This is a genomic window from Metamycoplasma hyosynoviae (assembly GCF_004365165.1).
Taxonomy (GTDB): domain Bacteria; phylum Bacillota_I; class Bacilli_A; order Mycoplasmatales; family Metamycoplasmataceae; genus Metamycoplasma; species Metamycoplasma hyosynoviae.
Map to the genome: position 1 here is coordinate 57,672 of NZ_SOCH01000002.1, position 57,671 is coordinate 115,342.

Consider the following 57,671-nt stretch of genomic DNA (forward strand, 5'->3'; position numbering starts at 1 on the left):
CATTGTAATTACAATTCTTTGTTTCATCCCACCAGATAATGTGTGAGGGTAGTAGTTAAAGATTTTTTCTGCTTCACGCAAACCAAAACGTTTTAGAAGTGAAATTAAATGGTCTTTTTTTTCTGTAAATGTTTTGTCTTTTCAATCTAGGTTATTATTTAATGCGTCTAGCAATTGATTTCCAATTGTACGAGTTGGATTTAGACTTGTTAATGGATCTTGTGGAATATATCCAATTTTTGAACCACGGATGTATTGTCAATATTTTTCTTTTTGAACCTTAGTTAATTCTCAATCATTGATTTGAATCTTATCAGCTGATATGATTGCATTATCATTGATATTAATTAAAGTTTTTGAAGTAATTGATTTACCAGATCCTGATTCACCTACAAGTCCAACAATTTCACCTCTTTTTACATCAAGATCAACGCCCCGAACAATGTGAATTGTTTTTCTATATCCCACTGGAAATGAAACGTGCAAGTTTCTAACTTCAAGCACTCTTTCATTTTCAAGTGGTGCAACTTTTCAAGTGCTAGTGATAAATTCTTTATCATTACGACGTGCAAATGGAATTTTAGTTTTAACTTGTTCAGTATTAGATTTAAATTTGAATTTTAATTTTTTAGGATTTTTATTATTTTGTGCAGAATTTTCTGCTGCTGAATTATTTTCTTCAACTTTACTTGAAACTTCTAAAGAAGAACTTTCTTTTGAAGTTTCTAAAGTTTTTTCACTGATCTCAATATCTTCTTTAACTTCTTCTTCAATGGTAATAGGCACACTATTTTGCAAATCTTCTAAACTAATTTCGGTAGTATTAGAACGTGTTGATTTGGTTTTTACTTGCACTTTTTTACGAGTATTTTTCTTAGTTGCCATTATTTTCCTTTTTGATATTGGTTAGTATAAGATTATGAAAATTATAAATTATTAAAAGTTAGTAATATGAAATTAATTGTATATGCATTAGTTTTTTATAGCGGTTAAGGCTAAAATAATGCAAATAATATTAATAAATATTAGAATGTAGAATGACAAATTTGTTGTTTTTTTATTGTGAATTTTATTATGAAGTTCAGCTTGTTCATATTTTTCACGTTCGTTTGCAATAATAAAATCTTTTTCAAGTTGGCTTGCATTTGGTTTGTATTGTGAAGCAGCTTGTTTTTTAATCACACGTTCTTTATGAATGTTTTTAAAAAACCTCATTGTGCCACTTCCAAAGCCGAAACGGAAAATTATTATAAAAACACAAATTCCAGCAATAATGCTTGAAGCGATGCTTAAAGCATTTTGGATGGTCATTTTAGCAACATATAAAAAGATGATGGATAAAATAATTTGCAATAAAATAGCAGTAAAAAAGAAAATTGTTGTAAAAATATTTCAACTATTTTTTCAATAATTTCTGAAAGATTTTTCGTCTTCTATTTTATTAATGTCATTCATAAATTTAATAATTACTTTCTTTTTGCTTTAGCAATTACTTTAGGATCTAAAGCGTCATGTACTCCCATTGCAATGAAGTGAAGTGATAGAGATAGTGTTAATAAGATAATTGAAGGAAGAGCAAGTGTTCAAGGGTTATATTGCGTATAAGGAATTGATTCAATTAAAAGTTGACCTAAGTTAACATCATTTTTTTCTTTGAAAAATCCAAGGAATGCAAGTGATGCAACACTCATTATAATTGATGGAATTCTTCTAACAAAGTTAGTTGCAATTTTTCCTAATACAGCAGGAAGTGCATGAACAAATATTTGTCTTCTAGTTGTAGCTCCAATTGATTTAGCAGCAGTAATATATTCTTCATCTTTAATAGTTATTATAAACATTCTTGTCGAAGACACAGGTCCTGCTCATCCCGTAATTACAAGAGCAGCAATTAAAGCGAAATGTGTAGCTCCAAAAATAGTTGTAAATAGTAACAATCAAATAAGTTCAGGAAGTGATAAGAATATATCAATAATTCTCATTATGATAGTATCTATTTTTTTACCGGCATGAAATCCTAAATAAGCACCGATAGATACACCAATAATAGTTTGAAGCACAGCAGCAGCAAGTGCTATTTTAATAGCTCTTCAAGTAGCATATCAAGTAGTTGTTCAAATATCTTGACCTAAATGGTTAGTACCAAGAAGTGGTTTTAGATCATCAATTTTTGAAAGAGCTAAATTAACTACATGTTCTGGAATTATGGTTTGTTTAATATTTCATAAATCTGAACGAAGGGCTAATGCTTTATAAAAAGCATATGCATCATAAGTTACAACAAAATCACTAGGAGGATCAAATTCTAATGGGTTTGATTGAGCTATACCATTAATTTTGACTGTTTTTAAAAAGAAGTCAAAATACTTAATGTTTTCAGATTTAAATTCTTTGATATCAGTTCACAGTGTATAAAATGAACTTGATGAATCGGTTGCTTGGTTTTTAATTAAAGGGGCATAAGATGGAGGAAGCAACTTAATTCCATCTAAGCCTGAAATTTCTTGAGTAGGAGAGTATTTAGCAATCAATCTTGAAGGGATCAAAATTGAACATAAAAGTAGAGCAATAAAGATTGTGAACGCAATTACAACAACAGGGTTTGAGAAGAATCTTTTAAAAATTTCAACAATTAATCTTTTAGGTTTTCCTGCAATTGACATTAAATTTTGTTTTTTGCTTTCAGGCACGAAATTTAATTTATTTTGCAATTCACCATTGATTTTATATTTTAAGTTGAACTCTTTTGCTGTGAGTTTTTCCATTATACTTCACCGCCTATTGAAACTTGATCTTCGGGTAATTGTTGTTTATAGTCTTTATTTAAAAGATTTTGTTTGTATTGTTCAAGAAGTGATTGTCTCAAATCTTTAATAACTTTTTTTCTTTGCAAATAAGTTTTAAAGATGATAGAAAAGTTTTTCTTGCTTTTTGTTCCGTATGTTATACGAGGATCTAAAATAACGTACATTACATCAACTACAAGTTCAGAGAAAAGCGAAAGGAGTGAGAAGAACTGAGTAGAAAACATTACTATAAAGATTTCACCCTCTGGAAAGGCAAACGCAATTGTTTGGCTAGTTCCAGGTATATCTCAGTATTTTTCAATAATTATACTTCCTGAAAGTAAGAATAAAAATGAAGGGAATACGATTGCAAACAAAGGAATAGAAATGTTTCTTAGTACGTATTTAAAGAATATTTGTTTTTGTGAAAGACCTTTGGTCTTTGCAATTAAAACATAATTTGAAGTTAGTACTGTAATAACTTGGTTTCTTGCATATGTTGTATATACAGCAAGAGAACCTAATGTTACAACAATAATTGGCGGTAAGTAAGCAGCGAATACCCTACCAAAACTTTGCCCTGAACCAAATGGAGGTATGGTAGACAAAATTTTCAATTTAACAGATATCGAAATTGCAATAGGAGCAATTATAAATGATGGAAGTGCTATAAAGAACAACACAAAAACATTTATTGTTGAATCTGCTCATTTACCCCTTTTATAACCAGCTACAACTCCTAATGTGGTTCCGAATACTGCACTCATTATAAATGCGGGTGCCGAAACCAGTACTGAATATCTTAATGGATTGAAAAATAGTTTTCAAATATCAGTATATTCAAATTTATTTGGGTTTGAGTTATTGTTGATTAAAAAGTTGAAGTCACCTTTTGTTAATATATTTCCAATGTATCTGAAATATCTTATTAAATGCGGAATTAATGGTCCGGGATTATCTTCGGTTCCTCACCTAAAACCATATTGTACTTCAAGCCGAGCTTGAATTTGTGCAAGTGTTTGGTGTGAGGATTGTTGTGAACTTTGAAATTCTTGAGATGCTAGTTTTTTAATTGGGTCAGGCCCAAAAGCAGAAACTAGCAAGAAACAAAGTATCGATATAACGAAGAAAGCAAGAATAGCAAATGCTATTCTTTGCATTACATATTTAAGCATTATTTTTTAATAAAAATGTCGCTTTGATATTCAACTTCGCCAGAAACAATTGGGTAATTATATGCTTTATTTATTAAGTAAGGTGTGAATGGGTTTTTGTTTGTGTGGTTTCCACCGATTTGGTGATCCACATTTTGGAATGTTATAATTTCTTGTAGAAGTTTAACTACATCTTCATTTTTTAATGTTTTAATATGATCAAATCAGAATTTAGCACTTCATAGATAGATATCAGTAGCATCTTGGAAAGGTACTGGTTTGTTTTTTTCATTTCTTTCTAGAACATATAAATCGCCATCTTTTTTGAATTTATAGTTGTATCCACCAATAATGAAAGTATATGCATATCTATTGCTTATTAGATGTAAATCATTAAATGGAATTGAAGATTTAAAAGTGTGAGTTATTTGATAAGTATTTAGAGCTTCAGCAAGTTTTGTTAATTCAGGGAATGATTTTTTAAAGTTTTCTCCTGCTTTATGTTTTATTCAACTTAAACTAAAGATCAAGTGTTGGTTTCATGACATACCATCAAAACCCGATGCAGAACCATCATAATCATAACTTCAGCCACTGAATTCTTGACCTGAAATACCATTATCTCTAACATCATTGAATGTTTTGTCTTCTTGTGAAGAGTATTCAAATTTTATGTTTAATCTTGGGTGTAATTCCTTGAATAAATTCATTAATTTTTCTTCTGTACTTTTTAGTTCTGAAGTTATATTCAAGTATTGGTAGTAGTAAGTATATTCAAATGGTTTATCTTTATACTCAGGATTTTTATTATCAAATTCTTGAATCGTCTTAGCAATTTCTTCTTTTAATTTAGCAAATTGTGCAGATTTTAATTTTTCTTTAATTTCTTTTTGACCTTTTGCATATTCAATGTTTTCAGTGTTGGTAATTAAGAATTTATCTCCATCGAATTTAATTCTATTTCCATCTTTGTCTATAGCATATAATGAGTTCAAGTCTTCATAGAATTCAGCTAAGGTTTTTTTGGTAGCACTTTCTTGGTCACTTCCACCGATTTGACCATCTCATGCTAGCTTACCAAGTCATGGTTTTCGTAATTGGTTTGATTGTTGGTCTTCAAATGTTGCTCAGTTAACAGCTGCATCTAAAATAGTTCTGAATGACAAACCAAGTCCACCGATGAAACTATCGATTTTTTGTTTACCAGTCTTAATTTCTTCTTTAGTTGCACCATATACTAATTTAGCATAAGCATCATTGAATAAGTAATTTTCTTGTCCACCACGAACTAATGGAACAGATGCAAATTTATAAGTAGGTGTATATCTATTTAAAGGTTTTGAGTATTTAGGACCTAATTTCTTATTTATAATTTCTGCTTTTTCATTTGATTCTAGTGAGTTATAAACAACTGTAGAAACTTCATTTAATTTGAAGTTATTGAATTGATTTCTAGCAAATTGCTTTTTATCAGATGAAGCACTTTGGTTATATTTTCAGATAACTTCTTTAATTTTTTGTGATGAGTTAACTCATTCTTTATCTCAGTAGTAAGCATTTTCTCTAAAAATTCTTCTTGTACCTGATGGAAATGCTTCATAGAAAGGTCCAGCATATAATGTGCTGTAGTCGCCTAAACCGTATCAATAGCTACCAATTTTTCCATATAAGGTGTCTTTAATAGAAAGCAGTTTATCTCTAACAAGTTTTTCATCGGCATAACTTAATTTTTTATTTAAGTGGTTATATAAAGTTAAGCTTCCTAAGTTTTTATTGGTTTCATCAATAAATTGTGAAGGAGCTGCTAGAAAGTCGTAGTTTCCTATAATACATTTTTTCAAGAATGAATCGAAACTTCCTACTTTACCGCCTTGGGTTAATTCGAATGTAACACCTTGTTTGGTTGAATTAGGTAGAGCTTGTAAGAACTGATCTTCTTTATAGAACTTGCTTGAATCAATATCAAATAGTCCATATAAATATTCATTTGAATATGCTTGGTTGGCTGTAAATATAGAAGTATCTTTATTAGCCAACTTTTCATTCATTATTTTATCAATTTCTTCGTTTGTTCCATTTTCAAACCTTGTATCTCTACTAATGTTTGCAGTTCTTAATCATGAGTAGTAGAAGTCTTTTGGAACAACTTGATGACTTGTTTTTCTACCTTTGTAGTCTACTCAATGAATGCCTTCTTTAATAGCAAATTGTAGTTTTTTAGTTTTTTTCAAGTCTTCTAAAAATTGTTTGCTATTAATAGAAGTTGCATTTGCTGATTCTTTGAAAACTGTTATTTTATCTCATCCACCTGTTGGTTTTTGAGGTGTAACTTCAGCTTGGTCGTTATCATATGTTTTAACAGTGCCATCTTCAAGTGTTAAAACAATAGCTGAAGCAAGTTCTAAACGATATTTTGCAAAAGTTGGAGTAATAATTTCTTTACCATCTTTTACATCAGGTTCATTTAATCCTTGAACTCTAAGTAGTAATCCACCAGTGTTGTGTAACATTGTGGTGTCTTGGAATCCTCCATAGCTTCTAGAAGCATCGCTTCTAAAAGGAACAGGAGTTAGCAGTGAGTCTCATGCCCTAACAAATTGTTGTCTTTCGATAATGTCTTTACCGCAAGATGCAGAAACAAGTGGGATGGTTGTTAATGCTGCTAAGGGGAGTGCATTAAGAAATAGTAATTTCTGTTTCTTAGTCATTTTAATTTTTTTCCTTTTGTTAAGTTTGTTAATTTAATTTCATTAATTATTAAAGTGTCAAGTGTTTTTACAATATTTTATTATGTGTTTTTAAATTTAAATTAAGTAATTAAATAGTTGGTTTTTGTTTTTTTTATTATTGATTTATAAGTTAGTTAGTTTAAAGTTAATTTTATAAATTTGATGAAATTGGCTTTTGCATATTTTTGATTTATTTGTCTAAAATGATATTTTTATGATGATTGACTAAAAAGTCAAATTAATCAAAACTATGTTCCCCTAAAAGCCAGAGGTTTCTTCGTATGGTTATAAATATAAATTATTATAAAATTATTGAAAAAGTACAGGTTCATTATTAATTCCTTTATTAAAAATATAGTTATTCATCATTTTGTTCATTTTAGATGCGTTCTTAATATTCTTAATAATGAAATTAATAATTGATGAAGCAAAAATAACTGCAGATTTAGCAGCCTTGATTGTTCAAGTATGTTTTAAAACTAATTTTGTAGTCATTTTTCTCCGTTTTGTTCGTGAAATATTTTAATTTAAAAAGGATATTATTTTTCTTATATTTTTGATAAAAAAATAAAAAAACACTTTTTTATAGCTCATTTGGTTATATTTTTGTGTTTTTTTAATGAAAAATGGTGATATTAGCCTTATTTGGCTTGTTTTTCTTCTAAAAGCTTTTGATAAAATCCTAGTTTTTCTTGATATTCTTTAAGATTTTTTTGCTTTTCAATAACAAATTCTTTCGAAGCTTTTTCAATGAATTTAGGATTATCTAACATTTTCTTATTGAAAGCAATTTCATCTTCAGCATGTTTTATAGCTTTTTGAATATCAGCGATTTCTTGTGCCTTGGCATTTTCATCTTGTTTAACATAAATTGTAGCATCAATTAATTTGATTGCAAAGTCAGTATTTGCTTTCATATCAAAATTTGTCATCTTACGAATTATTTCTTTAGAAAGTTGTGAGATAGTAAATTCATCTGATATATCAAAGTACAAGATTTCTGATTTTGAAATCGCTCTGCTTTCACGATATTTACGAAGTTCAGTGATTAATTCAATTAATGTATCAATTTCTTTATGACTTGGTGAAGTGTATTCCGCAAAGTTAATTGATTTATATAAATAAAGTTCTTCTTTATATACATTTTCAAAAATATAATCAGTTATAAATGGCATAAATGGATTCATCATAATTAAAATTTCTTTAAATATGAAATGCAAGAAAATGTCATTATTTTTGAATTTACAGAATTCTAGATATCAAGAAGAAAAGTCGTTTACAACAAATTCATAAATATATTTATAAACAACTGCAAATTCATATTTTTCCATATTTTTATTAACAAGGTCTTTTGTTAATAAAAATCTATTTAATATTCAAATATCGAAATTATCAATTACTTCTTTGAATTTAATTTCATCGCTTATTTTAACTGGCTTAGTTAAAATCAAACGAGCAATGTTTCAAAGTTTATTTAAAAATAGTTGCGAGCTTTTGATTTTATCAAGACCAAAGTTTATATCTTGTCCTGGACTTGAATTAAATATTAAAGCCATTCTTAATGCATCAGAACCATAAGTGTCAATTATTTCAATAGGATCAATTCCGTTTCCTAATGACTTAGACATTTTTCTACCTTGTTCGTCACGAACAAGTCCATGAATTAATACATTTCTAAAAGGAGCTTCGCCTGTGAAATAAAGTGATTGGAAATACATTCTAGCAACTCAAAAGAAAATAATGTCATAAGCTGTTACTAAAACATCTGTTGGAAAGTAGCGTTCTAATTCTTCTGTATTTTTAGGTCAACCTAAAAACATAAATGGAGCAAGCGCACTACTAAATCAAGTATCTAAAACATCTGGATCTTGAACTCAGCCTTCACCAGGTGAAGTTTCTTGAACTTTTATTGCACCTTCATTATATCAAGCTGGAATACGGTGCCCTCATCATAATTGGCGACTAATGGTTCAGTCATAAACATTTTCCATTCATTTTACAAGAACATCTTCAAAACGACCTGGAATAAAGTTAACTTTATTAGCTGATTGTAAGTGCTTTAATAAATCCTGTGAAAGTTTTTGCATTTTAACAAATCACTGATGCTGCATCAAAATTTCAATAGGTTCATCACTTCGTTCGCTATATCCTACATTTGAAACTATGTCTTCAACTTTTTCGATAAAACTAGCATCTTTTAAATGTTTGAAAATTTTTTTACGTGATTCTTGACGTTCTAATCCTTCAAATTCACCAGCAACTTTATTTAATTTCCCATTTTTGTCAATACATTCAATTATTTCAAGTCCATTTTCTTGGATGATTGCAATATCATCAATTGAGTGTGCTGATACTTTCATAATCCCTGTACCAAAAGCTGGATCAATTAACTTAGAAGCTACAACAGTAAGTTCTTTTTTAGTTAATGGGTGAATTATTTTTTTGGTTTTTAGTTCGTTAAATCTGCTGTCTTCTGGATTAAGTGCAATAGCAACATCTGAAAATAAAGTTTCAAGTCTAGTTGTAGCTATTAATAAATGATCCTCAGAATCTTTTATTGGATATTTAATGTAATACATTTTTTGAGGAGTTTCTTTATTAATAACTTCAATATTAGAAAGTACTGTTTGAAGTTTAGGATCTCAATAAATTGGTTTTTTAGCACGATAAATTAAATTATTGTTGTACATATCAATAAAAGCTTTTATAACAGCTTCATTTGATTTTTCATCTAATGTAAAACGCTCAGAAGTATAATCTAGTGCAAGTCCCAACTTATCTCATTGGCTTGTGATGTTAGCTGAATATTCATCTTTTCATTTTCACATTTCTTGTAAAAATTTTTCGCGACCCAATGTATATTTATTTAATTTCTTTTTAGCAAGTTCTTTTTCAACCTTAGCTTGAGTTGCTATACCGGCGTGGTCTTTTCCGGCTAGATATAATACATCATAGCCTTCAAGTTTTTTATATCTAATAATAGTGTCTTGAATATAAGTATCAAGTGCATGACCTATATGGAGTTTACCCGTAATATTAGGAGGCGGAACTATAATGGTGAATGGTCTTTTTACTGGATTATGAAATGAAAAGTATTTATTTTCTTTTCATTTTTGTTGGCGTTTATTTTCAGTTATTAAGTGATTATAATTCTTATCCATATTCATGTTTCCTTGTTCAAATATTAATGAGAAATCAAATATTTCATCTTCTTTAGTACTGCTATCAAAACTAACAGTGGTTGTTTTTAATTTAATGCTTTCAGTGTAATTGTTAAATAATAAATTTTTTATTTTAGGGTTTTTAATGTTTTTAGGAACTACTCATTTTCCTAGTTCATTTCATTGACATCACAAAATGTGATTTTGTTCAATTTCATATTTATTTAAATTTTCAAAGTTATCTTTATAAGTTTTATATTCTTTTAGCAAATAAGCATTTGTACCACTATCTGGAAAAATTAAGTATTTTACCATTGGGTTCAATGGGTTTTGAAAAACAACATTGGTTCTACCTTCTTCAACAACTTTGAAGTTGTTGATAAAAATAACTTTGTTGGTTAATTTACGGATATTATCAATATTATTGATTAAATAAATTCCAATGATATTGTGTTCAAATATATATTTATTAATTTCAGTTAGAAATTTATTTTGCTGCTTTTCATCAAATTTATTAATGTGGTGATCTACTAAAATCAAACTTGGTTTTGAGATGAACACTTTTTCACGTTCTATATCAAAACGGTGCTGAATATCTAAAAGTGAGTAGGGCAGTTCATTATGTATCAAAGGAAGAGAAACTTTTTTTAAGATAGTATAAATTAAAGATCTTAAAATAAATTTTTTGCATAGATTGTAGCTCAATTTAGAATCACGGAACAGAGGTGAATAAGTTGAATACATATTCCGTTCTTTTTTGAAAATATCTTGATATTTCAAAAGCATCTTAGTTTTTAAACTAAGTTCGGCCACAAAATTTATTCCAAATTTATCTTCACTTTCTTCAAGTGATTTTAAACTTACATATTTTCTAATGGTTTTTAGAATCTTATTAATTAATGCATTGTTTTCATCAATTAGATCATTATTAATAATTTGGAATTTTTCAACAATGTTGTAATATTCAATTCTTTTTTCATTTACTTCTTGTGAAATATTGTCGAAGTTTCAAAAATATTCATGTCTAAACTTTTGAAACTCACTTTGAATTTCATTGAATATTTCACGGTTCATAATCATACTATTAGCTAGTAAATTAGTTTCATCTGTGTTTCGATGTTCTTTGTTTTTTAAATTAGCAATAGTTTCATAAAATCTATTTCGACTATCAAGTGATTTATTTCTATAAAATTCTGTTTTTAAAACAAATTTTTCATTAACAATTTGCCTAATATTTGAAAATAGTTTTCTTCTAGAACGAACTTTAAAACTTATAAAACTTACTTCTTCTGAAACTTGAAGGCAAATGTCATGATATTCATTAATAAGTGAATCTACTACTGTACTACCACATCATACAAGTTTAAAATAATTAAAAGTAATGAAGTTAATTAAACGTTTATTAATTAAATAAAGTTGGTAGTGGTAAATTACCGATCTAAGGTCATCATTATCTATTAATTTGATTTTATGAAAATCATTTTCATACCTTAGGTCAGAAGCAAGTTTATTTAATAAAAATCTAGTTTCTTTTAAAACAATTGCATTGTTAGCTTTTAATTCTTTGATGTTTTGAATTATAGTTTTTTGGTTCTCTCTTTTTTCATCGTATTTATTTAAAAGTCTTTGCTTTGCAATAGCAACATTTTTTTTAAGTTTAATATAACGGCTATAATCTAAAAACGATTCACCATGGGTGAATTTATTGATTGAATTGTATGAAAGTTCCATCAACATATATTCATATTTTTTTGAAACCTCAGAAAAATTAATGTAATCATCAATAATGATTTTGAAAATATTAGATATATTTTTTTCACTAATATTTTCAAGTTGATTTGTGATACTTAAAAGTTTGATGTTTAAGATTTTTAAAAAATCATATAACTCTTTTTCATATTCACTGTAATATTCAATGAAATGCTTCTTTAAAATAATTGAATAACTTTCATAAGTGTCTTTTCAATCTTTTATAAAGTTTTTAACCGAAATATCTATAAGTCTATTTTTCTCAAAATAGCCTTTTAACATTTTATAAACTGTGACATCAGGATTAACTTCTAAAATATTTTCTTCAAAACAATGAGCAAAGTTTTTGATAAATTCTTCTTTGCGACTATTAAAGTCTAAATTTTTGTTATCAAATTCTATCTGAGTAGTACCCAAGAAATTTGTTTTAGGTTTTTTTTGATAATTTAAAAAAAGTGAAAAGATTTCATTGTAGGTTTTTTCAGAACTATTGTAAATAGCAAGAATATCGTTTTTATCAAGGTTGATATTTAAGTTAAATAATGAAATATCAAAATTTTCTTTTTTCTTTTCGAATATTTTGATATTTTTAAGAACAAGATTTTTAATGAAACTTTTAGCCATTATAATCTTGCTCCTTCTTTTGAACTAATTAAAGGATATACAACTTTATAAGTTGCCAAAATTATTGATAAGTTTCAGAATATTTTAATAGGGCCAGTAGAAGCATGTTGCGTTAGATTAATTCAAAAATCAACTTTTAAAGTAATAGTATCTGCTATTGCAAGTAGCATTGTGTTAGCAAATTCTAAAATAGCTGAAAGTGAAATAATCGCCATTATTTCAATAAAAGTACGATATTTGCCTTTCAAAAAAACACGGTAGAAAATTGCAAAAAGAAACATAACAATAAAACCAAGAGATGTTAAGAAAATATAAAACAATTTGTTTTTAATAAAACGGTTGTTTTCAAAATTTTCTGCAGGTATACGTGAAAAAATAACAAATATCAAAATGCCTTGAATTGCTAACGATATTAAAGTGGATACAAAAGCAAAGTTAATCATCGCAGTTGGTTTTTTGCGATTTTCAAGCATTATTATTTTTACTTCGTAAAAAGCAATTTCTTCTGAAAAATATTGAATGTCAATTGAATTACCTTTTAAAAGCGCTTCATCATATTTTTTTTGGAAAAAAGATATTATTTCTTTGTATTTATAAATTCTATACTTACTTGAAAAAAACATTTCATTCAAGTTAAAGAAATAATATCCACAAAGGCCAGGAATAAATCCAGCTATTGCAATTGCAATAGTATAAAGATAATGGTAATAACTAGGAACCAATAAAAAAGAAATTAAATCAGCAAGCACACCAGTAATTATTCCAACTACAGGACCAAAAATAAAACCAGTTATTTTAACAGGAAGTCCAATGAAACTGAACTTGTATGAAGGAAGTGCATTTATTGGCAAAATACGAACTGATATAATGAAAAATACAACAGAAATTGAAATTAATACACTAACAAAAGCAATTCTTTTAGAATCTCATTTTTTGTAGCTAAATCCAAATTGTGTTCTTACTCATCTTAAATAGTGAAAAAGCCCACCAGGGATTTTATTTTCATAATTCTTTCTTTTTTCATTCATATGTATTTAATATTTTATATTAACTAATAAAATATTATGTAAAATGCAATTTATTTATTGCTAGTAAGTTGAAACTAGAAATTATTAGCTTGCTTTTAAACCTTGTTTTTATATTAAAACAAAGCACCATTCATCACCATAAAACAATTAAAAATAACGCCGATACCTGCGTTATTTTTAAGCTAAAATTTTATTAGAATCTTAGCGACAAGCAGCTCAATCCACCATCTAGTTTTTTAAATTCAGAAGTATCGCAAGTAACTACTTTGTAAATTCCTAGATCTTGAATTGCTTTTAATACTGTTGGATATCCTTCAGGAACAATAACTGTTTCATTCATTCAGATGCAGTTTGCTGCATATCCTTCTGATGCAGGTACTACAATTTTATTAAAATCATTAAAAATTGGGTAGTTTATAAATTCACCTGAAATTAGTAAATTGTTATGTTCTAGATAATTAACTCCAGTTTTTAAGTGTAACATTTCAGTCATAGGAACAGGGTAACATTTTTTGCCATGTTTTGCAAGAATGTTGAAGAATTGTCTAATTCCTTCATCGTTTGTTCTTTCAGACATACCAATGAAGTAAGTGTCTCCCACCATCATAACATCGCCACCGTCTACAGTACCAGGAGCTTCAATTTTGTATATATGTTTTTCATCAAAGAATTTTTGTAGATAAGGAAGTGCAATATGTTTTTCGCCATTACGTGTTTTTGCACCTGGGTTTGTTAAGATAGCAAATTCACCCGGAACAATAACAGCAGTATCTTCAACAAAACAAGAGTCTGGGAATTTTTCATCTTTTGGTGCAATTGTAACTTTCACACCAGTAGCTTCTAATTTGCTAATATAGTCTTTGTGTTGCAAGCAAGCTTTTGCATAATCAGGTTTTCCTAATTCTGGCACAGAAGTAATTCCATTTACCATACTAGCAGCAGGTATTCTAACAATAACATTATTAAATTTTTTCATATTATTTCCTATTTTATAATTTATGTATATAAATTATACTATGTAGCTTTTACCTTAATTTTCCGAAAAAGAAAATAATGAAAAACTTGCAAATTTATCATGATAAAAATTTAATTTTTAGTGAATACTATTGAATTTAAAAATTGAAATTATGGGATTTTTTAGAAATTGCAAAAACTTATAATATTTAAAGTCTTTTTTATTCATAAAAGTAAGGTAAAAAAAATAATGCTTATATAAAGCCAAATTTTCTTATAAAATTTATATATTGCATTTATTTTCACAAATAAATGACAAATAAAATATTATGAGGAAATATAACTAAATTTATGACTAAACAGAGTAAGATAATTTTATTATCTTCATTAATCACCCCCCCCACTTGCATTCCTTTATTAGTAATTTCATGTACTAATCAAGACCCTACAAGTGAAATTGAAAAAGTTAAAGTTTCTGCAACTTCATTAGATAAATTAGCTAGCGAAGTAACTGATTCAGATATAAAAATTACTGGTTATCGTACATCAGTGTTCACTGCCACTCAAACGCACCAAGTTAGTGCCACTGATCCAACCACACTAGAAGTTCTAGTAGAATTAAAAAACATTAAAAAGGGCACTAAGGCACAAAAAGTCTTTCCTATTAAGGGCTTTAAGGCCGATTCCACCGAAGAAATAAAAAATCTTTTAGCTACAGAGCTTGAAAAAATTAGTGGCGTTACAGTAGATAATCACACTGATAAAATAGCTAACACTATTGTTGCAAGCGACATAAAAATTACTGAAACTTCAACTATTGACAAAAACACTTTTGAATTTTCAATAAATCCAAAAGTTGATAGTAAAGATAAAACCAAGCTTAATGTTACAATCAGACTAAAACATAAGCAAAGTGGAGTTTTATCAAAAGCAAAAAGCTTTTCAATTGAGGGTTTTAAAGCACTTACAGCCGAACAAGAAGAACTAATTAAAAAGCTTAATACTGCGTCAAGAAAAGTTACTGTTGATGTTGATAACAAAGCAAATATGTTTGCAAAAGAAGTTACAGAAGCAGATTTAAAATTCACAATCCCTACAATTTCAGGCATCATTGATGATCCCAATAAATATGAGATAATAGAAAAATCTTGATCCGTAAGTAAAACAGATTCAAAAAATCTAGAAGTATATTTCCACTTAAAAAACAAAGAAAATAATTTAGTTTCAGATAAACGTAAATTTGAAATTAAAGGTTTTAAAGAAGCTGAAGCTTCTACTCCCGAAGAAAAAGCATTGCAAGATGCATTAAATGCTGTTAGTTTATCATATGAAGGCGGCAAAGAAGTATTAGATAAAACTGATGCTGGTGATTTAGCAATTACTAAAGTTAAACTAGAAAATCAAAAAGAAGGTTTCGAATATAGCCATAAATTCAAAAATGATAATCCAAGCAAGGTTAATTATAATGATGGATTTAGAACTGTAGTAATTACTATCAAAAAAGGTTCAAAATCACTTTCAAAAGAAATTAATCTTGAATGCTTTAAATCAGATTATGATGTAATCATAAAACAAAGAGAAAAAATCAAAAATATTGATTTATATCAAACCATTGAAACCAAAAATCTTGTTGAATCATTATTAACGGGTCAAAAAACTGAAATTGATATATTCTATGATTTTAAAGAAAAGAAATTTTATGATAAAAAACATGATGATCCCGATAAAAAGCAAATATTAGATTTATCAAAAATAAGTTTTGAATTTGGAACTACTTTTGGAAGAAGCAAATTAATCAAAGTTATCGATAATAAATATAAAGCAGCTATAACATTAGCTAAAAGTTATAAAGTGGATAATAAATGAAAATACATTTATGATACAAAACAAACTGAAACTAACGAACTAAGTTTTGAAATTATTGATCAAAATGCGATAGATAAAGTTGCAGAAGATGCTAAAACTAAATTTGATTATCCTAATAAAAAAGATATATTTGTAAATACAGCTGAACAAAGCAATATTATTTTGCCTAATGTGAAACTTCAAAATATTGCAGTTAAATTCATTATCAATAAATTTGAAAAAGACTCTGAACATTCAAAATTGGTTTTAACATATCAAGCAGAAATTGAATATAAAGGTACAAAATTCACTTCTAAATCAACCAAAACTGAAATAACCGGATTTAAAGCAGATGAATTAGGTAAAGAATTTAATGGTTTGACAGTAGATTATGATAATAAAGATCAAGTCGAAGCTGATAAAGCAGAAGATTCAAAATTCAAACTATTAAAAGGAAGTGAAACATATAATGCACCTTCTGGAATTACTAAAAAAATAGAAGTTTTAGAAAAAGATAAATATAATGGAAAAGTTAAAGTAAAAGTTATTTTAACTAAAGATGGTAATAATGCTTCAAAAGAATTTACAGTTGAAGGATTTAAAAAAGTAAACTTTGATTTTAATAGTATTACTGCTGATAGTTTAACAATTGAATACGAAGGTATCACAAAAACTGAAGTTTTACCTACATCTATTACAAAGTTAAATGTTAACATTACCGTAAAACCCGAATATAAAGATGCTATCGAGGTTCAAGATTTCGAATTAACTGATGCTAATAATACTGCTGGAAGTTTAAAAATAAAAATCACTATAAAAAATCTAGTTGATAATTTGCATCCTACTAGAATAATTGAAAAAGATGAAAGTGGTTTCAAAACATCAACAGGTTCTACAAAAGAATATAAACTAAAAGAATTATATGATTTATCTGTTTCAAAAAACTTATTCAAAGTTGATACATCAAAGGAAGATAATATTATCGAATCATTTAATAAAGTAACAAATAATGGAACAAAAATTGCTTATCTAGCAATTAAGGATAATGTAATTCTTGAAAAAAATAAGGGTAATAAAATAGATGGACTTTCAATTTCTGATGCCTTAATAAAGGGTAAAGTAAATACCCACGGAACAAATGAACAAAACATTTGCAAGCATGAAGATAAAGGTAATGCTAAAGGCGTTTCACTTATTAGAGAAAACAATAAATGAATAATTAAGTGAAGATTATTAATAAAAGATAATAAACTTGATGACGAAATATTTGAACAAATAATATTTGAAAAATAAACTTTTGCCAATGCAAAAAGATGAATTAAATTGAAGTTCATCTTTTTTTCTGCAATTTTACTAATTGAAGATAATTAATCAATATCGCCACATATTTTTGGAAAAGATGCAATAAAAAGACACAAAACTTTTTTTGTTTGTGTCTTAATAAAATATAAATTCTAATTTTTAATAGTCTTCTGGTCTACTTAAAACTCTATTGCCGTCTTTTGTAACTAGAACAGTGTCTTCAATACGAGTTCCACCTAGATTTTCAACATAAATTCCAGGTTCAACTGTAATTATCATACCTTCTTCTAAAACAGTTGGAACAGTTGCATTTACATAAGGGAGTTCATGAACATCAATACCAACACCATGTCCTGTTGAGTGAACAAAGAATTTACCATAACCAGCATTTTCGATGTAATCACGGCAAATTTTATCAATTTCTTGTGTAGTTACCCCCGGTTTGACCGCTTCACGTCCAAGACGTTGAGCTTCTGTAACAATGTCAAATATTTTTACAAGTTCAACATTTTTTGGTTTTCCAAAAAAGAAAGTACGTGTAATATCACTAGCTCATCCCATAAATTGTGCACCGAAGTCAATTTTAACAATGTCTCCTTCAACTAACTTTCTATCAGTTGGGTGGTGATGAGGTTCGGCAGCATTCGAACCAAAAGCCACAATTGAATCAAATGATTCTTTTTCAGCACCAAAAATACGCATTAAATAACCTAATTTGTTTGAAACTTCAATTTCACTAATTCCCACTTTTAGAAGTTTTTTAACTTCTTCGTATGCTTGAAGAGAAATGTTGCAAGCTTCTTGGATTTTAGCTACTTCTTCATCATCTTTTTTGATTCTAAATTGTTGACCTTGAACCAAAACAAATTCTGATTTTGGTGAAAGTTTTTTTAATCTTTCAAATACACCAACATTTAAATAGTCTTGTTCTATCGCTATTTTTTTGTATTTTTTCTTTTCTAAGAATTTTGCAAGTGCATCTTTTTCTAATAAGTTAACTTCAACGTTTTTGGCATTTTTAGTAGCATATTCAATATAACGTCCATCAACAAATAAAAATGCTTTTTCTTTTTCAACAATCAAATATCCATCTGATGTTTGTACGTTTGAAAATCACAATCTAGTTTGTGGGGCTTCTGAAATATAAGCATCTACTTTAGTTTCAGAAAAATATTTATTTAATTCATTTCTTAACATATTATCTCCTGTGTGTTTGAAATATTTTTAATTTTGAAATTTGATAAATTTGGGTAAATAAAAAAATAACGCAAGATTATTTTTTTTCTTTATGAGCAGTGTGAGCGTTGCATTTTGAGCAGTATTTCTTCACTTCCATTTTATCGGGATGAAGTTTTTTATTTTTTTTGGTTATATAGTTTTCCATTTTACATGTTTCACATCTTAATGTAAGACCTTCTCTTGGCATTGTTCCTCCGATAAGTTATTTTGTTAAATAAGAATAATCTTTATATGTAGAGCTTCAAAGATTACTAAATTATATACTATTATTCAAAAATTTCCGTTTTTGAAAAGTCGATTTGCTTTTCGTTTGCATCAGCATCAGCTTCATCTTGACTATCAGTTTTTGAAGCTTTTTTAGGTTTAGAAGTAGGTTTTTTAACTAGATTTTTATCGATTTTAATTCCTGGAATTTCAACTTCTTTTGTTTTTTCAACAATGAAATCTGATAAATATTCATTTTCATCAGTGTTATTGTAATGATCGTATCTAATACCTTTTAGGTATTTTTTAAGGTACATAAATCCACTAACTCAAGCAAGTACAAGTGAAATTATTAGTGGGATATTAATGTAAAACACATACATTAGATTAACATTATTTGATTTTCTGTTGAAATATGAGACTCATGGCATAGCAATTGCAATCAATATTATTGAAAATGACATTAAGAAAGTTTTTGCTTTACCTAGAAAATTTGCTTGCACTTTAATGTTTTTCTTTATAGCATACATTCTAGCACCATCAACAATAACATCTCTGATGATAAATAGGATTATTACAACTAAAAATGAATAGTTCAGCATAATTAAGAACACTAGCATTAATGAAGTTGCAACTTTATCAGCAATAGGATCAAAGATTTTTCCAAACACTGATATTGTTTTAGTCTTGCGCGCATAATATCCATCAATTCAATCAGTGAACATTGCAAGAATGAATAGTGAGACATTAATTCAATATAAAATTGATAGCACTTCTTTTTTGCCATAACCATTAACTTCTAGCTTGTTATATCAGAAGAAGCTAGGTTCAGCAGCATAGTAAATCAAAACAAACATTGCAATCATAATTGCAAGAAACGGCAACATAAACGCAAGTCTTAAAATTGTAAGTCAATTAGCTACACCAAACTTTTCATTACGTAGTAATGTTTTTGATTTTAAGTGTGAGCTACTATTTTTCATAATATTGTTCCTTTATTGATTTTTGCACAAGTTCTAAATAAGTTTTTGTATGTTCAGTGGTTGGAATTTGTTCATACTGGGTTTTAAAAAAACTTAAAGAATTAGGGATTTTAGTTTCTCAAATGTTGCAATTAACTGTAGCTAAAAGTTCACAATGTTCAAGAAATTCTTTGTATTCTTCTTTTTCCACAAAGTTTTGTGCAAAGTCATCTCTTTTTAAAAGCTTAGTTACAAGTTTGTTAGCTCCATCTTTGATTTCAGTCATTTTGACTTTACCAATAGAAGGCACAAAATTTTGTAGTTCTTTTAAAGTAAAATTTATGATTTCATTGAAAGTAATAATGTAATCATAAAAAAGCATACGAGATTTTTGTTCTTTTTCTTTTTGGATTTTAAGTTCTTTTTTCTTTAAGATCTTACCTTTAAGAATTTTTCAAATAAAATATGCAATTAAAAATGCCAATAAAAGAGCAAGGATTATGTAGATAACAATTTGCGATGTGGGTGCTTTTTGTTGTGGCTGCATTTTATATGTCCTTACCTTAATATTTGTACTATATATAATTTAATTTTAAATTATATACTAATACTAATTAGCCTTACTAAATTCTTTTATGAAAAGAATGCTTTCATAAGGTTCTAACATATTTACATTGCCTTCATAGATTTTATCGCCATTATTACTTGCAAGAATTTGGTATCCATGACATTTTTTAAATCGTTTAGGCTTATCTGCTAAATTCAAAGCAAAATACAAAGTAATTTTTTTGTATTTTCTTTTGATTAACACAACTCTTTTATGGTTAGATTTTTTAACTAGCACTCTTGATTTATCAAAGTTATTACTTAGTTTTTCATTATTAATAATTTCGGTTAATTGAATGAAATAATTTAATGGACTATTTTTGATAATTTTTTGAAGTTCTACATTATTTTTTGCTACATTATCAGCATAAGAAAAATAGTAGTTATTAGAATCACCAAATCCTGAATTTTTACCATCACTTCATGACATTAAAGCATAAGAGCTTTCAGGAGATTGATATTTTTTTGCTTGTTCATAAGTGGCGTAAGGGATTTTCTTGCTTTGATAAAACCTTTTTTCTTCATTATTTTTCTTTTCGTTTTTATGAAGGTTTATGTGATAGGTTTTAGTCATTCCAAGTTCGTCACCATAATACATCCCAATAGAAGATTTACCTGCAAATAGTAATGAAATTAAGGCTTTTGTTGATTCTTCCAAAAAGGCTTTTTCGCATCCTCACATCGATTGAATTCTGCCATAATTATCAGATCCAAGGCAAATTATATATTTAGGGGAATAATATAAGAATTTAATTTCATTAGTAATTTCTTTGAAATTAAAAATGGTTTTATTAGCATAAGGCATTTGCTTATCTATACCTATGGTTGTAAATGAATTAATGTACAAATAATCTACTACTTTAGCTTTTGATTTAATCATTTTTTTAAAAAGTGTTTTGTTAAACACACTAGGATTTAATATCACTTTAGCATCAGGATTTAGACGTTTAATCATTTTATAAATATCTTCAAGTTTAGAAAGTGATTTTTGTTTTTTAGTGTTTGGGATTAAAAACTCGAAGTTTTTAAGGACAAACGATTTAACTCCACATTCATTGTAGAAATTTATAACTTTGTCGAAATATAAAATAAAGTTGGCTAGATCGGTTATTCTTTCATTAGGCTGAATGTCATTATTCAAAACATATTTGCTATATAGTGTATTTCATTCAATTTCTTTGGTAGTATCAAAATCGTCTGAATAAAGTCTCATCATATTTTTTCAATTGATATAGCTTTGCTTGATTTCAGTTAAATCAATTATTGGTGTAATTTGAACTTTATTTGTATTAAATAGTTTTGTAAGTTCAATAAATTCATCAAGTGAACCAAAACGTTGGTTAGCACTTTCAAGGGAATTTACATTTTCATATTGTTTTAAAATGTCATTAATAAATAAATAATTAATGTTTAAATACTTGAAATAATCAAGTTTAGATGAAAGCCCTTTGAAATCACCAATTCCGTTATTATCATTATCTTTGAAAGTTTCAATTTTTATTTCGTAAGTAATTATTCTTTCTTTCATATTTCCAACCACTATTTTATTAATTCTAAGATAAAAGTTTTTATTCCAACCATTTCATCTATGCGACCACTTTTTATTTTTATGTCAAGTTCAGCGAGTTTATATATTCATTCTTTAACTTTTAAATAAGATACTTTGTTTATAAATTGATTGCACAATGAAAGTCTATATTTATGGATTTTTGTAATTTCTGCAATTTTATCTAAGCTATCATATTGTGTTTTATAAATGAAAAGTTTTTGAATATCATACAGTATATTTCCAATTTGAGCAATGATTTGACTGATTGTTAGTCCTGAGTTAAGTTGTTCATAAAAAGCTTTGATTATTCTTTTGTAATTATTCATTGATAAGAAAGCATCTTGAAAAGCAAAATCAACATCATTCAAACTTAAATCAGCTGAATCTAGCATACTCAATTTAATGTTTTTATCAATCAAAAGCAATTTATCAATTTCATTTTCAATTACTTTTAAATCATTAGGAAGATAAGTTAACATTTGAATTTTGGCAAGACGTTCAATTGTTCCACCTTTTTCTTTAATAATTTGGTCAATGTAATCACCCAATAAATAATTGCTAACTTTGTTTTCTTCGAAAACTTTAGCATTAGCTTCTAAATATTTATAAACAGTTGAAGGTTCGAATTCCTTGTCGTATTTTTTTAGAAGTTGTGAAAATATAATATGTGTGTCAGGTGATTTTTCTTCAATCATTTCAATAATATCTTCAAATAATTCTTTTTTGGACTTATTGAATTTTTCATTATATTTTTCATATTTAACTTTATTTTTTCCAGTTTTTGTTTCAGATGCTTTTTCTTTACTATAAAGATGTGATTTAGCATTTAAAAAGTCAATGTTTTTAAAAATAATTAATTTTGTTGAAGCAAAAATATCAACATTCACTAAAACATCAACAATTTCTTCAACATACATAGAATAAGAAAAGTATAAAACTTCCATATTTGGGTGCTTTGAAATAAGGTCAGATTTTATCTTATTTACCCTTTTATCTATTAAATATTCTTCATTGCCTTTTACTAAATACATATCTTATTAATTATAGTTAAATTTTTAGTTTTACAAAGTTAATTGGTAAAAATGATTTACAAATTTTAACAATTAGTAAATGATAATTGGATATAAAAATAAATCCATTTTTGATATAATTTTTTGAAAATAAGCTAAGGAGAAATTATGTCAGGACATTCAAAATGAGCAACAACAAAAGCACATAAATTCGCACAAGATGCTAAAAGAAGCAAGATGTTTCAAAAGTTTTCAAAAGAAATAATGGTTGCAGCAACCATTGGCGGTCCAGACCCTGATTCCAATCCTTCTTTAAAACTAGCAATTACAAAAGCAAAATCACGTAGTATGCCAAAAGCTAATATTGATAAGATATTAGCTAAATTTACTGGAAACGCCAAACAAGAAGGAACTAATTTCCAAGAAGTGCTGTATTCAGGAACTGCATTTGGTGGGGTTACGTTTTTAATTGATTGTTTAACTGATAACTTTAATCGTCTTTCTTCTAATATTAAACATTATTTTAATCACGCTAATGGAACATTGGGTAAGCAAGGTTCTGTACCTTATGTATTTGATAAAAAAGGTATTATCGAATTTAATAAATCTATCGCCCCTGAAGATGAAGTTATGATGCTAGCGCTAGATGCTGGTGCAAGTGATTTCCAAGTTGAAGAAACCACTTATGTAATAACTACTGAACCAAGCGACTTTTCAGCCGTTAAACAAGCTTTAGATGATGCTTTAAAAATTGAAAACTATATTACTGCAGAAGTTACTTATATACCTAATTCAACTGTCGAAATTTCAGTTGAAGATAAACAAAACCAAATTGAAAAATTCATTGACTTATTAGAAGACGACGAAGATGTTCAAGAAGTCTACCACAATGCTGAATTCTAAAAATTACTAATTAATTTAATAAGATAATAATGAAAAATACAATAGAAAACTACTGTATATTTTTTAATTATTTAATTACTTTTTTCAGAAATCAACTATATACTTTTCAGAACCACCATTAAGTTTAAATTCGATAAAGATTTTTATAATCCCCCCCCCGGTTCCATCGGTCTCAACTTGTATTTGACCATAATTTCCAGAATCATCAGCTGCACGAATATGCTTTTTAAATTTTCCTCATTTTTCGTTAAATAATATTGATTTACCTATTATTACTGGATTTTTATCTTTTCTAGATTTTTTTAATGTTCAACCATTTCCATTATTATTTTCTTCAAATCTTCTATGCCTAGTATTTGCTCCATTAGTTTCAAATCAATTTTTGATTGCATTAACATCATTTTGATAATTTGGTTCATTTGTGTCAACAGTAAACAATAATCCTTGTGCGGCCGCTTCTTCAATAGTTGTAGGATCGCTTGCTTTAAATCCCGATAATTCAAAACTTTTTTCTAGTATATTGGTTGTATCTGTAGCATCTTTAACTTTGACAGTTAATTTAGCTTTACCATTAGCCAACGGTTTAAGTGCAACAGTTTCGAATTCTATATTATTTGTCGATAAGAAAATTTTGTATTGTGAATTGTCTTTTGAATTGGTTATTACTTTTTGTGTTAGATCAGTATATTGTGCTATATATTCAGCAACCGTTTGTTGATCACTTATACCATCTAGTTTTAAATCTTCTTCAAAAGCTTTAGGCAATTTATTCTCTTCAAATCCTAAAATTTCGTTGCTAAAAACTTTATTATGTGTAGCTTTTACAATTTTTATTTCTAAGACACCGATTTTACTATCGCTATCTTTCTCTTTTAATGATACTTCTTGAATCTTAGCTCCTTGGCCTTCAAGTCAAAGTGAAAATTCTGTTGAATCAATTTTAAATTCGATTTTTTCTTTTAATTTAGTTCCAAATTCACTTAAATATTTTTTAACTGTTTTGCCTGACTTTTCTTTTAAATCAATTTTAGGTGTAGCTGATTGAAGTTTTGTAAATATTTCATCCAGGGTCAAATCAGCAAGAAACCCAACAATTTCTATTGATAATGACTTAGTTTGACCCGCTCTTTTTAGTGTAATTTCTAAAATACCGACATTGTTTGAGCCAACTTTTTGAGTTAATGTTGAACTTTCAACTTGAGTATTGTGTGAAGTTAATCATTCTACAAAGGTCTTAGATTCAATTGTATTATTGATTTGGTTATGAATAACGCCATTAAATTCTTCTGCAAATTGGCTAACTGTTTTAGTTTCTTTTCCAAATAAATCAATCGGAGGATTTAACCCTTTAATTTGCGTGATTATTTGTTCGAGAGTAGTATCAGCTTTAAATCCTGAAATTTCACTAGTTATACTTTTTGTCTCAGAACCCTTCTTTATTTCGATTTCTAAAATTCCGACTGTTCCGCCGTCTTCTTTGGCTTCAAGTGTAACTAGATTAATCCATGCATTATTTTTTGCTAATCATTTTTCAAATTCAATAGTTTCTACTTTAAATTGAATTTGTTCTTTTAAATCCGCGTTATGTTCAGCAACATATTGCGCTATTGTTTTATCGTTTTTGTCTTTTAAATCAAACGATGTAGTTTCTGCATTAATTTTAGCAATGATTTCGTCTAACGTTAAATCTTGTTCAAATCCTTGAATTTCTTGTGATAATGTTTTTGTTTCTAAATATTTTTTTAGTTTTATTTCTAAAATACCTATTTTCGAGTCGTTAACTTTTGGTTTTAAATCTACACCTACAATTTGTGTATTTACCGAATTTAGTCATTCTTCTAATGATTTACCTTCAACTGAAAAAATAATTTGGGATTTTAAATCACTTGCATATGTAGTAGCATAATCATTTACTGTTTTACCATCTTTATCTTTTAAATCAATTGGAGGAGTTTGGCTATTGATTTTGGCAATTATTTCTGTTAAAGTAATGTCTTCTTTAAAACCAGAAATTTCTTGACTTAAAATTTCAGAATCAGTTCCTTTTTTAAGTTTAATTTCTAAAATTCCCGACTTTCCATCACCATCTTTTGGTTTTAAAGAAATACTTTCAATTTCTATTCCTTGTTCACTTAAAAATGCTTCAAGCGATTTTTCTTCAATTTGAAATACAATTTGGGATTTTAAATCACTTGCATATGTAGTAGCATAATCATTTACTGTTTTACCATCTTTATCTTTTAAATCAATTGGAGGATTAACTGATTTAATTTGTTCTATGAATTTTGTAATTATAGTAGTTATTTTAAAACCAGAAATTTCAGTTTCCATAGTCTGTTTTTGTTCTCCTAATGAAAACTCAGATTTTAAAATAGCAATGCCTTGTTTTGCATCTTTAACTTCCAATGTGAATTTCGCGAATAATTCATAAAAATGCAGAAATTCTTGCATATTTTTACCAATTGAAGTTTTTAATGTAATTTTTTTAGATAAATCATTTTCAAAATTAGTTTTATAATCTTCAACTTTATATTTATCTTTTTCTTCTAAATCAATTGTTTTAATTTGCTTCAATATTACTTCAAGTTTTCTTGCAAAACCTGAAATTTTTAGATTGAATGGTTTTTTTGTGCCTTTATAATTTGGTGTTATACTTAATTCTACTTCACCAATTGCATCATCAAATTTTATAATTTTAGCAGTATACCTTACCTTATTTGATTTAGATTTTAATGTAATTTTTTCTAATACATCAGAAGCAAAGAATGTTGACTTAGTTTGTTTAAATTTGATATCAATATCCTGTTCATAATCAATTTTCTTACAACTAACCAATAGTGGTATTCCTATTATCGGGGTTATAAGTGATCCTGTTAGGGTTAATAAATGTAACGACTTTTTCTGCATTTTATTTCTCTCTATAATTTTTATTACTAAAATTATAGTTCATTATTCCTCATATATTGCCATTAAGTCGATAAAAAACATCTTGTATTAAGGTAAATATTTATTTACTATTTTCAGATTCTTTTTCTCAGAATACTACTTCATAAACTTTGTTTGAACTATCATTGACAAGTTTAAATTTAATTAATATTTTTGTTATTTCGCTTCCGTTTTTGACAAAATGCATTATGGCATAATTTTCATTATTTGATTCAGATAATATAACTTCATTGTATTTTAAATTCAAATTTATGTCATCAAAAATTAATCAATTAAGTTTAAATGAAATATTCTTCAAATCCTTTTCGATGATTTGAAAATTGTCATTTGAATCTTGAATAATTTTTCCAGAATATATATTTTTTTTATTTGCTCAATTTTTTAATTTAATAATTTCTTCTGAATATTCATTATTGTCTTTCAAGGGATATAACAATTCATTTTTTTCAGCAAGTTCTTTTGCTTTTTTATTTAATTCATTTGTATGTTTTTTAGAATGAAAACCACTAATTTCAAATTCTTTACTAAAACTTGTTGGTGTGAATTTATCCGATGTATATTCAATTGTTAATTTTATTTTTGTATCATCTTTTTCAGAAACTATAAGTTTATTTTTTCTTAATTCAATTTGATAATCTTTGAATTTCTTATTATATTGATCAAAGTTCTTAATAAAAGCTTGTAATTGTGAATCTTTATACTTATCTATAAATGCTTGTGATTTTTGAGTTCTATCATCAATTTCTATGTTTTCATTTTTATTTACAATATCTTGTATAGATATTGATTTAAATTTATTACTTGCTTCATAATTAGTAGTTATCTCTTCATTATTTTCCAGATTTTTTATAGTAACAAATATTGAATAATTTCCAGTTGTGTAGTTTTTAACTTGGATTTTTACATTCTTAATTTCTATTTTTTTAGTTTTTAACTCACTAACTAATTTAGCATTATCAAAATTTTTTGCAATGATTTTTGATTTTAAATCATTGTGTTGCATCTTATATTCTACTGGATCTAAGTTTTCTGTTCCTTCTAATGAAACATTAATTAATACTTCATCAAGTGCTTTTGCAATTTGATCTTCTTTAAATCCTGATACATTTCCATCAACTTCTCTAAGTTTATTATTTGATTTATTTTTTAAAATAAATTTAACTGTTCCAGTACCTTTAGCAGCAAAAGTGATTTGAAGTTTCACATTGTAAATTTCGATGTCTTTATTTTCTTCTAAATATTTTTTCAAATCTTTGCCTATTTTATGGAACTTCAACTTTTCTTTTAAATTATTACCAAATTGTTTTTGATATTGAGAAATTGTATGTTTTTCTTTATCTACTAAATCAACTGTACCAAGTTCATTAATAACTTTATCTAATAAAGTATCAGCCACATAAGGTGAGGGAGTTATGTGGGCATATATTTTCTTAAACCCTGAAATTTCATATGCTATTTCTTTTACTTCATTATTTAATTCAAACTTTATTTTTAATACCGCAATACCTAATTCTTTATTTTTAGTTTCTAGTTTTGGTGTTGAAACTATTTTATGGCGAGTTAAAAACTCTTGCATTTTCTTACCATTAATAGTAATTTTATTTGCTAGATCACTACCTTTAAAACTATCAACATATTCTTCTATTGTCTTAGTTTGTTTTTCGCTTAAATCAACATTTTGAATTTTATGTAAAATTTCTTCAAGTGGTGTCATCTTATTTTTTTTAAAACCATCAAAAGTTAAATTGAATCTTTTTTCGACTTTACCTTTATAAATGGGAGTAATCATAAGTTCAACTATACCTTTTGTATCATCAGCTTTTACTATACTTAGGTTGTATTTAACTTTCAAAGAAGCAGATGTAGCTTCTAAATATTTCAAAATTTCAGAAGCTAAAATTTCATTTTTATCTCTTTTAAAAGAAATTTTTATATCTTTTTCGTAGTTAACTTTTCAACAACTTATTGAAAGTGTTGAAGCAACAATTGGTGAAAATAACATCATTCCAATTAATAATGAATTGTGTTTATTTTTATTCATTTTAACTCCTTTTTATGGTTAATTTTTTCAAAACCTAGATATTATAAATAAATTTTTGTTACGACCAAAAATTGGCAGTAATAAAAATCAATATACAGTATTGAATTTATAATTTTTAATCCAACTCTTTATTTGCTATGCAAATAAAATTAAATTAATAGTATGTTAGAAGTACATTAGTTAATAATTATTTATGCAATTATCGAAATACTTAAAATGAAGTATAGGGTAGATTAAAAACATATTATAAGTACATTATATTTTTTTCATATGTAATAAAAAAACACTTTAATAAAATGCAAATTTCTCAAAACATATATTTAAAGTAGATTAATGAATAATTAATTTGTATAACTCTCAAAGATCATAAGTATGTTGAAAATAAACTCAAAGTATATTAGTAAATAATTATCTTTTTATTGAACATACATTAAAAAATAAAAAGCCAAATGGCTTTAAGTTTATTGATTGCTCTTATTTCAAAATTCTAATTCATAGATTTTGTTGTTGGGTTCTTTTGCTATTCTGAATCTAATAGTTATTTTTGTAATTTCTCCACCTTCTTTTTGAAAATACATTCTTGCATACTTTTCTTTTACATCATTAGGATGTTTTACAACATCACTATATTTTCAATTATTGTCAAAGTTATTGAAACTTAATGAATTAATTCATTCGGCTGGTTCTATATTATTTAGCCTTATTTGTCATAAACCGTTTAAATATATTAATATTCCTTCTTTATTATATTTCTTGTATCATTTTTTCAATCTTTCAACATCAGATTTATATTCATAATGCTTTCTATCAACTACAATCAATAAATCTTTATCAGCTGCATCTTCAAACGATGAAGGCTCATACTCATATTTTTTAAACCCTTTTATTTCATATTCTTTTTCAAATGATTTATTTGTGAACTTTTCTGAATCATATTTTAATTTTAATTTGACTGAATTTTGTTCATTATTATGAGATACATCACCTATTGATATTTTTATATTGTAATCATTTACTTTATTACTATAGAAAACATAATTTTTTATATTTCTTGGTAGTTCTTTTTCATATTTTTTAATTCATTTTTTAGCAGTTATGGTTTTATCATCAACATCAATATTTGATATATGTTTTTCAACAATTTCTTGTATTGATGTTTTCTTGAAAAAATTTATTGGGTTTATTTCTTTTGTTTGGCTTTCTGTAGAATTTAGTTTCGAGATAGTTATTGATAATTTATATGTGCCATTTTCAAAATTAAAATCATCCAAAATTTCAACTTTTTCTAAAGAAATGTTTCTCTTTTTTAATTCTCCAATTAATTGGGCATTATTTTTATCTTTTGTAACCAATTGATTCATTAGATTATTTTCATTATCTTTTCTATATTCAACTGAATCTTTCTTATCTGCTTCACTTAATTGAATTTCTTTTAAAAGAGTATCAAATGCTTCTGATAATATATCACCTACAAAAATATTTTTTAGTTCAAATGATTTATTAATCGAACTCCCATTATTTTTTGAAAGTTTAATGTTCAACATTCCACTTTTAGGTTCATTTTCTTTTTTAAGAAGTTCAATTATAGGATTAATATTATTTTCTTCAAAATATTTTTTTAGATCTTTAATTTGTTCATTACTTGATTTTATTTTTGATAGTAAATCAAGATTTTCATTTTTATATTCTTCAAATGTTTTCCCAGATGTATTTTCCAATGATAATTCACCTAAATTTTCAATAATTTCTGAAAGTGAAATATCTTTGACAAAGCCTGCAATTGGATAAGTTCTTTCGACAAATTTATTATTTTTGCTAAATACTATTTTTAAGGTCGCTTTTGTGCTATCTTCTGAATTTGGGATTAGTTCAATTTGAATTTTTATTTCATTATTAGTTAAATATTTTTCTACACTATCAATTTTTGGATTATTAGATTTTAATTTTTCAGTAGTTAAATTTTTATTAACTAATTTGTAATTTGCAAATGTTGAATTTCTAATATCCTTAAGTGAGACATCTTTTAATTCATTAACATAATCATTCAAATCCAATGTTTTCTTAAATCCTGAAATATCAAAACTTTTAGTTATTGTCTCACTATCTTTTTTAAATTGAATTTGTAGTTCAGCTTTTGTACTATCATTAGATTTTTCTTTTATTGAAGTTTTAACTTCAATACCATTTTTATTCAAATACTTTTGAATAAAATTTGTTTCATTAGAATTTAGGGAAATTAACTGTGATTTTAAATCAGGAAATTTATTCAAATATTCATCGATGGTTTTATTTTCTTTTTCTTTTAAATCAAGGTTAGTAATTTTTTCAACAACATCTTTTAAATTAGTTTTTGAAACTGATTTAAAACCGCTAAAGGTTAAATCAAATGTTTCTTGTGATCTTCCATTATGAATAGGTGTAATTCTAATTTCTAGATTGCCCTGACTATCATCAAAATTTAGTATTTCATAATCATATGTTGTTTTTCTAGATTTAGACAGAATTTGAATTTCAGATGAAATTTGTGAAGGCAATATAGAAGATTTATCTTTTTTAAAGATAATTTGCAAATCATTTTTGAAATCTAATTTAGATGTTTCTTTTTGATTATCTCCGCGAGTTTCTTTTAACTTTTGTTCTTGCTCTTCTTGTGGTTTTGTTTCTTGAATTTCTTTTTGATTTTTTTCTTGTGAATCTTCTTTTATATCCTCTTGGGATGAGTTTTTCCTGGGAGGCTTATATTCTGGGAACTTTTCAAGTTCTTTATTGTCTTTTTCAATATTTAAATTATTTTTACAACTTACCAAAATTGGTATAGAAACAATTGAAATAAATGAACTAATACCAAAAATCAGTAAACTTTTATTCTTCAATTTCATATGTTAATTCTCTTGTTTTTTATGTATAAAAGTAATTTATTTGTTTGTATTTTATAAATACAAACCTATAACCTCAAAAAAACGGGAGAATTATAACATCATTTATTTTCCAGAATAAAGAAAATTAAATTGTTTCATCAAGTATAAAAAGTCAAAAATAAATGCAAAAAAATATAGTAGAGAGATTTTCTACTATATTTAAGACTAAATTATGATTTTGTTCAAAAATCTACTTTATATACCTTATTGCCACCATCTTTAACTTTAAACTCTATGTAGATTTTTTCAACTTCGTTAGTGCCCGATTTTGTTTCAATATTAATTTGAGCGAACTTGCCGTTACCTTTAGCTGGTTTTATAACATCTTTGTATTTGCCTCATTTTTCATCAAATTTAATAGATGTACCAATATTAACTATAATTGCACTAGTACCACTTTTTGACTTCAAAGTTCAAGTTCCGCTTGATTTTTCATCTAATCTTCTACTACTTTCTAGTGTGTTTGGCTTACTAAAAAAATCTTTAATAGCTTCTACATCTGCATCATAAGTAGACGCTGTCTTATCAACTGTAATTAATTTGCCTTGTTCAGCAGCTTCCTTTGCATTCTTTGGCTCAGTTGGTGTTGGTGGTTGTGGAGGTTCTGGTGTAGTTGATTTTTCTTTAAATCCATCTAATACAAATGTTTCTTCAAGAACTTTACTTGGATCAGATGTACTTTTTACTTTAACTTTTAAATTAGCTTTTGTACCACCAGCTGATTCTAATGTTACTGTATCTAATTCAATTTCATTTTCTTCAAGATAATTGGTATATTCTTCATTTGATTTTGTAGTAGTTTTAACTTGGATTTTTAAATTAGGATGTTCTTGCTTATAATCATCAACAGTTTTATCTGATGAAATACCATCAAGAGTTAAAGGTTCTTCAAAAGCTTTATTTAATTCAATTGAAGGTTGTTGCGCATTTTCTTTAAAACCAGTAATTTCTTTTGTGATTGTTTCGCTTTTAGAATCTTTAGTAATTGTAATTTTTAAAATTCCAATTTTCGGGTCATTTGATTTAGCTTCTAAAATAATATTTCCGATTTCAAAACCTTCATCTGTTAAATAATCATTTCAGTTTTTACCTTCAACTTTACAAGTGATTTTATCTTTTAAGATAGAACCATATGCAGTATTATAATCATCAATTGTTTTATCAGATTTATCTGATAAATCCATTGGGGGCGTAGCACTAAGAATTTTGTCAATTACTAACGTAAAGGTATTATCAAATAAAAATCCAGATATTTCAAATTCTTTAGTTTCTATTTGATCACCTAATTTAAATTGAACATTTAAAGTTCCAATACCTTTTGCTAAATCCTTAATTTTTAAATTGGCATTAGCATCTAATTTGTATTTGGTCAAAAAAGCAGATAAAGTTAAATCTTTTGAAGTTTTAACTACAACTTTGTCTTTTAAAGTGGTAGAAAATTTAGAAATATAATCATCAACTTTGTACTTTTCTTTTTCAGTTAAATATAAAGATTTAACATCTTTTAAAACTTCAAATAATTTAATTTTAAAACCAATTAGTTTTAATTCAAAAGCTGTTTGAAGTTTATTATTTTCAATTGGTGTAATTTTTACTATAGCTTCACCAGTTTTATCATTAGAACTAACTAATTCAACTTCGTATTTTACCTTACCTGATTTGGAACCAAACTTAATAATACTTTGACATTCAGAAGCAAAAATAGTAGATTTATCTTTTGTAAAATCTTCTTTTACGTCTTTTTTTATAATCAATATTTTTGCAACTAACTAATAAAGGTGTGCTTATTATTGGTATTAGAATGCTAGTATTCAAAACCAATAAAGCCGAAACTTTTTTAGTCATAATTTTTTTTACTATTAATATCTTTTCGTAAATTTTTTTGTCATTTTTTCTTCTTGTATAAAATTATACCTTTTAAAATCTAAAACAAAAGGTAAGCATAGCTTAAATAGATAAAAAACAATTTTTGGAAAAACTAAAAATCAGACCGATTTGATCTGATTTTTAAAGTTAATTGATTATTGTTTTGTTCAATAAACTACTTCGTAAATAGTGTCGCCGTTGTCTACTAATTTAAATTTAATAGTTATTTTAGATATTTCATTATTTGATGATGTTTCAAAATACATATGAGCATATTTTTTATTATTTTCTGTATCTAATCTTATTAAATCTGAAAATTTTCAACCATTTCCAAAATCATTAAATTTCAAAGCACCAAAGTAATCTGGTGAGGTTTTGACATCTGGTCTTATTAACCATTCTCCACCATTTGAAGGATATATTAGTCCTGGTTTTTTATTTTTATTCCATCATTTTTTTATAGTTTCTAGACTAGTTTGATATTGAGGGTCATTAGTTTCAGGAACAATTAGTAAACCTTTTTCAGCTGCTTCTTTTGGCGTTTTAGGATCTGATTCTGGTTCTTTAAAACCTTCAAAAGCAAATTCTTTTGTAAATAAACTAGTTTTAAATTTAGATGATTCAAATTTAATTGTTAATATAACTTTCTTTTCTTGCTCATATGGAACTATTTTCTCTTTTTTTAGAGATATATCATAATCATAAAATTTATTAGCATATTCTAAATAATTTGACAAAATATCTTTTAATTCTTTATCTCCATATTTTGTCATTCAATGCTTAACAGTTAAATTATTTTCTTTTATTTCTAATTTAAAATCTTTAAATTTATTAGTTATATTGTTTATTTTAATATTCTTAAAGTGATTTGTTCCAGTACGTGTTCTATATTGTGTTTCACCCGAACCGATTTTTTCAAGAACTATTATTACTTTATAAATTCCATCACTTAAATTTTCGGCTTCAACTAAAACATCTTTTAAAGAAACTTGTTTCTTTTTTAATTCTTCTTTTAACTCTTCTTTAGTTTTACCATTTGCAAGTAATTTTTCTTTTAAATCAGTAAATTTCTCTTTATATTCAACGCCATCATATGTTTCAGCATCTTCTAACGAAACTTCTTTTAAAATACCGTCAAACACTTCTGAAAATACATCAGCTACAAAAACGTCTTTTAACATATAAGTTTTTTCAACAGTTTCTGTACCTTTTGCAAATTTAATATTTAAATTTGCACTTTTTGAATCATTATCAATAGGCATTAAATAAATTTGTACATTTATTTTTTCTTTTTCCAGAAATTCCTTCACATTAGAAATAGTTGTACTACTTGATTTTAGCTTTGAAATTAAATCAGTGTTTTCTTTTAAATATGCTGATATTGATTTATCTTTAGTGCCTTCTAAAGATAAATCTTGAAGTCTATCTACAAATTCTTGTAAACCTATTTCTTTAGTAAAACCATCAATTAAATAATTTTTAGTAATAGAAGTTTTGGCTTTTGTAAACACTATTTCTAGGTTGGCTTTTGTATTATCTAAAGGTTTTGCTATTAATTTTAATTGTGTGTTAATTTCATTTTTATCTAAATAATTTTGGATGCTAGGAGTCTCGGTTCCAAAATCATCTGATGAAATTAATTGTGGTTTTAAATCGGGATGTTCTGTTTTATATTGGTTTAAAGTTTTGCCAGCTTTATCTTTTAAATCAATGTTTGTAATTTTGTCTAGCAAGTCTTTTAAATTATTTTGTTCTTCTATTTTTTCAAGTTTTTTAAAACCCGGAACTTTCAATGTAAATGAAGGTTGGTTTTTATTTTTATGAAATGGAGTAATTACTAATTGAATAGTACCTTCATTATCATCTGTTTTTTCAACTTTAAAGTTATACTTAACTTTACCAGAAGTAGATAATAATGAAAGATTGTCTTGAACTTCACTTGCTAAAAGTGTAGATTTATCTTTTTTAAATTGAAAGTTGACATCTTTTTGATAATCTATGTTCTCACAACTTACTAAAATTGGAGCTGACACAACTGGAATAATAGATCCAAATGCTAATAATGATAAGCTCCTTATTTTCTTATTTTTCTGCATTTTGTTTTTTTAAAAATCCTTGTTTTCTTGTTTTATATATAAAGTAGTCTTTGATAATTAATTTTTAGTATATAAATTATAAAGATAAATAAAAAATAATGTTTATTTGGGAAATAAACATTCATTGACTAATTTTGTAATTTTTTTTAATTATTAAGATTAAGCATTATCACATCTAAGATAGTAAAATCAGTTGCAACTTCACCATTTTCATTGTGATATTTTCTAGTTTTAGTAGTTATTTTCAAGTTATATAAATTGTTCTGAGTTTTTTCAAAACTTCATTCTAAATTAGGAATATCTTTATAATCAAGCAAATTAATTTTTTCGCCACTACTTGAAATAAATCCTTCTGCTTGAAGTAAATAATTTTTTAAATTAGATGTTACATCATCAATTTTCTTTTTTTCATTGTTTAATTTTTCTTGATTAATTTTGATTTTGAATGTGTTAGCTTTAACAGCAAAAGGAAGTTGGAAACCTTTACAATTAATTTCATATTTAATTAATTCTTTATTTTCTTCTTTTAATGTCATATTGAAACTTAATGTTCCAAGTAAGTCATCATAAGAAATTATTTCAAGGCTTTTAATTTGCTTATTATTCACAAATTCATTTTCATATTTTTTAATGCTATCTGCATTAAATGAAGCTAAGCCTAATTTATTTAAATGAAGGATATCAATTAATTCTACAAATTTATCAATACTAATACCATTTTTAGTTCCACCTTTTGGAACTATAATTTCTTTTTTGGGTTCATCTGCTTTTTTAATTTTACTGTCAGCAATGATTTTCTTTTCTTCATTACCTTTGTTAATTTTGCTTTGTGTTTTAACACAAGAAATTAAAATTATAGCAGGAGTAAAAACTACTGGTGTAAGTGAAAAAATAATTGAAATTTTCTTAGAATTTTTCATTTGAGCCCCTTTAAGGAAAGTAGTAGATAAATTTTTATTGGGTTAATTTTAAACAAAAATAATTTTATTTTCATTTTTGGTCATATTTTTTTTCATATTAGATACCTAAAACAAGAAAATTCCCAATTATTTATAATTTTTAGTGTAAAAATGTAGGTATATTTGTATCCAAACTTCATTTTAATTACCACTGTTTAAAAATTTAGGAGTTATTCAAAAAAATCCTAGAAAATTAAAATATTAAGTGTGGTGATATTTAACACTTGATATTTTAATTTTGGAAATATAAGGCTCTGAAATTATTTTATGAATATGTCTTGGAAATATTCAAGCCCGTCATAAACTAATGGCTTATAAATATAGTTTTGATAAACAATTTTAGAGAAACTATCTGTTTGGACATTATTTTCAAAACTTAGTGTATAAGAAATTAAGTTGTTAATCTCATTAATTAAATGAAGCGTATCTGATGTAGATAATTTATTTAAATAATCATTTAAGAATACTTCAAATTTATTTTTATTAATGTCAAGTTCTTCTACATTAATTATTTTTTTAATTAATTCAGGTTTTACTTCCAATAATTTCTTCAAGTTTTTAAATACGGCTTGATTTCCATTTGCTTTAACTATTTTATTAAATAGTTTAACCATTTCATAGTTATTAATGGAAAGTAGTTTTTTCAAATAATCATTGCTGCTACTATTAGACAAAGTAAAATCAATGTGTTTATAAATGGATTTATTTTTTTTGAAATATTCATCATATTTATAATAATCATCTATTAAAACAATTTTTGGTTTTAGTTTTGGATGCAACTGGTTATAAATACTTTCGATTGTTTTGACAGATTTTTTTATGCTTTGACTCAAATTAAATGCAGCAATTGGAATTTGTCATTCTATGTTTTGTGTTTTATATTCTGGATGCTTTGCATAAAAATTTTCAATTATGTTTGTAATATTAGATTTAATATTTTCAAAATCAATTGATTTATATTTTTCAAAGTTATTTGAAAAAGCTTTTACATCATTAATCTTTTGTTTGTTGTCATACAAACTAAATTGTGAATTATTTTCAATTTTTCCATTTGTGTTTTTCAAAACTATTTGATTATTTATTGGAACAAGCGCATCTTTTAAATTTTCATAATTAGATGAAAAAATATTTTGAGCATTGATTTTAATATCACTTGGTGCTTGACTCATTCATATTTCACTATTTTTTTGAAGCAGTGAAATAAATACATAAGGATTTATTACACGATTAATTAGGTTTTGAAAAACTATTGTTTCAGGATTAAAATCAATGTTTCCTTGTTTTTTTGTTAATTCTTTAGCATTACTTCCATAGTAAAGGCAAGCAAATAAATCATTGAAATAAAATTCATTTGCTGACGGAAGATAATTTAAAAAGATATTAGAATGTAATTTATATTTTTCGAATTGACGGGTGTAATTTAAATTAAATTTATCAAAATTTTTGAAAATAAATTCTTTTTGATCAGCATTAAGTGTTGAAACATTTAAATTTGAAACTAGATTTTGTTTGAATAAGTTGTATTGTTGAATGTTATAAGTTTCATTAGGTGAAGGAATTTCATTGTATTTATAAACAATTTCATTTAAATGTTTCAGTTCTTGTCATTTCAAATCTGAACTATAGAAATTTTCATTTCTATATAGTTTAGTTTCAGAAGAAGAATTTTTTGCTATATAGTAATATGAAGCATAAAGTGTTGAGTCATAAGTTCTTCCATATTCATAAAATCAAGCAAATGATTTATCAGAAAACAAGCTATCATTACTTCTTTTGGCATATTTTTCTTGCAAATAATCATAAGGAATTGCATCCATATAATTAGAATAAATGAATAAATTATTGAAAAAATCTATGTTATTTATAGGGCTAGAAATATCAAAAGTAATTGCAGAATTGCCCACCAGCTTATACTCTTCTATTTTTTGATAGTTGAAAAAGTTTTTAGTATCTACGTTATAACTTTTGAACATATCATAAACCGAATCACCATTAAAATAAGGATTATCTTTTTCATAATACTTATCTTCTAATTTTTGCATTTCAGTTAAATTGTTTTCTTTAATAAATTGTTGGCGAAAAGCTTTATTTTGGAGAGCTGATCTAAATAAACCTAGTCTAAAATCTATGGCACTTACTTGATATTTTTTATTAACTATTTCACCACGATGATTAACCCAGTAATTATTGTGATAAGTATTTCCATTAGTTAAATTCAAAGTAATTTTTTCAGCAGTTTTTAATTCTTCTAAAAAATTAGGATGGTTAATTGAATTTTCTTTAGCTGATGGAATGAATAAATAAGGGCTATAAAACCCTAATCCTTTATCTTTTTTGGGATAAAAAAACTCGGGTTTTTGGTTAGATTCTAGGGTTTCTTCATAAATAGTTTTTTTAATATGGTCATTTTCATAAGCTTTACCTTGCGTTATATTACCATATAAATCAGTGATTTGTGGATCAAATGAAATTCATTTGGCATATTCAGTTTTGTATCATAACTCAGTGGGTTTTGTAACTATATTATCTCTAAAATCAATTTCAGGTTGATTTTGAGAAGAAAGACGAAATAATTTAGCTCCTGTTGCTAAATTTAAAGCATTTAATTCTTGACTATGTGAATTTGCATAAGCAGAAAAGTAGTTTTTTGCCTTATTAGCATGATTAAAATAATAAATTAGATTATCACGATCTGGATTGTAGTCATTAGTGCAACTTAAAGCTACAAGAGGAGCAGAAATTGTAGCAACTGAAGCTAATAACAATAATTTTGCTTTGAGTTTCATATTCTTAAACTTTCTACACTTCTACTATCTCAAAGTTATTATTTTTAATATAATTTTAATATGATAAAAAAGAATAAATTTATTATACTTGGTTTGGTTTGCAATGTTCCAATAATTACTAGTTTTTTTGTGTCGTGCAAAATTGCAAAAAAACCAACCTGAAAATTAAATAAAAATTATTCTTTTTATAATAAAAATTTCATAAATGCTCAGTTTGATGATGATAACATACAAGCAGAAGATGAAAGTAATTTAAAAATTATAGGTAACTATCAAAATAGTTACAATATTTCACGTGAACAATTATTGGAAATTTTTAGTTCCTTTAATTTGAAACTTACAGATTATGGTAAATCATTTACTTCTACTGAAATGTTTGAAAAACTTAGAGAAATAGTAGGAAAAAAAGTAATTGTTCCAGGAAAATACTTCCAAAGTTTAGCGGCTGGACGTAAAACTTTTGAAGAACTAATGAAAAACGATCCTGAACTAACCAAGATTTTTACCGGAACACTTCCTGATATAACTAAATTCAATAATTATTATAGTGTTTCTAATTTTTGGGAAATTAGATATCAGTTTTTACCTCCAAGTAATGAAAAGCAATCATTTTTATGACTACGAGCTACTTTTTATCACACAGATAATACGCACATTGACCGTAGTGTTTCTGAAAATGTTCATATAAATCGTCATGATGTTGGAGTTCCTGTTGGACCTGCCTTTTATTGCAAAATAGATGGATTTAAAACAAAATAAAGTTCTATTCAAAGAATAGAACTGCTTTTTTTATTTGTGATATTTACCGTTGTTTTTGATTGAAAAACCCCGAAAAATTTGTTCTACTAACATCACTCTAAAAAGTTGATGGGGAAATGTGAGATCAGAAAATGAAATTTTATTTTCAAATTCTTCTTCACAAACACCATTGCTTCCACCAATGATAAATGTGATGTTATCTTCTTCTAATAATGTACTAAATTGGATACTATCCAATTTTCTTCCTTTCAAAGAAAGATAATAAACTTTGGAATTTTTGGGTATTTTTTCAAGAATTAACTTAGTTTCTTTTTTACGTTTCAGGTCAATATTATCATCTACAATTTCTTTAATTTCGATTAAATTTAATTGACTATAAAAATTAATTTTCTTTTTGTATTCATTGTATAAGTTTAAATAATCTTTATTTAAATTACCTACTGCAATAATATTAATTTTCATTAGTTTTCTTATTATTTAGTCAATAAATTAGCATCTGAATGTCAGCTGGATTTATTCCACTAATTCGTGAAGCTTGACCAATTGTAGAAGGTTTTATGGCTGAAAGTTTTTGTTTAGCTTCAGTTGCAATATTAGGAATTTGGTAATAATCAATTGAAGGTGATAATTTGAGTTTTTCTAAATGATTCATCTTATCAGCCATAGATTTTTGCTTTTGCAAATATCCATATAATCTAACTTGGATAGTAAGTTCATTCTTATAAGGAAAATCTTCATCTAATACATCAAGTGGATCAACTTCAGGATTAGCTAAGAGTTTTAGCTTAGAAATCCCATTAACACAATTATATTTTTTACCAACTTTGCTAGTTGATGAAACATATTCATTTTTTAGTTTTTCAATGGTTTTATCAATTAGTTCATATTTAGCTTTAACCTCTAAATATTCCTTACGTGAAATCATTTTATTTTTATAAGCATATTTATAAAGTCTTTGATCTATATTATCATTGCGAAGTAAAAGACGATATTCAGCACGGCTTGTTAGCATTCTATAAGGTTCATTTGTTCCTTTTGTGACAATATCATCGATCAAAACGCCTATGTAAGCATCTGAACGACTTATTTCCATAATAGCCTTGCCTTCTAGTTTATTAGCAGCATTAATGCCTGCAATTAATCCCTGAGCAGCTGCTTCTTCATAACCACTTGTTCCATTTGGTTGTCCTGCTGAATAAAAATTAGCAAGAGTTTTAGATTCTAGTGATTTATATAAAGCAAGTGGGTTAATTGCATCATATTCAATGGCATATCCATATTTTTGAACTCTAGCATTTTCAAGACCTGGAATTGAACGAATCATTTTATCTTGCACATCTATTGGCATAGATGTAGAAAGACCATTGATATACATAATATCGCCTTCATTAGTTTCGGGTTCGAAGAAAATATGATGAGACAGTTTTTCAGGAAAACGCACAATTTTATCTTCAAAACTTGGACAATAACGAGGCCCTATTCCAGTGATAATTCCGGAATAAAGCGAACTTCTACCAATATTTTCTTGAACTATTTTTTTAGTTTCTTCAGTACTATGAGTTAAATAACAACAAGTTTGTTTGTCTAGTTTTATCCCCGAACGAGGTGAAAAGAATAGTTCATTTTCTTCAAGTATTTCTTTTTCAACCTTTGAAAAATCAATTGAATCAGTGTAGATTCTACAAGGCGTTCCTGTTTTTAAACGGATGATTTCAAAACCATATTTTTTCAGATTTTCAGAAAGTCTTATGCTTCTTTTTTCCTTATCAGGACCTTCATATTGAATGTCACTGCCACGCAGAATGCGACAATTCATATAAACACCGGTTGTCATTATTGTAACATCAGCATAAAATTCTTTACCATCAGCGCATTTAACACCAATGCATTTATCATCTTTTACAATTAAATCTTCAACTTCATTTTCTTCGAGAGTGATATTTTTTTGTTTTTTTATGTCTTCTAAAATAATTTTGCAATATTTTTCTTTATCAATTTGAGCACGCAATGATCAAACCGAAGGACCTTTTGATGAATTAAGCATTTTGATTTGAATCATAGATTTATCCGCAAAATATCCTTGCATTCCACCAAGACCATCAATTTCACGCGTAATTATTCCTTTAGCAGAACCCCCTATAGAAGGATTGCAAGGAAGCATTGCAAGCTTATTGAGATTAAGTGTAATTAAAACAGTAGAAAAGCCACGCTTGGAAAGTGCATATGCTGCTTCAATTCCTGCATGGCCTCCACCTATTACTATAGCTTTGAAATTATTCATTATTCTTTTCAATATCTTCTAGAATTTTTTCAATTTTAGAAGCATGTGGTTCAACTGTGTCCAGCAGAAATTCCAATTCAGGAAGTTTTTTATAATTTCAACTTTTTGCTACAACTGAACGAACAAAAGGTGCCATTGCAGTAATTTTTTCAAGATATCTTTGTTTATCTTTAAAAAAAGTTACATAAACTTTTGCGTGTGAACCGTCATTACTTAAAATGACATCGTTTATTGCAACATTAGTTACATTGAAATCTTGTAATTCGTAAAAACTTTCTCCTATTAATTTTAATAAAAGACTTGTTTTTCTCTCGTGATTGATGTTATTCATCTTTTAATACTTCCTCGTAAAATTTTAATTCATCATCTACTTCAATTTTATCAAAATCTTTAATGTGAGTCCCGAATTCAAAACCTTTTTCAACAATTTTTACATCATTTTTTTCTCTTTTTAATGTTTCAATTACACCTTTGTGAATAAGTTTTTCTTTACGATAAACTTCCACTTTTGAAAACTCCTTGCAAACTCCTTGAAGTTGCTTGCAACCCGCAATGGTTCCAACTTTTGAATAATAGAAAAGTTGTATAACTTGTGCACTTCCTATTAGTTCATCTATATAAACAGGTTCTTTTAGAGTTTTTATAAGAGCAGTTAATTCTTCAATTATTTTATAAATAATGTTGTGTTGGATAATTTTGATTTTCTTTTGTTCGGCTAAACTTTTTATTGCTGAATTTATATTTGAATTATTGAAAGTATAAATTCTAGCATTTGAAGCTTCTGCTAAAATAACGTCAGCTTTATTGATTTCTCCGGCAGTTGCACGGATAACATTAATTGCTACTTCTTCATTTTTAATTTTTAAAATAGCATTTTTTATAGCCTCAGCTGTTCCTTGAACGTCAGCTTTAATAAGAACATTGATAACTTTCATTCCATCTTGAATTGAAATTGAGTTTTTTTCACTTAGTTCTTGTTGCTTATCTAAATAAGCACGTTCATCAGCTAGTTTTTTTGCAAATTTTTCATCACTTAATACGATAAATTTGTCACCAACAGCAGGATTGTGGTTAAGTCCGGTAATTATGCATGGCATTCCAGGGGTTGCTTTATCAAGTGGTTTTCCATCAAATGATAGTAAGCTACGGATGTTTCCATACTGTCCTCCTGCTACGATGAAGTCTCTTGGATACAATGTTCCATTTTGGACAATAACCGTTGATACAACACCTTTGCCTTTGTCAAGTTTAGATTCTATGATAGTACCAATAGGATCACGGTTTAGTGAAGCTTTTAAATCCAATAATTCAGCTTGCAAAAATATTGCTTCAAGTAGTTGATCAATATTTTTGTTCTTCATTGCAGAACCATAAATAAATTGAACGTCACCACCTCATTCTTCACAAATGATGTTGTTTTCACTTAATTGGCTTTTTACTTTTTCAAGGTCAATGGTTGGTTTGTCAATTTTATTTACAAAAACAATGATTGGAACATTAGCAGCTTTAGCATGGTCTATAGCTTCAACAGTTTGAGGTTTAACACCATCATCTGCAGCTACTACTAAAACAACTATGTCTGTAACCTTAGCACCTCTGGCACGCATTTCAGTAAATGCCTCATGACCAGGAGTATCTAAAAATGTAATTTTTTTCTTGTTATAAACTACTTGATAAGCTCCGGTGTGTTGAGTAATTCCACCAAATTCTGAACTTAATACATTACTTTTTCTAATTTGATCAATTAATGTAGTTTTCCCATGATCAACATGCCCCATAATAGTAACAATTGGAGGGCGAGACACCAGTTCATCAGAAAAGTCATTTAGATCAATTTTATCAATGTAGTTTGTAGCATCAATTATGTCTTCTTTTTTAAAATCTAAGTTAAATTCCAAACAAAGTTCAGCAATTTCTTCTTCATTTAAAAACGTGTTAATTGTTTTAATTTTTCCATTTTTGAAAAAATAACTAATTACAAGTGATGGACTTTTTTTGGTTTTTTCAGCAAAATCTGAAATTGTAAGCGCGCCATGAAATGTAAAAACCCCATCTTCTAATTTAGTTTCTGTAGTAGATGAAAGTTGTTCTTTTATTCTTTCATCGTTTGATTTTCTTTTATCTTGTTTTTTATTCATTCGTCCACATCCTTTCTGATTTCGTTGTATTCTTCAATACTAATATTATGCCTAAAAGATTTATTTAATAAACGTTTTTTAAACAAAATATCTAGTTGACTGATGTTCTTATAACAATATGCACCTCTACCAGAAAGCTTACAATTAGGGTCAAATTTAATACTTCCATCAGCTAGTTTTGCGAATCGAATAAGTTCATTTAGTGGATATAATTTACCATCAACTATTGATTTTCTTAGAATTTGTTTATTCTCAATCTTCATCATTAATATCGCCTATATTAATTCCTGAAAGTAAGTCATCATCTTGTTTGAAATCTTTCATTTCATTTTTTGCGATTTTGTCATAATCATCTTTTTCTTCAGTTTTTTTAGTTTTTTTATCCCCTGAATAAATGTCATCATCATGTTGTTTGATGGGAGCGTTTAATTCAGTATGAACCTTATTTAATGCAGCTTGAAAATCGGCATTAAATTCATCACTTCCTAAGATTCTATTTTCAAAATTGGTTGATTGAATTTCTGAACGTAGTTCAGCAATTTCATTTGCAAAATCATCTAAATCAATTGAAAGTGTGCGTTCGTTTTGTTTTTTGAATGGTCTTCTATTTTGATTGTGAAGACGTTTTCCTTGTTTGATTTCTTCAAGTTCTTCATCAGTGATATTCCCATTTTTTGGATTGAAAATGATTTGTCTTTGAGCAGCTTCTTCTTCACTAATAATATCTAATCTGCAATTTGCAATGTCTCCTGCTAGAATAACATTTTGACCTTTTTTCCCAATAGCAATCAAATTATGTTCGTTAGGTGTAATTACTGTATAAGTAGGAAGTTTTGACTTAACTTTACGATCTTGGATAATATCAAAGATCTTGGCTGGACTTAATGCATTTATAATAAGTGTTTTCTTATCTTCAGAAAATTGAAATACATCAATTTTTTCTCCATTTAATTGATTAGAAATGTTTTCAATTCTTTGTCCATTACGGCCAATAATCGACCCTACTTCTTCTATAGAAGAAGATGCTTTCGAAGTTTTACGAACTGCAATCTTAGTTCTTGAACCTGCTATTCTTGAAATATTAACGACTTCAATAATTCCATTTGCGATTTCAGGAATTTCTTTATTTAATAAATTAATCAAGATTTTATCATTTGCATTTGTTACTAAAATATGAGCATTTTTACCACCCGAAATTGTACCAATGATACATACATCAATGATTTCTGCAGCTTTAGATTCATCAATTAATTTTTTATTTGTTAGATTGTTAGGCATATATGCGCTAACATTTTCATTTTCACATAATTGCAATAAAATCCCGTTTTTTTGAAATGATGTGATTGTTGCTTTGACAATTTGTCCCACTTTACGTTCATAATCAAATGCGATTTTTTCTTTTTCATATTCAATAATTAAAGTCTTAAAAATTGAATTGATTTTTTCATAATCACGTTTAGTGAATAAATCAAAACTTACTTCTTCTGAAATTTCATCTCCTATTTCTGCTTTAGGATTTATTTCAAGAGCTTGCTTCAAAGGAATTTCAATGCATCTTTTTAGTTGTTCTGTTTCATAAGGTGTGGTGGGATCTTCAATTACTTGTTTTGAATGGTTGGTAATTGAAAATTTCTTTTCATTAGCATCAAAAGCAAATTCTAGTTTTGCTTCACTATCATAAATTTCAAAGAAAGCTTGTTCAATTGAGTTTTTTAAGAAATTTAAAAGCACATCCTGAGGAATTTTCTTTAATTCAGAAAGGTTATAGATGGTTTTAAAAATTTCTTTAATTTTCTTATTATCTTTTTCCATTATTTTTCCTTCATATTAATTTAAAAAAGTTAGCAACGCGCCAACTTTTTTGTTCAAAAATCTCGATGGTTATATTATAACACTTTTATCAAACAATTTCACCTTGAATTCTATCTCTAGTTTTATCAATTTCAATTATTTTAATATTAACATTTTGTCCTACACTAACAACATCAGCAGGATGTGCTATAAAATCGCCTTCGCTTCTTTTCATATGAGATACATGAATTAAAGCAGTTTGTTTGATACCAAAGAATGCAAATGCACCAAAATCAGTAATATTTAGTATTTGAGCAGGTAGAATTTGACCGATTTTTAGATCATCAATGGTTTTTACTTCACTTTGAAGTAAAAAGCCATTTTTATCATCGCGAATATCTTTACCAGGATTTTTTAGCGAATCTACAATCAAGTTTAAATCATATTCAGAAATTTGAAGGTCTTCACAAATTTTCTTTTCATTGATATGTTCTAAGATTCTGCTGTCGATTTTATTTAAATCTAGTTTCAAATATTCAACTAATTTGTTAGCTAATTTATAACTTTCAGGGTGAATGTTAGTACGGTCATAAAATACTTTAGAATCAAATATTCTCAAAAAGCCAATACATTGTTCATAAATTTTATCTGATATACCCTTTACATTCTTTAGCTCTTCTCGTGAATTAAAGTTTGAATTTTTATTACGATAATCAATAATATTTTTTGCAAGTGTTTTAGTAAGACCTGAAATAAATGAAAGTATGTGATAAGTTGCAGTATTTAGATCAACACCAACTTCATTAACTACTTTTTGAATTTTGAATTCAAGAGCAGATGAAAGTTCTTTTTGATCCACATCATGTTGATATTGACCAACACCAATTGATTTAGGATCTATTTTAATAAGCTCATTTAGTGGATCTTGAAATCTTCTACCAATACTAATTGCACTTCTTTCTTCTACTGAAAGTGTTGGAAATTCTTCTTGAGCTAATTTTGAAGCTGAATATACCGAAGCTCCTATTTCACTAACGATGGCATATTTTATGTCACGATAATGTCTTTCTTTTAGAAAGTTGCTTACAAATTGTTCAGTTTCACGACTAGCAGTTCCATTTCCAATAACAATTAAATTGATGTTATGTTCTAAAATAAGTTCATTTAAAACCTTAGCTGATTCTTCTGTTTTATTTTGTGGTGGATTTGGAAAAATGATTCTTTTTGCTTTTAGATTCCCGTTTTCATTAAGCACTGCAATTTTTGAGCCATTTACATAAGCAGGATCAATTGCCAAGATTTTTTTGTTTTTAGTAGCAGGAGCAAGCAACATTTTTTCTAAATTAAAAGCAAATATTTTTATAGCTTTTTCTTCAGCGCGAGCAAATAAATCACTTTTAATTTCCCGAATTATAGAAGGAAGTAAAAGTCTTTTCAAACTATCATCAATAGCTTCATAAACAATAAAAGCAGTTCTTTTGTTTACATAGTACATATTTCTTAGATGATAAATAATTGGCTTATCATTATAAGTTATGTCATAGTTTAAAATCTTTTTATCTTCACCACGAGTGATAGCTAAGATTCTATGGTTAGGAATATATTTAATCTTTTCACGGTAGGTATAATATTGACGAAAAACTTCTTTTTCATCAATTGCTTCTTTTTTAAGCGAAGTTTCAATAATTCCATATTGCATCAAATTTTCTTTTACAAACTTACGGGTATTTGGGTCTTGTGAAATAATTTGCGCAATTATATATTTCACTTGTTCAAGTACTTGATCAGTAGTTTGAAGTGTTTCATTGAAATATTTTTTACATTCATTGAACACATTAAAATCAGGAGATGCTTCTTGCATAATTAATTTAGCAAGAGGTTCTAGCCCCATCGCAATAGCATCTGATGCTTTGGTTTTCTTGCCAATTTTAAAAGGTTCATAAATATTTTCCACTTCTTGTTTAGTAGAACTAGATAAGATTGTGTTTTTTAAATCATCAGTTAGTAAACCTTTTTCTTCTAGGATCTTGATAACTGCTTCTTTACGTTTTGTAAGTTCAAGATCGTAGTTATAAATCTTTCAAACTGCTGCAACTTGTTCTTCATCAAGACCACCAGTTTCATTTTTACGATAACGTGAAATAAATGGAACAGTTGCACCTTGTTGCAAAAGTTGAACTGTATTTTGAACTTGTTGTTCTTTAATGTTCAATTTATTTGCAACAGATAGTATTGAATTAATCATTTTGATCCTTTGTTTTATAAATAGCTATTTAATTTTGTTAATAATTTTATTAATCAGTTTTTCTCTGTTTGTTTGGTTTCTATATACAAGTTTGTCGATTTTTACAACTTGTTTAACTTTGATTCCAGTAAATCAACAAACACCATTTTTTAATGAATTTAAATCTGAATTTTTATATAGCAAACTGATAAATCAGTTTGGAGCGTCACAGGTTCTAAAAATACGAGCAGTTTTACCTTTTAAAAGTTTGTCTCATAGTGGATTATTTTCATGATACTTATGTGAAAAACCAGGAATAAAAACTCTATCAATAAATCCTTTTAACAAAGCAGGGAAATTCCCTCATCATAAAGGATAGAAAAATATAATTTCATCAGCTCATTTAATGTCTTCTTGAGCTTTTATTAAATCAGGTTCTAGTTTAGAAGTTTTTCTTAGATTCAAATCAAATTTAAGATCAATTAAATTAGTTTGTCTAACTTCAAAGTTTAATGTCTCTAATTTTTTGCGGTAAGCTTCTGCTAATTTACCATTAAAACTATCAACAGTAGGATGTGACATTATAATATAAATTTTTTTCATGTACTTTTTAATTAAAATTCAATTGCTTTCTTAGTGATTTCTTTTTCATACATTGTATAAATTTCTTCTTTGGTTTTTTTGATATTTTCAGCAATTTTAACACCCGCAATAACTATAGAAGGAAGCACTTTAGCACCTAAAAAGTTTCAAAGTCCTTCAAGATATTTAAAATGACTTGATCATTGATATCAATCAATTGGAGCACCTTGTGTGGCAATAATTTGTACTTTTAGATTATCTAAAAGTCCAATTGCATCACCTTTTTTAGAATATTTATAAGAAAAAGTTTTGTTCGCAATACAAATACGATCTAAAAAATTTTTTAAAATCACAGGAATGTTGAAATTAATCATTGGAGCTGCAATTACAAGTTTATCAACTGATTTTAATAAGTTGATGTATTCGTCATTTTTTTCTTCTTGCAAATAAGTTGCCATATTTGAAGCTTGCATTGGATTTTGTAATTCTTTTTCTTTATTTAAATCTAATAAAATAACTTCATCTTGCGGATGATTTTTTTTATAGATATCTAAAAATTGGTTGGTTGCATAAGTAGATATAGATAATTCTTCACGAATCGGTGAAGATATTAAACATAATAATTTTGCCATAGCGTTTCTCCTTGAATAGTCAGTTTAATGAATATTTTAAATAATAACACAATTGAAACAAAATATCAAGCCAAACGACTTGATATTATGTGTTAGTCAATCTTTACCTTAATTGATGGACTCATTGAAGTTGATATAGTAATATTTTTAACGTAAGTACCTTTTACAGTTGTAGGTTTCAATTTTTTAATTACTTGAATTAATGCTTCTGCATTTTCGGTAAGTTTCTTTGAATCCATTGATTTTTTACCTATAGAAGCGTGAATAATTCCACCTTTATCTGCTCTATAGTTAGCTTTACCTTTTTTAAGTTCTTCAACAGCTTTAGCAGGTGTTGTAGTAACAGTTCCAGTTTTAGGGTTTGGCATTAAGCCTTTAGGACCTAATTTTTTACCATATTTACCTAAAACTAACATCATTTTAGGATCAGCTACAATTACATCGAAATCATATTTATCTTGATTTAGAATTTCAGGAAGTTCAGTAGCTGAGTAAATAAAGTCAGCTCCAGCTGCTTTAGCAGCTTTTTGTGCTGCAACATCATCGGTTGCTACTAATACTTTAACAGTTTTCCCAGTTCCATTAGGAAGAACAACTGAACCACGTAATTGTTGGTCTGATTTACGAGTGTCTAGGTTTAAATTGATAGCAATATCAACTGATTCGTCAAATTTAGCAAATGATATTTTTTTAGCAAATTCAATAGCTTCTTGCAATGGTAAGATAGTATCTTTTGCAATTAATCCTTTTGCTACTTTGACATTTTTTGAAAGTCTTCTAGCCATTTTTAGTTAGTTCCTTTCTTTAATCATTCTTCATAACCTTCAATTTTAATACCCATTTGTTTTGCAGTTCCAGCAATTTGTTTCATTGCAGAATTTACATTTTTAGTATTTAAATCAGGTAATTTGTATTCAGCAATTTCTTTCAATTGAGCAAGAGTGATTGTTCCAGCAACTTCTTTATTAGGAACACCTGCGCCTTTTTTAGCATTTGCAGCTTGCGCCAATTTGTATGAAGCAGGCGAAGTAAAAATTTTGAAATCAAATGATTTATCTTTATAAACAGTAATTAATACAGGAACAGGTTCCGAACCTCTATCTCTTGTCTTATCATTAAAAGCCTTAGTAAATTCAGGCATATTAATTCCAACACCTGCTAAAGCTGGGCCTGGTTTTGCTTGTCCTGCTAAGAATTGCAATTTAGCTTTTTTCACAATTTCTTTAGCCATATTTTATCCTTTCGATTTAGTGGTACAAATGAATTTAAATTCTCCCACTTGCTTTTAAATTGTGCAAAAATAAATTAGATTTATAATGCACGCATATTATATCAAAAAAACAACTGATTTAATTACATTTAGAAAAAGTAATAATTTTGATATTATAAAAAATAACCATTCGGTTATTTGCTAATTAATATTGAACTTTTAGTTTATTTCGTATGTTTCATTGTTGATTTGAAATTGAATTTTTTCTTTATTTCTTACTAAAACAATAGTTTCGATATTTGAAGTAAAATCTTTTACCTTTGATTCGGAATTTGAATTTTTTAAATCAATTTTTCATAATTCTTTACCTTTAACATAATATAGGAAAGAATCATTTACAAATAAAGCAAGTTTATTTGTATCGTTAAGTTCTTTAACTGATTTAATCTCTTTTGCCTTAGTATCTATATATTTAAGTAAAGTTTTATTACCTTCTTTTTCTAAGAAATAGAATTTGTTTTCATAGTAATTTAAGGCAGAAACTTGTTTCCCATTAGCTACAACTTCTTTTATTAATTTAATGAAAGTTTTATTAATATATTCATCATTTATTACATTTTCAATATTTTCACTTGTAGGTGTAATTAAACCAAACATTTTTTGATCAGTTTGAGCGCTTGATTGTGTTCTAAATAATTGTGTTATTGCACTTTTATCGGTTTCACTAGTTCCACTTTTTCCAATAGCCTTAATTATATTTTCACCACTATCATCTGCAAAAGTTGGATCTGAATAAATTCACTTGTTATCATCCAATTGAATCGAAAGTCATGTGTGTGCATCACCAGTTTGAATGCGATATTTAATTTTTGCACGCGAAAGCAAATGTGCAAATTGATCAACATATTCTTTGCACACACCTTTTTGCGAGGTGTAGGCATTATTTAAACTAGCATTTTCGATCACATAATTTAAATTTTCAACAACATATTTACCAAGTACATAAACTTTTTCTAGTGTTGTCATTGACGGATTTGAAATTAATTTCATAGCATTATCAATGTACACTTTTTGAGCTTTTTTGCCCTCTTCTGTTAGATTATTATTTGAAATATTAAGTCTTGCAACACGGTTTTGTCTAATATCGAAACGAAGGGAACCTTCACTTACTAGTGAAAGATATGAAGGGAAGTCATCACTTTTCATTATTTCTTGCAATGCTTCGTATGCTACATCGTTGGTTAAACCAAATTCTCCGTAAACATCATATTTAACCCCTATTGCTTTTGCGTTTTCTAATTTTTTAAAAGTTTCTTTAAAATTTTGAATTGCATCTTCTTTAGTTCAAGTTCTATCAAAAGTAACATCATTTTTACCATCTTGACGATCTTTTTCTTCGAGGTCATTTTGAAAAGTGTCATATTTTGATTTTAATTTTTCAAATTCTTTTTGAGTATTTTCGTTATACTCTCCAGTTTTAAGTTTAGTTATATTAGGTGATAACTGGTTGTAATTATCTCAAAAAAAGAAAGATGTCGCAAGTCCAAATTTATAGAATCTTTGTAATTCTAAAGTGTTGTACATATCATTTAAAGTGCTATAAAAATATGCTTTTTTATCACCAATTACAACTTTTTCTTGAGGATTATTAGGAGTAGAAGGTGTATTAGGCTTTTCAGATTCAGATTGAGTATTCGGATTTGATGGATCTAATTTTGGTGTTTCTGAGCTTATTTCATTTTTTTTAGTTTGCTCTTGATTTTTGGTTCAATGACAAGAAACTGCTAAAAAGGGAAGTGATGAAGTTCCTAAGACAAACAATAATCTAGTTAATTTAGTTTTTGACTTTGACATATACTTTACCCTTGCTTTCTAGATGATAAAATTTTTTGCTTGTAAATAATAAAGCAATTTTTAATAATGTTTTAAAATAAAACAAATTTTTTATTTTTTTCAAACACTAACTTTTCAATTTTTCAAAACTATCAAGATGGTGAATAGCAAAACCAACGTTTTTAGGAACTAAGTTCGAAAGTTTTGTAAGCTCATTAGCAAGTACACCCTTGCCTTCATCATAATAAGTCATATCCAAATTTTCATTATTATCTGTTTCAATACAAATGTTAATTTCTTTATTATGTTTTGCAGCATATTCTAATAAATGCTTAGATATTGAATAAGATTTTTCAGCACTAGAACGATAAGCCATAACATAAACACTATTAGCCATATTCATGATATGTTTATATGCTTCTTGAGTTTTACCATCGAATTCAATCTCATCTTTTAATCAAAAGGGAATGTCATAATCAAAAGTGATATCAGGATAATTAGTTTTTAATTTTTTTATTAATGTTAAAAATCTCGAAATTAAGTCTTTACGTTTTATCGGATCTTTGAATTCTTTGCTATATTGGTGAGGTTCAATATCTAAATGAATACCTTTAAATTCAGAATTTGTGTTGAACTCAGATTTATATTGATTAATTTTTTTAATTAAATTTGTATCATCTAATAATCACGTCTTATTACCCATCAAGAAGAAAATATCAATGTTAGCATTTTTTAGTTTAGCAATAAGCTCCTTTGATTTTGAATTTAATTCATTTACTTTTAAATAAATTTCACTAATGTTATGATTTTTCAAAAATTTAATACTAGTATCTGTTATTTTTTCAGAACGTCAAGCTCAAACACCAATTTTATTTTCGATACTTTGCAGTTGTTTTTGAATTTTATTATTACACGAAATTGCTATAAGAGGTAAACTAAAAAAGTTAGACAATAAAGTCGTTAACACAAAATTTAATTTAGTATGTTTCATAGCTATTTAATCGATTTAAATTTTTCGCAAGCGTCCAATAATGCTTGAGCAATACCTAATTCTTTCGAAGAGTGTCCAGCTGCAGGAACAAAATGTAATGTGGAATTAGACAATGATTTATGCAATAAATAAGCTGATTCGGGACGGCAATCCATATCATAGCGTCCATGGATAATAGATGTTTTAATGTTTTTGATTTTACTAATGTTATTCAAAATGTAATTATCATCTTCTAAAAACAAATCATTAACAAAATAATGGTTTTCAAGTCTTGCAAGTTCTAAATTAGCTTTTTTGTCTAATAGTATTTCTTCAAGAATATCAATTGGATATAGTGTTATTAATCCAAGTTCTCATTTAGCTCAATGATATGCTGCTTGTTCTGCAATTTTATTATTTTTTGAATTTAAATACTTTGAATAAGCTTTTATTAAATCTTTGCGTTCATCAGCTGGAACGAAATTAGCAAATTCTTCATAAGCATCAGGAAAAAAGTAAGAAGAACCTTCTTGATATAAAAATGTTTGATCTTCCTTTCTACCCAAAAATATGCCTCTTAAGATCATTGCTTTTACTCTTTTGGAATAGTTAATAGCATAAACTAAAGATAATGTCGATCCTCAGCTACCACCAAATAATATTCAAGAATCTATTTTCAAATGTTCTCTTAATTTTTCAATATCCCAAACTAAATCCATTGTAGTATTTTCTCTAATTTCAGAACTTGGTAATGATTTACCACACCCTCTTTGGTGAAATATGATTATTCTATAATGCTCAGGATCGAAAAATCTTGAAGAATCAGAAGAAGGTGAACCTCCGGGTCCACCATGAACAAATAAAATTGGGACGCCATTTTTATTACCTAATTCTTGAAAGTATACTTTGTGAAGTTTACTTACTTCTAAAAAACCTTCATTATAAGGCAATGTATTTTCATAAAAGTTATTCATAATTTTCCGTGTCTTTTGTCTTTACATTTTCAAGGTATATTTCATCTAGTGAAAGCTTGTTTTCAGCAAATGAAATAATTTCAATTTTACTATTCTCAGCTAATGTAAATAACTTTGTTTTAGCTTTAGCATCTTTAATTTCAATTAAAATACTTGCTTTTAGCAAATGCAATTTGTATTTTTCTTTACTCAAAATCTCAAAGAACTGGCTATTGTTTGTAGTTTGAATTTTGTAATTAAAATCTTTACCTTTTAATTTATCTGCAATTTTTCCCGAAACTTTGACTTTACCATTTTCCAAGATGGTAAAAGAATCTATGTATTTTTCTAATTCGGTCAATATATGCGAAGATATTAAAATAGTTTTGCCTTCTTTGTGCAATTGTTTAATAACCTCAAAAAATTCATTACGGGCGGTTGGGTCTAAATTGGCGGTAGGTTCATCTAATATTAATATTTCAGGATCATTAATTAAAGCTTGCATCAAAAGTATTTTTTTCTTCTGGCCCGATGAAAGTTTATCGGCAGATTTATTAAAAAAATCTTTACTAAATCCATATTTTGTCATTAATTGTTCTACTTTGATTTCAGCTTTCTTTTTATCTATATTTGAAAGAGTTGCAAAAAAGTATAAATATTCAAAAATAGTTATATTTTTAGGAAAAACACTAATTTCTGGAATATATCCGATTTTATCTTTTGATCTTTTGTTTTTAGAATCAATTCCGTTAATAAATATCTTGCCGAAACCATCTTGGTAATAATTTAAAATTAATCTAATTGTGGTTGTTTTGCCGGCACCATTATTTCCGATAAAGCCATGAAATTCGCCTTTTTTGACCACAAAGTTAACATCATCTAAAACTTTAAAAGGAGTTCCTACAATATTAGTAAAAATTTTTGATAAGTGTTGTACTGAAATAGCATCATTTGAATTAGGTGTTACAATATCTTTTTCAAGTTCTTTTGCCTGCTGTTTAATAACGCGCGAGGCACGAATATTTTTAGGTAGATTTTTTAAAAAATCTATACTAAAAAATTTCTTCTTTTTAGATTTATGATTGCTATTATATGTATTTTGATTTTCAGTAGTATTCCCATTCATTGTTAAAAATTTTCCTCACACTTTTGATTAATTATTTTTTTTAACATATATTATTCCGCCGATTATTGATAAGAAAGTGGATAATAGAATTAAAACAACAATGGCAATATGTCATTTAATAGCAGGTTCAGTACTATATTCTAAAATTGTGTTAGGATCTAAACTAACTATTTTAAGCCCCGTAAAAGAATTGAGTGTTTTAAGTTGTGATTTCAAAGCATCAGCATTGAAATTATGTAAAACTGAAGAAGATTTATCTTTTATTAATTTTAAGAAAAGATAAGTCATGCTAGTTTGTTTAATTAAATTATATTTAAGTACAAAATTAGTAAAGATAGGATTTTCTTTAAGATTATTAATTTCTTTTTGAGTTAATTTCTTTAAATTTTCTTTTGAATACTCTTCTTGTGAAAACTCAACACGGTCGATAGTGTAATTCTTAATAATTTCAAAAACATCCACATCATTCCCGATTGCTTGATATAAAAGTGGAAATGTGCCCAACGAAAGTACAGGAATAGTATTATCAAAAACACCGTTTTTTGTTTCATATAAATTATCTAGTTGTTGAAGCAAATTGTTTCTTAAATCTAAAAATCCTTTTTCTCTTTTTTCGGTAATAGCATTTTTATTGGTTTCTTTGAAAACATCTGCTCATTGTTCAATTGTTGAATCTTCACTTTTTACTTTTTTAGAAATGTTTGAAATTATCACCGGACTATAAACCATAGCAAAATAGTTGACTTTTTGTTCTGTTGAATTTAAAGTATCATCAACAATCTTAAAAACGTATTTACCTTCTTTTAAATCAGACTGAAATTTTTCTTCATTGTATTCATAATCTCTTGAATACATAAATTCATTTGTGTTTCCATCACCACGATTAACCGTAAATGAAATAGCACCAAAATATGCACTTAAATCCATTCAATAAATTTTATGATACAAACTTTTTCTAGTGTTTTTAATAGCTGTACGAAAATCTTCTTTTTGCGTAAATGTATTATCGACTAAGAATGAAAATTTATTCACATTCAATGGATTTGCAATGAATTTAATATTTTTTAAATCTTCTTCATCAGATTTTTTTTGTTTTACAATGTAGGTATTTTTAGCTAATGCAATCGGTTGAACCAAATTTGCTTTGGTTCTTCCTGGTATTGAAATGAAAAATGATATTAAAACAAATAATCCAGGAATTCAACCTGCAACAAATTGATAACTTTTTGATTGTACAAAATTATGTCCTATCGCACCGATTCCCATTGAAACAAGCGATATTAGAAAACTTGCTCCAAAAAATACTAATCAACTTAAAAATTTATGTTTAAGTGATAATGCTGGAATAAAAAAAGTTCCAATAAAATAACCAATGCTATTAATGCCAATTTGACTTGCTAAAATAATGATTCCTGCTAAAATAGTTGCAGTAAAAATTTCTTTTTTAGTAATTGGCTTAGATTGCATTACATAAAAAAGGCCTTCTTCTTTATATTTATAAAAAAGACTTTGCATAGCAAAAGCAGATGTCATAAAAGCACTTATCGTTCCAAACACAACCATAAACGAACGATACATTGAACTAGCTTCTGTTGACTGAGCAAATTTGCCTGATTGATCTGCAACTTTTAAAGAAATATACATAGAAAATGCAATAACAATATTTATAATAGATATTACAGATGCACTAATATAATATGAAATTTGTCGATAAAATAGTTTTAGCTGAAGTTTGAAAAATGCCTTCATTATACC

Annotated in this window: 41 protein-coding genes (1 of these 41 only partly in view); 3 read left to right on the forward strand and 38 right to left on the reverse strand. The window is 26.9% G+C overall.

Going from position 1 to position 57,671, the window contains the following annotated elements:
• The 9 genes from JN03_RS08280 to JN03_RS00280 form a co-directional block, all read right to left on the reverse strand.
• Nucleotides 1–546, reverse strand: partial view of an ABC transporter ATP-binding protein gene (locus JN03_RS08280; protein ID WP_036441754.1) — the 5' portion only. The gene continues 537 nt to the left of window position 1, outside the view; the window shows 546 of its 1,083 coding nt (coding positions 1–546); its start codon is at nt 544–546; its stop codon lies beyond the left edge, outside the window.
• Nucleotides 547–972: 426 nt separating this feature from the next.
• Nucleotides 973–1,455: a hypothetical protein gene (locus tag JN03_RS00245; protein ID WP_134076424.1), complete on the reverse strand. Its 483-nt coding sequence runs from the start codon at nt 1,453–1,455 to the stop codon at nt 973–975.
• Nucleotides 1,456–1,466: 11 nt separating this feature from the next.
• Nucleotides 1,467–2,765 carry an ABC transporter permease gene (locus tag JN03_RS08285; protein ID WP_119863967.1) on the reverse strand — a complete coding sequence of 433 codons (1,299 nt, stop codon included), beginning with the start codon at nt 2,763–2,765 and terminating at the stop codon, nt 1,467–1,469.
• Nucleotides 2,765–3,961 (reverse strand): ABC transporter permease, encoded by a 1,197-nt coding sequence (locus JN03_RS08290; protein WP_119863968.1) that lies wholly within the window; start codon nt 3,959–3,961, stop codon nt 2,765–2,767. The genes JN03_RS08285 and JN03_RS08290 overlap by 1 nt, the downstream gene beginning before the upstream one ends.
• A complete protein-coding gene (locus JN03_RS08295; RefSeq protein ID WP_134076425.1) occupies nt 3,961–6,648 on the reverse strand; it encodes an OppA family ABC transporter substrate-binding lipoprotein in 2,688 nt (895 codons plus the stop codon). The genes JN03_RS08290 and JN03_RS08295 overlap by 1 nt, the downstream gene beginning before the upstream one ends.
• A 330-nt stretch (nt 6,649–6,978) precedes the next feature.
• Nucleotides 6,979–7,164 carry a hypothetical protein gene (locus tag JN03_RS08300; RefSeq protein WP_134076426.1) on the reverse strand — a complete coding sequence of 62 codons (186 nt, stop codon included), beginning with the start codon at nt 7,162–7,164 and terminating at the stop codon, nt 6,979–6,981.
• Between the two features lie 146 nt (nt 7,165–7,310).
• Nucleotides 7,311–12,203 carry a valine--tRNA ligase gene (locus JN03_RS08305; RefSeq protein WP_277870472.1) on the reverse strand — a complete coding sequence of 1,631 codons (4,893 nt, stop codon included), beginning with the start codon at nt 12,201–12,203 and terminating at the stop codon, nt 7,311–7,313.
• On the reverse strand, nt 12,203–13,231 hold the full coding sequence (locus tag JN03_RS00275) for an ECF transporter S component (RefSeq protein WP_134076427.1): 1,029 nt from the start codon (nt 13,229–13,231) through the stop codon (nt 12,203–12,205). The genes JN03_RS08305 and JN03_RS00275 overlap by 1 nt, the downstream gene beginning before the upstream one ends.
• Nucleotides 13,232–13,424: 193 nt before the next feature.
• Nucleotides 13,425–14,207, reverse strand: a complete 783-nt coding sequence (locus JN03_RS00280) for a dimethylarginine dimethylaminohydrolase family protein (protein WP_134076428.1) — start codon at nt 14,205–14,207, stop codon at nt 13,425–13,427.
• A 329-nt stretch (nt 14,208–14,536) separates the two neighbouring features.
• Between JN03_RS00280 and JN03_RS08310 the strand changes: the two genes are divergently transcribed.
• Nucleotides 14,537–17,323 carry a lipoprotein 17-related variable surface protein gene (locus JN03_RS08310; RefSeq protein WP_166666746.1) on the forward strand — a complete coding sequence of 929 codons (2,787 nt, stop codon included), beginning with the start codon at nt 14,537–14,539 and terminating at the stop codon, nt 17,321–17,323.
• 168 nt (nt 17,324–17,491) lie between these two features.
• On the opposite strand, the gene JN03_RS00290 is transcribed toward JN03_RS08310, so the two are convergent.
• The 6 genes from JN03_RS00290 to holA form a co-directional block, all read right to left on the reverse strand.
• A complete protein-coding gene (locus tag JN03_RS00290; protein ID WP_134076430.1) occupies nt 17,492–18,529 on the reverse strand; it encodes an aminopeptidase P family protein in 1,038 nt (345 codons plus the stop codon).
• A gap of 76 nt (nt 18,530–18,605) precedes the next feature.
• Nucleotides 18,606–18,758, reverse strand: a complete 153-nt coding sequence (gene rpmG, locus JN03_RS00295; RefSeq protein ID WP_036441773.1) for a 50S ribosomal protein L33 — start codon at nt 18,756–18,758, stop codon at nt 18,606–18,608.
• A gap of 79 nt (nt 18,759–18,837) precedes the next feature.
• The gene (gene pgsA, locus JN03_RS08315) at nt 18,838–19,758 is read right to left on the reverse strand and encodes a CDP-diacylglycerol--glycerol-3-phosphate 3-phosphatidyltransferase (protein ID WP_134076431.1); all 921 of its coding nucleotides are present in this window, start codon (nt 19,756–19,758) and stop codon (nt 18,838–18,840) included.
• Nucleotides 19,748–20,284, reverse strand: coding sequence for an MHJ_0274 family protein (locus JN03_RS08320; RefSeq protein ID WP_036443722.1), 537 nt, complete (start codon nt 20,282–20,284; stop codon nt 19,748–19,750). Before JN03_RS08320 ends, pgsA begins: the two co-directional genes overlap by 11 nt.
• A gap of 63 nt (nt 20,285–20,347) precedes the next feature.
• Nucleotides 20,348–21,871, reverse strand: coding sequence for an alpha-amylase family glycosyl hydrolase (locus JN03_RS08325; RefSeq protein WP_134076432.1), 1,524 nt, complete (start codon nt 21,869–21,871; stop codon nt 20,348–20,350).
• Between the two features lie 11 nt (nt 21,872–21,882).
• Nucleotides 21,883–22,923, reverse strand: a complete 1,041-nt coding sequence (gene holA, locus JN03_RS00315; protein WP_036441781.1) for a DNA polymerase III subunit delta — start codon at nt 22,921–22,923, stop codon at nt 21,883–21,885.
• A 147-nt stretch (nt 22,924–23,070) separates the two neighbouring features.
• On the opposite strand from holA, the gene JN03_RS00320 reads away from it, so the two are divergent.
• A complete protein-coding gene (locus JN03_RS00320) occupies nt 23,071–23,805 on the forward strand; it encodes a YebC/PmpR family DNA-binding transcriptional regulator (RefSeq protein WP_134076433.1) in 735 nt (244 codons plus the stop codon).
• A gap of 75 nt (nt 23,806–23,880) precedes the next feature.
• Here the strand turns inward: JN03_RS00320 and JN03_RS08330 are convergent, their stop codons facing one another.
• From JN03_RS08330 to JN03_RS08345, 7 genes are all read right to left on the reverse strand, one after another.
• Nucleotides 23,881–26,712, reverse strand: coding sequence for a hypothetical protein (locus JN03_RS08330; RefSeq protein ID WP_134076434.1), 2,832 nt, complete (start codon nt 26,710–26,712; stop codon nt 23,881–23,883).
• Nucleotides 26,713–26,812: 100 nt separating this feature from the next.
• On the reverse strand, nt 26,813–28,792 hold the full coding sequence (locus tag JN03_RS00330; protein ID WP_134076435.1) for a lipoprotein 17-related variable surface protein: 1,980 nt from the start codon (nt 28,790–28,792) through the stop codon (nt 26,813–26,815).
• A 461-nt stretch (nt 28,793–29,253) separates the two neighbouring features.
• A complete protein-coding gene (locus JN03_RS00335) occupies nt 29,254–31,671 on the reverse strand; it encodes a lipoprotein 17-related variable surface protein (protein ID WP_134076436.1) in 2,418 nt (805 codons plus the stop codon).
• Between the two features lie 209 nt (nt 31,672–31,880).
• On the reverse strand, nt 31,881–33,464 hold the full coding sequence (locus JN03_RS08335; RefSeq protein WP_134076437.1) for a hypothetical protein: 1,584 nt from the start codon (nt 33,462–33,464) through the stop codon (nt 31,881–31,883).
• 267 nt (nt 33,465–33,731) lie between these two features.
• Nucleotides 33,732–35,672, reverse strand: coding sequence for a hypothetical protein (locus JN03_RS08340; RefSeq protein ID WP_134076438.1), 1,941 nt, complete (start codon nt 35,670–35,672; stop codon nt 33,732–33,734).
• A gap of 146 nt (nt 35,673–35,818) precedes the next feature.
• Nucleotides 35,819–36,592, reverse strand: a complete 774-nt coding sequence (locus tag JN03_RS00350; protein WP_036443736.1) for a hypothetical protein — start codon at nt 36,590–36,592, stop codon at nt 35,819–35,821.
• A gap of 299 nt (nt 36,593–36,891) precedes the next feature.
• Nucleotides 36,892–39,417 carry an OppA family ABC transporter substrate-binding lipoprotein gene (locus tag JN03_RS08345; RefSeq protein WP_134076439.1) on the reverse strand — a complete coding sequence of 842 codons (2,526 nt, stop codon included), beginning with the start codon at nt 39,415–39,417 and terminating at the stop codon, nt 36,892–36,894.
• A 60-nt stretch (nt 39,418–39,477) separates the two neighbouring features.
• Here JN03_RS08345 and JN03_RS08350 point away from each other — a divergent pair, with 60 nt between their 5' ends.
• Entirely contained in the window at nt 39,478–40,176 is a 699-nt protein-coding gene (locus JN03_RS08350; protein ID WP_134076440.1) for a hypothetical protein, read from the forward strand.
• A 30-nt stretch (nt 40,177–40,206) separates the two neighbouring features.
• Here JN03_RS08350 and JN03_RS00365 read toward each other — a convergent pair whose 3' ends face one another.
• The 16 genes from JN03_RS00365 to JN03_RS08385 form a co-directional block, all read right to left on the reverse strand.
• Nucleotides 40,207–40,638, reverse strand: a complete 432-nt coding sequence (locus JN03_RS00365) for a 23S rRNA (pseudouridine(1915)-N(3))-methyltransferase RlmH (RefSeq protein ID WP_134076441.1) — start codon at nt 40,636–40,638, stop codon at nt 40,207–40,209.
• Complete coding sequence (gene mnmG / locus JN03_RS00370) at nt 40,628–42,457, reverse strand: tRNA uridine-5-carboxymethylaminomethyl(34) synthesis enzyme MnmG (RefSeq protein WP_208317679.1); 1,830 nt, start codon at nt 42,455–42,457, stop codon at nt 40,628–40,630. The genes JN03_RS00365 and mnmG overlap by 11 nt, the downstream gene beginning before the upstream one ends.
• A complete protein-coding gene (rbfA, locus tag JN03_RS00375; protein WP_036441816.1) occupies nt 42,450–42,788 on the reverse strand; it encodes a 30S ribosome-binding factor RbfA in 339 nt (112 codons plus the stop codon). The genes mnmG and rbfA overlap by 8 nt, the downstream gene beginning before the upstream one ends.
• Nucleotides 42,781–44,595, reverse strand: a complete 1,815-nt coding sequence (infB, locus tag JN03_RS08355) for a translation initiation factor IF-2 (protein ID WP_036441819.1) — start codon at nt 44,593–44,595, stop codon at nt 42,781–42,783. The genes rbfA and infB overlap by 8 nt, the downstream gene beginning before the upstream one ends.
• Entirely contained in the window at nt 44,550–44,858 is a 309-nt protein-coding gene (locus tag JN03_RS00385) for a YlxR family protein (protein WP_036441863.1), read from the reverse strand. The genes infB and JN03_RS00385 overlap by 46 nt, the downstream gene beginning before the upstream one ends.
• Complete coding sequence (locus JN03_RS00390) at nt 44,842–46,407, reverse strand: NusA N-terminal domain-containing protein (RefSeq protein WP_134076442.1); 1,566 nt, start codon at nt 46,405–46,407, stop codon at nt 44,842–44,844. Before JN03_RS00390 ends, JN03_RS00385 begins: the two co-directional genes overlap by 17 nt.
• Before the next feature lie 85 nt (nt 46,408–46,492).
• Nucleotides 46,493–48,631, reverse strand: a complete 2,139-nt coding sequence (locus JN03_RS08360; protein WP_134076443.1) for a Tex-like N-terminal domain-containing protein — start codon at nt 48,629–48,631, stop codon at nt 46,493–46,495.
• Nucleotides 48,632–48,655: 24 nt separating this feature from the next.
• On the reverse strand, nt 48,656–49,213 hold the full coding sequence (locus tag JN03_RS08365) for an NAD(P)H-dependent oxidoreductase (RefSeq protein ID WP_036441828.1): 558 nt from the start codon (nt 49,211–49,213) through the stop codon (nt 48,656–48,658).
• Between the two features lie 11 nt (nt 49,214–49,224).
• The gene (locus JN03_RS00405; protein ID WP_036441831.1) at nt 49,225–49,824 is read right to left on the reverse strand and encodes an FMN-dependent NADH-azoreductase; all 600 of its coding nucleotides are present in this window, start codon (nt 49,822–49,824) and stop codon (nt 49,225–49,227) included.
• Between the two features lie 92 nt (nt 49,825–49,916).
• Nucleotides 49,917–50,609 carry a 50S ribosomal protein L1 gene (gene rplA, locus JN03_RS00410; RefSeq protein ID WP_036441834.1) on the reverse strand — a complete coding sequence of 231 codons (693 nt, stop codon included), beginning with the start codon at nt 50,607–50,609 and terminating at the stop codon, nt 49,917–49,919.
• A gap of 2 nt (nt 50,610–50,611) precedes the next feature.
• On the reverse strand, nt 50,612–51,055 hold the full coding sequence (gene rplK, locus JN03_RS00415; RefSeq protein WP_036441837.1) for a 50S ribosomal protein L11: 444 nt from the start codon (nt 51,053–51,055) through the stop codon (nt 50,612–50,614).
• 198 nt (nt 51,056–51,253) lie between these two features.
• Nucleotides 51,254–52,888: a transglutaminase domain-containing protein gene (locus JN03_RS08370; protein ID WP_036441840.1), complete on the reverse strand. Its 1,635-nt coding sequence runs from the start codon at nt 52,886–52,888 to the stop codon at nt 51,254–51,256.
• A gap of 106 nt (nt 52,889–52,994) precedes the next feature.
• Complete coding sequence (locus JN03_RS08375; RefSeq protein WP_036441843.1) at nt 52,995–53,858, reverse strand: hypothetical protein; 864 nt, start codon at nt 53,856–53,858, stop codon at nt 52,995–52,997.
• A 2-nt stretch (nt 53,859–53,860) separates the two neighbouring features.
• Nucleotides 53,861–54,811: a prolyl aminopeptidase gene (pip, locus tag JN03_RS08380; protein ID WP_036444673.1), complete on the reverse strand. Its 951-nt coding sequence runs from the start codon at nt 54,809–54,811 to the stop codon at nt 53,861–53,863.
• Nucleotides 54,804–55,916: an ABC transporter ATP-binding protein gene (locus JN03_RS00435; RefSeq protein WP_134076444.1), complete on the reverse strand. Its 1,113-nt coding sequence runs from the start codon at nt 55,914–55,916 to the stop codon at nt 54,804–54,806. Before JN03_RS00435 ends, pip begins: the two co-directional genes overlap by 8 nt.
• Nucleotides 55,917–55,943: 27 nt before the next feature.
• Nucleotides 55,944–57,665: an ABC transporter permease gene (locus tag JN03_RS08385; protein WP_134076445.1), complete on the reverse strand. Its 1,722-nt coding sequence runs from the start codon at nt 57,663–57,665 to the stop codon at nt 55,944–55,946.
• Between the last annotated feature and the right edge of the window lie 6 nt (nt 57,666–57,671).